Annotated in this window: 55 protein-coding genes and 1 tRNA gene (1 of these 56 running past the window's edge); 39 read left to right on the top strand and 17 right to left on the bottom strand. The window is 66.9% G+C overall.

Going from position 1 to position 55,001, the window contains the following annotated elements:
• Together dapA and ACX9OT_RS19855 are read left to right on the top strand one after the other, a co-directional pair.
• On the top strand, positions 1–488 hold the 3' portion of the coding sequence (gene dapA / locus ACX9OT_RS19860) for a 4-hydroxy-tetrahydrodipicolinate synthase (RefSeq protein WP_049463695.1). Its footprint begins 406 nt before the window's first position; the window shows 488 of its 894 coding nt (coding positions 407–894); its start codon lies beyond the left edge, outside the window; it ends in the stop codon at positions 486–488.
• Between the two features lie 32 nt (positions 489–520).
• A complete protein-coding gene (locus tag ACX9OT_RS19855) occupies positions 521–1,036 on the top strand; it encodes a hypothetical protein (protein WP_006432432.1) in 516 nt (171 codons plus the stop codon).
• Positions 1,037–1,256: 220 nt separating this feature from the next.
• Here ACX9OT_RS19855 and fdxA read toward each other — a convergent pair whose 3' ends face one another.
• Positions 1,257–1,580, bottom strand: coding sequence for a ferredoxin FdxA (fdxA, locus tag ACX9OT_RS19850; protein ID WP_005409054.1), 324 nt, complete (start codon positions 1,578–1,580; stop codon positions 1,257–1,259).
• Between the two features lie 192 nt (positions 1,581–1,772).
• Between fdxA and ACX9OT_RS19845 the strand changes: the two genes are divergently transcribed.
• Positions 1,773–3,197 carry a sugar porter family MFS transporter gene (locus ACX9OT_RS19845; protein WP_071229267.1) on the top strand — a complete coding sequence of 475 codons (1,425 nt, stop codon included), beginning with the start codon at positions 1,773–1,775 and terminating at the stop codon, positions 3,195–3,197.
• A gap of 457 nt (positions 3,198–3,654) precedes the next feature.
• Here ACX9OT_RS19845 and ACX9OT_RS19840 read toward each other — a convergent pair.
• Positions 3,655–3,729, bottom strand: a tRNA-Glu gene (locus tag ACX9OT_RS19840).
• A gap of 52 nt (positions 3,730–3,781) precedes the next feature.
• On the opposite strand from ACX9OT_RS19840, the gene pcnB reads away from it, so the two are divergent.
• From pcnB to ACX9OT_RS19795, 9 genes are all read left to right on the top strand, one after another.
• Positions 3,782–5,161 carry a polynucleotide adenylyltransferase PcnB gene (gene pcnB / locus ACX9OT_RS19835; RefSeq protein ID WP_459003338.1) on the top strand — a complete coding sequence of 460 codons (1,380 nt, stop codon included), beginning with the start codon at positions 3,782–3,784 and terminating at the stop codon, positions 5,159–5,161.
• 3 nt (positions 5,162–5,164) lie between these two features.
• Positions 5,165–5,650: a 2-amino-4-hydroxy-6-hydroxymethyldihydropteridine diphosphokinase gene (folK, locus tag ACX9OT_RS19830; protein WP_459003336.1), complete on the top strand. Its 486-nt coding sequence runs from the start codon at positions 5,165–5,167 to the stop codon at positions 5,648–5,650.
• A 34-nt stretch (positions 5,651–5,684) separates the two neighbouring features.
• Positions 5,685–6,500, top strand: a complete 816-nt coding sequence (gene panB / locus ACX9OT_RS19825) for a 3-methyl-2-oxobutanoate hydroxymethyltransferase (RefSeq protein WP_005416119.1) — start codon at positions 5,685–5,687, stop codon at positions 6,498–6,500.
• Entirely contained in the window at positions 6,497–7,336 is an 840-nt protein-coding gene (panC, locus tag ACX9OT_RS19820; RefSeq protein ID WP_180844903.1) for a pantoate--beta-alanine ligase, read from the top strand. Before panB ends, panC begins: the two co-directional genes overlap by 4 nt.
• A gap of 66 nt (positions 7,337–7,402) precedes the next feature.
• On the top strand, positions 7,403–7,900 hold the full coding sequence (locus ACX9OT_RS19815) for a hypothetical protein (RefSeq protein ID WP_149909427.1): 498 nt from the start codon (positions 7,403–7,405) through the stop codon (positions 7,898–7,900).
• A gap of 87 nt (positions 7,901–7,987) precedes the next feature.
• Positions 7,988–8,368 (top strand): aspartate 1-decarboxylase, encoded by a 381-nt coding sequence (gene panD / locus ACX9OT_RS19810; protein WP_032128853.1) that lies wholly within the window; start codon positions 7,988–7,990, stop codon positions 8,366–8,368.
• Positions 8,365–9,879 carry a glucose-6-phosphate isomerase gene (gene pgi, locus ACX9OT_RS19805; protein WP_459003333.1) on the top strand — a complete coding sequence of 505 codons (1,515 nt, stop codon included), beginning with the start codon at positions 8,365–8,367 and terminating at the stop codon, positions 9,877–9,879. Before panD ends, pgi begins: the two co-directional genes overlap by 4 nt.
• A 316-nt stretch (positions 9,880–10,195) precedes the next feature.
• Positions 10,196–10,402 carry a DUF6229 family protein gene (locus ACX9OT_RS19800; protein ID WP_010484314.1) on the top strand — a complete coding sequence of 69 codons (207 nt, stop codon included), beginning with the start codon at positions 10,196–10,198 and terminating at the stop codon, positions 10,400–10,402.
• Between the two features lie 81 nt (positions 10,403–10,483).
• The gene (locus ACX9OT_RS19795) at positions 10,484–13,381 is read left to right on the top strand and encodes a type 2 lanthipeptide synthetase LanM family protein (RefSeq protein WP_459003330.1); all 2,898 of its coding nucleotides are present in this window, start codon (positions 10,484–10,486) and stop codon (positions 13,379–13,381) included.
• An 18-nt stretch (positions 13,382–13,399) separates the two neighbouring features.
• Here ACX9OT_RS19795 and ACX9OT_RS19790 read toward each other — a convergent pair whose 3' ends face one another.
• Together ACX9OT_RS19790 and ACX9OT_RS19785 are read right to left on the bottom strand one after the other, a co-directional pair.
• A complete protein-coding gene (locus tag ACX9OT_RS19790) occupies positions 13,400–13,969 on the bottom strand; it encodes a response regulator transcription factor (RefSeq protein WP_012510702.1) in 570 nt (189 codons plus the stop codon).
• A complete protein-coding gene (locus ACX9OT_RS19785; protein ID WP_032128856.1) occupies positions 13,966–15,192 on the bottom strand; it encodes an ATP-binding protein in 1,227 nt (408 codons plus the stop codon). Before ACX9OT_RS19785 ends, ACX9OT_RS19790 begins: the two co-directional genes overlap by 4 nt.
• Positions 15,193–15,306: 114 nt before the next feature.
• Here ACX9OT_RS19785 and ispG point away from each other — a divergent pair, with 114 nt between their 5' ends.
• The 3 genes from ispG to ACX9OT_RS19770 all read left to right on the top strand — a co-directional run bounded on the left by ispG (position 15,307) and on the right by ACX9OT_RS19770 (position 18,151).
• A complete protein-coding gene (ispG, locus tag ACX9OT_RS19780) occupies positions 15,307–16,572 on the top strand; it encodes a flavodoxin-dependent (E)-4-hydroxy-3-methylbut-2-enyl-diphosphate synthase (protein ID WP_049423521.1) in 1,266 nt (421 codons plus the stop codon).
• Positions 16,553–17,302 carry a phosphatase PAP2 family protein gene (locus ACX9OT_RS19775; RefSeq protein ID WP_032128858.1) on the top strand — a complete coding sequence of 250 codons (750 nt, stop codon included), beginning with the start codon at positions 16,553–16,555 and terminating at the stop codon, positions 17,300–17,302. Before ispG ends, ACX9OT_RS19775 begins: the two co-directional genes overlap by 20 nt.
• 201 nt (positions 17,303–17,503) lie before the next feature.
• Positions 17,504–18,151 (top strand): response regulator, encoded by a 648-nt coding sequence (locus tag ACX9OT_RS19770; RefSeq protein ID WP_004153112.1) that lies wholly within the window; start codon positions 17,504–17,506, stop codon positions 18,149–18,151.
• Positions 18,152–18,481: 330 nt separating this feature from the next.
• Here ACX9OT_RS19770 and eda read toward each other — a convergent pair whose 3' ends face one another.
• From eda to zwf, 5 genes are all read right to left on the bottom strand, one after another.
• Positions 18,482–19,141, bottom strand: a complete 660-nt coding sequence (gene eda / locus ACX9OT_RS19765; protein ID WP_049423523.1) for a bifunctional 4-hydroxy-2-oxoglutarate aldolase/2-dehydro-3-deoxy-phosphogluconate aldolase — start codon at positions 19,139–19,141, stop codon at positions 18,482–18,484.
• 205 nt (positions 19,142–19,346) lie between these two features.
• Positions 19,347–21,263, bottom strand: coding sequence for a phosphogluconate dehydratase (edd, locus tag ACX9OT_RS19760; RefSeq protein ID WP_459003327.1), 1,917 nt, complete (start codon positions 21,261–21,263; stop codon positions 19,347–19,349).
• Positions 21,264–21,321: 58 nt separating this feature from the next.
• Positions 21,322–22,047 (bottom strand): 6-phosphogluconolactonase, encoded by a 726-nt coding sequence (gene pgl / locus ACX9OT_RS19755; protein ID WP_197616909.1) that lies wholly within the window; start codon positions 22,045–22,047, stop codon positions 21,322–21,324.
• A complete protein-coding gene (glk, locus tag ACX9OT_RS19750; RefSeq protein ID WP_049400948.1) occupies positions 22,044–23,051 on the bottom strand; it encodes a glucokinase in 1,008 nt (335 codons plus the stop codon). The genes pgl and glk overlap by 4 nt, the downstream gene beginning before the upstream one ends.
• A complete protein-coding gene (gene zwf, locus ACX9OT_RS19745) occupies positions 23,048–24,484 on the bottom strand; it encodes a glucose-6-phosphate dehydrogenase (RefSeq protein WP_132809814.1) in 1,437 nt (478 codons plus the stop codon). Before zwf ends, glk begins: the two co-directional genes overlap by 4 nt.
• 352 nt (positions 24,485–24,836) lie before the next feature.
• Between zwf and ACX9OT_RS19740 the strand changes: the two genes are divergently transcribed.
• On the top strand, positions 24,837–25,919 hold the full coding sequence (locus ACX9OT_RS19740; RefSeq protein WP_149909423.1) for an ABC transporter ATP-binding protein: 1,083 nt from the start codon (positions 24,837–24,839) through the stop codon (positions 25,917–25,919).
• A gap of 88 nt (positions 25,920–26,007) precedes the next feature.
• Here ACX9OT_RS19740 and ygfZ read toward each other — a convergent pair whose 3' ends face one another.
• Positions 26,008–26,883: a CAF17-like 4Fe-4S cluster assembly/insertion protein YgfZ gene (gene ygfZ, locus ACX9OT_RS19735; protein ID WP_459003324.1), complete on the bottom strand. Its 876-nt coding sequence runs from the start codon at positions 26,881–26,883 to the stop codon at positions 26,008–26,010.
• Between the two features lie 39 nt (positions 26,884–26,922).
• On the opposite strand from ygfZ, the gene ACX9OT_RS19730 reads away from it, so the two are divergent.
• The 10 genes from ACX9OT_RS19730 to ACX9OT_RS19685 all read left to right on the top strand — a co-directional run bounded on the left by ACX9OT_RS19730 (position 26,923) and on the right by ACX9OT_RS19685 (position 33,971).
• A complete protein-coding gene (locus ACX9OT_RS19730) occupies positions 26,923–27,093 on the top strand; it encodes a DUF1674 domain-containing protein (protein ID WP_005409075.1) in 171 nt (56 codons plus the stop codon).
• A gap of 56 nt (positions 27,094–27,149) precedes the next feature.
• The gene (sdhC, locus tag ACX9OT_RS19725; protein ID WP_024958620.1) at positions 27,150–27,542 is read left to right on the top strand and encodes a succinate dehydrogenase, cytochrome b556 subunit; all 393 of its coding nucleotides are present in this window, start codon (positions 27,150–27,152) and stop codon (positions 27,540–27,542) included.
• Positions 27,539–27,925 (top strand): succinate dehydrogenase, hydrophobic membrane anchor protein, encoded by a 387-nt coding sequence (gene sdhD, locus ACX9OT_RS19720; protein ID WP_005409077.1) that lies wholly within the window; start codon positions 27,539–27,541, stop codon positions 27,923–27,925. Before sdhC ends, sdhD begins: the two co-directional genes overlap by 4 nt.
• Before the next feature lie 31 nt (positions 27,926–27,956).
• Positions 27,957–29,747 (top strand): succinate dehydrogenase flavoprotein subunit, encoded by a 1,791-nt coding sequence (gene sdhA / locus ACX9OT_RS19715; protein WP_132809817.1) that lies wholly within the window; start codon positions 27,957–27,959, stop codon positions 29,745–29,747.
• Positions 29,748–29,813: 66 nt separating this feature from the next.
• Positions 29,814–30,599, top strand: coding sequence for a succinate dehydrogenase iron-sulfur subunit (locus ACX9OT_RS19710; RefSeq protein WP_005409079.1), 786 nt, complete (start codon positions 29,814–29,816; stop codon positions 30,597–30,599).
• Between the two features lie 98 nt (positions 30,600–30,697).
• A complete protein-coding gene (locus ACX9OT_RS19705; RefSeq protein ID WP_459003321.1) occupies positions 30,698–30,946 on the top strand; it encodes an FAD assembly factor SdhE in 249 nt (82 codons plus the stop codon).
• Entirely contained in the window at positions 30,897–31,346 is a 450-nt protein-coding gene (locus ACX9OT_RS19700) for a hypothetical protein (protein ID WP_107432900.1), read from the top strand. The genes ACX9OT_RS19705 and ACX9OT_RS19700 overlap by 50 nt, the downstream gene beginning before the upstream one ends.
• A 23-nt stretch (positions 31,347–31,369) precedes the next feature.
• A complete protein-coding gene (locus ACX9OT_RS19695) occupies positions 31,370–32,611 on the top strand; it encodes a lipoprotein-releasing ABC transporter permease subunit (protein WP_032128868.1) in 1,242 nt (413 codons plus the stop codon).
• Complete coding sequence (lolD, locus tag ACX9OT_RS19690; protein WP_005409083.1) at positions 32,604–33,317, top strand: lipoprotein-releasing ABC transporter ATP-binding protein LolD; 714 nt, start codon at positions 32,604–32,606, stop codon at positions 33,315–33,317. The genes ACX9OT_RS19695 and lolD overlap by 8 nt, the downstream gene beginning before the upstream one ends.
• A 204-nt stretch (positions 33,318–33,521) precedes the next feature.
• Positions 33,522–33,971, top strand: coding sequence for a DUF6491 family protein (locus ACX9OT_RS19685; protein ID WP_032128869.1), 450 nt, complete (start codon positions 33,522–33,524; stop codon positions 33,969–33,971).
• A gap of 74 nt (positions 33,972–34,045) precedes the next feature.
• On the opposite strand, the gene ACX9OT_RS19680 is transcribed toward ACX9OT_RS19685, so the two are convergent.
• From ACX9OT_RS19680 to ftsY, 3 genes are all read right to left on the bottom strand, one after another.
• Positions 34,046–34,315 carry an oxidative damage protection protein gene (locus ACX9OT_RS19680; RefSeq protein WP_049400957.1) on the bottom strand — a complete coding sequence of 90 codons (270 nt, stop codon included), beginning with the start codon at positions 34,313–34,315 and terminating at the stop codon, positions 34,046–34,048.
• 5 nt (positions 34,316–34,320) lie between these two features.
• A complete protein-coding gene (mutY, locus tag ACX9OT_RS19675) occupies positions 34,321–35,445 on the bottom strand; it encodes an A/G-specific adenine glycosylase (protein WP_459003317.1) in 1,125 nt (374 codons plus the stop codon).
• Positions 35,446–35,526: 81 nt separating this feature from the next.
• Positions 35,527–36,855: a signal recognition particle-docking protein FtsY gene (gene ftsY, locus ACX9OT_RS19670; RefSeq protein ID WP_459003315.1), complete on the bottom strand. Its 1,329-nt coding sequence runs from the start codon at positions 36,853–36,855 to the stop codon at positions 35,527–35,529.
• 129 nt (positions 36,856–36,984) lie between these two features.
• On the opposite strand from ftsY, the gene ACX9OT_RS19665 reads away from it, so the two are divergent.
• On the top strand, positions 36,985–37,284 hold the full coding sequence (locus tag ACX9OT_RS19665) for a hypothetical protein (protein ID WP_180844912.1): 300 nt from the start codon (positions 36,985–36,987) through the stop codon (positions 37,282–37,284).
• Between the two features lie 286 nt (positions 37,285–37,570).
• On the opposite strand, the gene htpG is transcribed toward ACX9OT_RS19665, so the two are convergent.
• Entirely contained in the window at positions 37,571–39,463 is a 1,893-nt protein-coding gene (gene htpG / locus ACX9OT_RS19660; protein ID WP_459003313.1) for a molecular chaperone HtpG, read from the bottom strand.
• Positions 39,464–40,133: 670 nt separating this feature from the next.
• Between htpG and rsmD the strand changes: the two genes are divergently transcribed.
• From rsmD to ACX9OT_RS19630, 6 genes are all read left to right on the top strand, one after another.
• Positions 40,134–40,712 (top strand): 16S rRNA (guanine(966)-N(2))-methyltransferase RsmD, encoded by a 579-nt coding sequence (gene rsmD, locus ACX9OT_RS19655; RefSeq protein ID WP_107432891.1) that lies wholly within the window; start codon positions 40,134–40,136, stop codon positions 40,710–40,712.
• A 26-nt stretch (positions 40,713–40,738) separates the two neighbouring features.
• Positions 40,739–41,248 carry a pantetheine-phosphate adenylyltransferase gene (coaD, locus tag ACX9OT_RS19650; protein ID WP_032130277.1) on the top strand — a complete coding sequence of 170 codons (510 nt, stop codon included), beginning with the start codon at positions 40,739–40,741 and terminating at the stop codon, positions 41,246–41,248.
• 60 nt (positions 41,249–41,308) lie between these two features.
• Positions 41,309–41,800 carry a hypothetical protein gene (locus ACX9OT_RS19645; RefSeq protein WP_004153167.1) on the top strand — a complete coding sequence of 164 codons (492 nt, stop codon included), beginning with the start codon at positions 41,309–41,311 and terminating at the stop codon, positions 41,798–41,800.
• 132 nt (positions 41,801–41,932) lie between these two features.
• Positions 41,933–42,214 (top strand): YfhL family 4Fe-4S dicluster ferredoxin, encoded by a 282-nt coding sequence (locus ACX9OT_RS19640; protein ID WP_004153175.1) that lies wholly within the window; start codon positions 41,933–41,935, stop codon positions 42,212–42,214.
• On the top strand, positions 42,211–43,941 hold the full coding sequence (ggt, locus tag ACX9OT_RS19635; protein WP_459003310.1) for a gamma-glutamyltransferase: 1,731 nt from the start codon (positions 42,211–42,213) through the stop codon (positions 43,939–43,941). Before ACX9OT_RS19640 ends, ggt begins: the two co-directional genes overlap by 4 nt.
• A 120-nt stretch (positions 43,942–44,061) precedes the next feature.
• Complete coding sequence (locus ACX9OT_RS19630; protein ID WP_049400411.1) at positions 44,062–44,949, top strand: MBL fold metallo-hydrolase; 888 nt, start codon at positions 44,062–44,064, stop codon at positions 44,947–44,949.
• Between the two features lie 85 nt (positions 44,950–45,034).
• Here the strand turns inward: ACX9OT_RS19630 and ACX9OT_RS19625 are convergent, their stop codons facing one another.
• Positions 45,035–45,328: a PsiF family protein gene (locus tag ACX9OT_RS19625; RefSeq protein WP_032130275.1), complete on the bottom strand. Its 294-nt coding sequence runs from the start codon at positions 45,326–45,328 to the stop codon at positions 45,035–45,037.
• 146 nt (positions 45,329–45,474) lie between these two features.
• On the bottom strand, positions 45,475–46,107 hold the full coding sequence (gene upp, locus ACX9OT_RS19620) for a uracil phosphoribosyltransferase (protein ID WP_005409099.1): 633 nt from the start codon (positions 46,105–46,107) through the stop codon (positions 45,475–45,477).
• A gap of 214 nt (positions 46,108–46,321) precedes the next feature.
• On the opposite strand from upp, the gene ACX9OT_RS19615 reads away from it, so the two are divergent.
• Genes ACX9OT_RS19615 through ACX9OT_RS19600 form a run of 4 tightly spaced genes read left to right on the top strand, consistent with a single transcriptional unit; the run spans position 46,322 to position 51,939 of the window.
• Positions 46,322–48,835, top strand: a complete 2,514-nt coding sequence (locus ACX9OT_RS19615) for a TonB-dependent receptor (protein ID WP_459003349.1) — start codon at positions 46,322–46,324, stop codon at positions 48,833–48,835.
• Positions 48,835–49,950 carry a phytase gene (locus ACX9OT_RS19610; protein ID WP_459003307.1) on the top strand — a complete coding sequence of 372 codons (1,116 nt, stop codon included), beginning with the start codon at positions 48,835–48,837 and terminating at the stop codon, positions 49,948–49,950. The genes ACX9OT_RS19615 and ACX9OT_RS19610 overlap by 1 nt, the downstream gene beginning before the upstream one ends.
• A gap of 14 nt (positions 49,951–49,964) precedes the next feature.
• Positions 49,965–51,314 (top strand): purple acid phosphatase family protein, encoded by a 1,350-nt coding sequence (locus tag ACX9OT_RS19605; protein ID WP_459003347.1) that lies wholly within the window; start codon positions 49,965–49,967, stop codon positions 51,312–51,314.
• A gap of 10 nt (positions 51,315–51,324) precedes the next feature.
• A complete protein-coding gene (locus tag ACX9OT_RS19600) occupies positions 51,325–51,939 on the top strand; it encodes an inorganic diphosphatase (RefSeq protein ID WP_107432879.1) in 615 nt (204 codons plus the stop codon).
• Between the two features lie 19 nt (positions 51,940–51,958).
• Here the strand turns inward: ACX9OT_RS19600 and ACX9OT_RS19595 are convergent, their stop codons facing one another.
• Positions 51,959–52,543, bottom strand: a complete 585-nt coding sequence (locus ACX9OT_RS19595; RefSeq protein WP_107432877.1) for an SMI1/KNR4 family protein — start codon at positions 52,541–52,543, stop codon at positions 51,959–51,961.
• A gap of 109 nt (positions 52,544–52,652) precedes the next feature.
• On the opposite strand from ACX9OT_RS19595, the gene ACX9OT_RS19590 reads away from it, so the two are divergent.
• Both ACX9OT_RS19590 and ACX9OT_RS19585 read left to right on the top strand, forming a co-directional pair.
• Positions 52,653–54,068 (top strand): cryptochrome/photolyase family protein, encoded by a 1,416-nt coding sequence (locus ACX9OT_RS19590; protein ID WP_459003345.1) that lies wholly within the window; start codon positions 52,653–52,655, stop codon positions 54,066–54,068.
• 139 nt (positions 54,069–54,207) lie between these two features.
• On the top strand, positions 54,208–54,903 hold the full coding sequence (locus tag ACX9OT_RS19585; protein WP_010484399.1) for a YiaD family glycine zipper/OmpA-like lipoprotein: 696 nt from the start codon (positions 54,208–54,210) through the stop codon (positions 54,901–54,903).
• The last annotated feature ends 98 nt before the right edge of the window (positions 54,904–55,001 follow it).

Genomic DNA, 55,001 nt, shown 5'->3' with positions numbered 1-55,001 from the left:
TGCCCGGCCGTACCGGGTGCGACATGCAGCCGGAGACCGTGGCCGAACTGGCCAGCCATCCCAACATCGTCGGCATCAAGGAGGCGGTGGGTGACACCGGCCGGGTGCAGGCGCTGCTCGCCCTGCGCAGCCCGCAGTTTGCCGTGCTCAGTGGCGACGACGGTACGGCGGCGCGCTCGATCCAGGCCGGTATCGATGGCCTGATCTCGGTCGGCTCCAACGTGCTGCCCGGCGCCTACCGCCGGATGTGCGAGCTGGCTGCCGCCCACGACCACGAAGCCACCGGGTCCTGGGATGCGCGCCTGCAGCCGTTCCATGATTTCTGCGGCGTTGAGCCGAACCCGATTCCGGTCAAGGCGCTGCTGCGCCGTATCGGCATCGGTCACGACCTGCGCCTGCCGCTGCTGCCGCTGTCGGCGGCGCACCATCCGGCGGCCGATCATCTTGCCGGCGACATCGCCGCCCTCGAAGCCCTTTCCAGCCACTGACCTTCCGTCTTGGTCTGACCCAGGAGATTCACATGCGTCAATCCGTATCCACCGTCCGCGTGCTGTCCTACGCCCTGCTTGCGGTGGCCGTTGCCGCCGGCACCACCGGCTGCTTCAAGCGTGGCGTCAAGGGCGACTACGCCCTGGCCCCGGAAATGCGTCCGCTGGAAGTGCCGCCGGACCTGAACCTGCCCAACGCCACCAGTGACAACAAGGTGCCGACCCTTGCCTCGGCGACCAAGCCAGCGGCCCCGGTGGCTGCGGCCCCGGCCGTGGGCAACACCGGCTTCACCATTGCCGGCGGCAAGGACGAGGCTTTCGCCAAGGTCGGCACGGCGCTGGAAGGCGTGGAAGGCGTGACCATCGCCAGCCGCGCGCAGCTGCTGGGCTCGTATGACGTGGCCTACGAAGGCAGCAACTTCCTGGTCCGCGTGGTCGCCGTCGATGCCGGCGCTTACATCTCCGCGGTCGACCCGCGTGGCCTGCCGGCCACTGCAGAAGCGCCGGTGAAGCTGATCGCCGCGCTCAAGGCAAAGCTGGCCCAGTAAGGGCCGGTCGGGTGGGTGCGGGCCCAGGTCCGCACGTGCCCGGGTAGAGGCCGACCTTGGTCGGCGCTTCTGTGCCAACCAAGGTTGGCACCTACCGGATCCTGCTGTTGGCAGCTACCGGATCCTGCGGTTGGCACCTATCGGATCGCGCGGATGCTATCTGCCGAGCAACGAAAAAGGGCGCCATGGGCGCCCTTTTCGTTGCCGCAAGAGGCGCTTCTCAGCGCTCCAGCAGCTTCAGCTTGTCCGGCTTGCCGTCCCATTCGCCGGCGTCGGCGGGCGGATCCTTGCGCACGGTCAGTACCGGCCATTCTTTGGCCAGTTCGGCATTGAGGGCGACGAAGCCTTCCTGGCCGGCGGGGACATCATCCTCCGGGAAGATCGCATTGACCGGGCACTCCGGTTCGCAGAGGGTGCAGTCGATGCACTCATCCGGGTCGATCACCAGGAAGTTCGGGCCTTCGTGGAAGCAATCCACGGGGCATACTTCCACGCAATCGGTGTGTTTGCACTTGATGCAGTTTTCGGTGACGACAAAGGGCATGGGCTGGGGGTGGATCGATTCCTGAACCCGCCAATTCTAGAACAGGTTGGCCCCCGGTGTCGGCGCGGGGCGGAAATCGGGCGTCTGGCAGGCGCGGCCGTGGTGGTCGTTGGCGGCAGGGTGAGGCCTGTGCGACGCTGCGGGTCAGCCGGCTGCGTTGGATGGCCGGCCCCCTTTCCAGCAGGATCGTTCATGTCCCCAGCCCAGCCCAACATCGCCTCCCATGGTGGTGAGAACACTGCATTCATCGTCCTGATCAGCTGCGTGGCCACGCTGGGTGGATTCCTGTTCGGCTTCGACAGTGGTGTCATCAATGGTACGGTCGACGGCCTGCGCCAGGCCTTCAACTCCAGCGAGGCGGCGCTCGGTTTCGAAGTGGCCTCGATGCTGCTGGGCTGCGCGATCGGTGCCTTCCTGGCCGGCTGGCTGGGGGATCGCCTGGGCCGCCGTGGCGTGCTGATCGCCTCGGCACTGATGTTCCTGGTCTCGGCGCTGGGCGCCGGTGCCGCACACGCTTCCTGGCTGTTCATCGCCGCACGGGTGCTCGGCGGCTTCGCGGTGGGCGCGGCCAGCGTGATGTCGCCGGCCTACATTGCCGAGGTGGCCTCGGCGCGCTATCGCGGGCGTTTGGCCACGGTGCAGCAGATGGCGATCATCTGCGGCCTGTTCGCCGCCTTCCTCAGCAATTACCTGCTGGCCCGAGCTGCTGGGGCGTCAACCGAGCCGCTATGGCTGGGCCATGAGGCCTGGCGCTGGATGTTCTGGATGCAGGCGCTGCCGTCCGGGCTGTTCCTGCTGTTGTTGCTGGTGATTCCGGAAAGCCCGCGCTTCCTGGTCCTGAAGGGGCGTCAGCAGCAGGCGAGGGCGGTACTGTCGCGACTGTACGGCGAGGCGGCAGCGGCGACCAAGCAGGCCGAGATCGAAGCCAGCCTGGCCCAGGATCAGCACAAGCCGCGCTTCAGCGACCTGCGCGACACGGTCACCGGCAAGCTGCGCCCGATCCTCTGGGTGGGCATTGGCCTGGCCATGTTCCAGCAGCTGGTCGGCATCAACGTGGTGTTCTATTACGGCGCGGTGCTGTGGCAGGCGGTGGGCTTCTCGGAAAGCGACGCGCTGCTGATCAACGTGCTGTCCGGAGCGCTGAGCATCGGCGCCTGCCTGCTGACGGTGCTGTTGATCGACCGCATCGGGCGCAAGCCGCTGCTGTGGATCGGCTCGGTTGGCATGTCGGTGGCGCTGGTGCTGATGGTGGTGGCGTTTGCCAGCGGCAGCCTGGCCGATGGTCGCCTGCAGCTGTCCGATGGCATGGGCCGGCTGGCGCTGGTTGCGGCCAACGTCTATGTGGTGTTCTTCAACATGTCCTGGGGCCCGGTGATGTGGGTGATGCTGGGCGAAATGTTCCCGAACCAGATCCGCGGCCCGGCACTGGCGGTGGCCGGCGCGGCGCAGTGGACCTCGAACTTCGCGATCACCGTGACCTTCCCGATGCTGCTGGCCGGCATCGGTCTGGCCGGGGCCTACGGCATCTACGCTGTCGTTGCGATCCTCTCGATCTTCTTCGTGGTCCGTTACGTGCGCGAGACCAAGGGCAAGGAGCTGGAGCAGATGGAAGGCTGACGGCCGGCCTGTGTTTCAGCGCCTCCTTTCTCCCTGGGGAGGCTACAGGCCAGCCGATCCAGGACACGCCGTAAACCCATCCATGGGGGCTCGATGGCGCCTTGCTCGCGTGCGCTGTCCTGCGCACTCGGCAAGACCAGGGTTGGGCTCCTTGCCCAACCCGTCGGGCGCATGCGCCCAACCCATGGCGCCAACGGTCCTGGATCGGCTGGCCTGCAGCCTCTCGACACATTGCGGGTGGCGGACGCAGGCCTGCGCGTCGGGATTGAATTGGCTGCGGAGGAGCGAGGCTGTTCGTGCCGCCGTCGCGGGAAATCGTCTGGAGGGGGTGGCCCGCCCCCTCCCGCGCAGGAACAGGGAGGCGCTACTGCGACCAGGCCGACCGATGCCAATGCAATCCCCGGAAAACAGAAAAGCCCGCACAAAGGCGGGCTTTTTCGGTTCCTACTGCGGCGACTGGCGCTCCCTAGGGGACTCGAACCCCTGTTTTAGCCTTGAGAGGGCCACGTCCTAACCACTAGACGAAGGGAGCGTAACTGTGTCGCTGCCGAGGCAGGAGCGCTAGTATATGCACCTCGATGCCATTGGGCAATCCCGAAACTTCAACCGGAAGCGCCAACATCATTTCCTCTGCTACATCACCGTTCAGCCTGCGCGTCATCCCGCGCGACCAGCACACGATCTCCCGCAAGGACATCAGCCCGAACGCCCTGCGCGTGCTTTATCGCCTGCGCGATGCCGGCTTCGGCGCCTACCTTGTCGGCGGCGCGGTGCGCGACCTGCTGGTCAATGGCCAACCCAAGGATTTCGACGTGGCCACCGACGCCACGCCCGAACAGGTCAAGCAGCTGTTCCGCAACTGCCGCCTGATCGGCCGCCGTTTCCGCCTCGCCCACGTTGTGTTCGGCCGCGAGATCATCGAAGTCGCCACCTTCCGCGCCAACAGCGATGACGGCAGTGGCGACCGCGAGATGGAAAACGGCATGCTTGTGCGCGACAACGTGTACGGCACCATCGAAGACGACGCCGTCCGCCGCGACTTCACCTGCAACGCCCTGTACTACGCCATCGAGGACTTCTCGGTGCGTGACTACACCGGTGGCTTCGAAGACGTGCAGGCGCGCCTGATGAAGCTCATCGGCGACCCGGTACAGCGCTACCAGGAAGACCCGGTGCGCATGCTGCGCGCCGTGCGCCTGGCGGCCAAGCTCGGCTTCCAGATCGAAGAGGGCACCGCCGCGCCGATCCCGCACCTGGCGGGCCTGCTCAACGAAGCCGCACCGGCGCGCCTGTTCGAAGAAGTGCTCAAGCTGTTCCTGTCCGGGCACGGCGTGGCCAGCTTCGAAGGCCTCGAACGTTACGGCCTGCTGGACGTGCTGTTCCCGGAGAGCGCCAAGGCGCTGAAGTCCAACCGCACCGGCGCGCTGCGCCGCATGCTGGTCGAGGGCCTGGCCAATACCGATGCCCGCGTGGCCAACGACGAGCCGGTCTCGCCGGCGTTCCTGTTCGCGCTGTTGCTGTGGCCGGCGTTCTGCCGCGCCCAGGCGACCCTGCTCAAGCAGGGCGTGGCGCCGGAAGAGGCGCAGCGTCGTGCCGCCGACCGCGTCACCGTGCAGCAGCTGAGCACCATCGCGCTGCCGCGCCGCTTCTCGCTGCCGATGCAGGAAATCTGGCTGCTGCAGTCGCGTTTCAGCTCGCGCCAGCGCAAGCGCGTGTTCCGTACCCTGACCCATCCGCGCTTCCGCGCTGCGTTCGACTTCCTCAGCCTGCGCCAGGTGGCCTCGGCCGAGCACGCCGCCGATGTCGAGTTCTGGCGTGAGGCGCAGGCGCAGTCCGGTCGCGAGCTGGAATCGTCGCTGGACGTGATGCACAGCGAAGACGGGGATGACGAGAGCGGGGCACCGCGCAAGCGCCGTCGTCGCCGCCGTCGTCCGGGTGCCCCGGCCGGTGCGGCTGGCGAGTAAACGATGACCCTCGCCTGGATCGGCCTCGGCGCCAACCTCGGCGATGCGGCCACGACTGTCGGCGCGGCGATCACTGCGCTGGACGGCCTGCCCGGGACCCGCGTGCTGCAGGCCTCGCGCCTGTACGCCACGCCGGCCTGGGGCAATGAAGACCAGCCGCCGTTCGTCAACGCGGTGGCTGCGGTCGAGACCACGCTGCCCGCCGATACGCTGCTGCAGGCGATGCTGGCGCTGGAGCAGCGTTTTGGTCGCGTACGCGATCCGGCGGTGCACTGGGGCCCGCGCGCGCTGGACCTGGACCTGCTGCTGTATGGCGCGCAGGTGCTCGACCAGCCTGGTCTGCAGGTGCCGCATCCTTACCTGCACGAGCGTGCCTTCGTGTTGGTGCCGCTGGCCGAAATCGCGCCGGATCTGGCCATTCCCGGCCATGGCCGCGTGCGGGATGCAGTGATGCGGGTGGATGCCTGCGGGATTGCGCCGATAGGGTGATAATGCCCGGGTTATCTCCCCCGGTTATCAGCACATGAGCACCCACGCAGACAGCAAGCCCTGGACCGTTCCCGCCCTGGCCGAGGCCAAGCGCAATGGCCAGAAGCTGGTCATGTTGACCGCCTACGACGCCGGCTTCGCCCGCACTTTCGATGCCAACGGCGTCGACCTGATCCTGATCGGCGATTCGCTGGGCATGGTCGTGCAGGGCCATGATTCGACCTTGCCGGTGACCGTGGCCGACATGGTCTACCACACCCGCGCCGTGGCCCGCGTGCTGCAGCGTGCGTTGCTGGTGGCCGACCTGCCGTTCGGCGCCGATGCCACCCCGGAGCGCGCGCTGGATGCCTCGTTGCAGCTGCTGCAGGCCGGCGCCGAGATGGTCAAGATCGAAGGTGCCGGCTTCAAGGTCGACATCATCCGCTACCTGGTGGAGCGCGAGATTCCGGTCTGCGCGCATCTGGGCCTGACCCCGCAGTCGGTGCTGCGACTGGGCGGCTTCAAGATCCAGGGTCGTGGCGATGCCGCGCGCCAGCTGGTGGAAGATGCCAAGGCTGTGGCCGCTGCCGGTGCCAGCATCATGGTGCTCGAATGCGTGCCGACTCCGGTCGCCGCCGAAGTGACCGCTGCGGTGGATGTGCCGACCATCGGCATTGGCGCAGGCCCGCAGTGCGATGGCCAGGTGCTGGTGCTGCATGATTTCCTCGGCCTGGACAGTGGTCATCGCCGTCCCAAGTTCGTCAAGGATTTCCTTGCCGAAGGCGGTTCGGTGGCCGGTGCCACCCGCGCCTATGCCGACGCGGTGCGCGACGGCAGCTTCCCCGACGAACAGCACGCCTACGCCCAATGATCCAGACCTTCAACGAGCTCGGCGCACTGCGCGGGCAGATCGCCCAATGGAAGCGCGAGGGCCTGCGCGTGGCGCTGGTGCCGACCATGGGCAACCTGCATGGGGGCCACCATTCGCTGGTGACCCTGGCCCGCCAGTACGCCGACAAGGTGGTGGCGAGCATCTTCGTCAACCCGACCCAGTTCGGGCCGAACGAGGATTTCAGCCGCTACCCGCGCACGCCCGAGGCCGACGTGGCCGGGCTGGAGCAGGCCGGCTGCGATGCGGTGTGGCTGCCCAGCGTCGAGGTGATGTACCCGCTGGGGGTGGACAAGACCACGCGCATGCACGCGCCGGGCGTGAGTGAAGTGCTGGAAGGCGCCAGCCGTCCGGGGCACTTCGATGGCGTGTGCACGGTGGTGGCGCGCCTGTTCCTGCAGGTGCAGCCGGATGTGGCCGTGTTTGGCCGCAAGGACTACCAGCAGCTGGCCGTCATCAAGCAGATGGTGGCCGAACTGTCGTTCCCGATCCAGATCGTCGGCGCGGACATCGTGCGTGACGACGATGGCCTGGCCAAGAGCTCGCGCAACCAGTACCTGAGCGCCGAACAGCGCCCGGTCGCGACCAGCATCCACCGCACCCTGCTGGGCATGCGCGAGGGTTACGTGGCTGGCCAGTCGCGCGCGCAGATCGAGGCCGACGCAACGGCCGCGCTGCAGGCGGATGGTTTCCAGGTCGACTACGCCGTGTTGCGCACGCCGGAACTGGCCGAGCCGACCTTCGACGGCGGTGGCCGCGTGGCGCTGATCGCCGCACGCCTGGGCAGCACGCGCCTGATCGACAACCTGGAGTTCTGAGCCGCATGCGGCTCCGGGGCGCCCGCAACGGGCGCCTCTCGACTTCCCACGGACGGGAGACCGGAAATGAAGACCCCCAGCACCGATACCGGCCGTCTTGCCCAGGCCTCGATCCTGGCGGTGCTGGCCGCCGGCATGCTGCCGGCCCAGTTGTTTGGCGGCCTGTTGTTCGCGCTTGAATTCCGGCGCACGCCGATGCCTGCGCTCACCGGCGGTGGGCTGATGTTCGTGTTGGCCGTGTGCAATGCGATCGCGGTGTTGCTGCCGATGGCGCTGATCCTGCAGTCTCAACAGCGGCTGCGCCGGACTGGATTCGTGCTGGTCGGCTTCGGGTTGGGCGCGCTGGCCATGGCCACCTGCACCTGGCCGGGCGCGGACAATGGTCCGCTGCTGCAGCGCCTGCGCTATGTCGACACCTTCGACGTGATCAGCTATGCCTTGCAGGTGCTGGCCGCAGGTGGCTTCGGCCTGGTCGCCGGGCTGGCCTTCCATACGGTGTTCCGGCTGTCTCTGGAGGGCAGTTCCGGGCATGCCGCGCCGCCGCCGCCGGGGGAGGGGGCCTGAACAGCCTTCAGCGTCCTGCTGCGGCCCCCTGACGATGGCCAAGCGGGTGCTAGAATCCGCTCTTTCCTTTGCCGTTGCAGCGCCCCCATGCACCTGTCCCTGCTCAAGACCAAGATCCACCGCGCCACCGTCACCCATTCCGAGCTGAACTACGAAGGCTCGATCGCCATCGATGACAACCTGCTGGCTGCCACCGGCATCCGCGAGTTCGAGCAGGTGCACATCTGGGACGTGACCAACGGTGCGCGCTTCTCGACCTACGCCATCCGCGCCGAAGCCGGCAGCGGCGTTGTCTCGCTCAACGGTGGTGCTGCGCGCCACGTGCAGGTCGGTGACATCATCATCATCGCCGCGTTCGCCAGCATGACCGAGCAGGAAGCTGACAGCTTCAAGCCGAAGCTGGTGTACGTTGATGGCAAGAACCAGATCTCCCACACCAACGACACGATCCCGACCCAGGCCGCATGACAACGAACAACGGATTCGACTCGCTGCATTCCCACGCCCAGCGCCTGAAGGGCGCAAGCATTCCCAGCCTGCTCGCCGCCGAACCCGGCCGCGTGCAGGACTTGGCGCTGCGGGTCGGTCCGTTGTATGTCAATTTCGCGCGGCAGAAATACGATGCCGCGGCGTTGCAGGCCCTGCTCACGTTGGCCGCCGACCGTGATGTCGGTGGTGCCATCACCCGCTTGTTCCGTGGCGAGCAGGTCAACCTGACCGAAGGTCGCGCCGCGCTGCATACCGCGCTGCGCGGCGACGTGGTCGATGCGCCGGTGGCGGCCGAGGCCTATGCCACCGCGCGCGACATCCGCCAGCGCATGGGCGTGCTGGTGCGTGCGCTGGAAGACAGCGGCGTCACTGACGTGGTCAGCGTCGGCATCGGTGGTTCCGATCTCGGTCCGCGCCTGGTCGCCGATGCGTTGCGCCCGGTCACCGGCGCGCGCCTGCGCGTGCATTTCGTATCGAACGTGGACGGCGCCGCCATGCAGCGCACGCTGGCCACGCTGGATCCGGCGAAGACCGCCGGCATCCTCATCTCCAAGACCTTCGGTACGCAGGAAACCCTGCTCAACGGCCAGATCCTGCACGACTGGCTGGGTGGCAGCGAGCGCCTGTACGCGGTCAGTGCCAATCCGGAACGTGCCGCCAAGGCCTTCGCGATCGCTGCCGATCGCGTACTGCCGATGTGGGACTGGGTCGGTGGCCGTTATTCGCTGTGGTCGGCCGTTGGTTTCCCGATCGCGCTTGCGATCGGCTTCGAGCGCTTCGAGCAGCTGCTGGACGGCGCCGCGCAGATGGATGCGCACGCGCAGGATGCACCGCTGGAGCGCAACCTGCCGGTGCTGCACGGCCTGACCGACATCTGGAACCGCAACCTGCTGGGCCATGCCACGCACGCGGTGATGACTTACGACCAGCGCCTGGCGCTGCTGCCGGCCTACCTGCAGCAGCTGGTGATGGAAAGCCTGGGCAAGCGCGTGCAGCGTGACGGCCAGCCGGTCACCACCGACACCGTGCCGGTGTGGTGGGGCGGCGCGGGCACCGATGTGCAGCACAGCTTCTTCCAGGCACTGCATCAGGGCACCAGCATCGTTCCGGCAGATTTCATCGGCTGCGTGCACAACGATGATCCCTACACGATCAATCATCAGGCCCTGCTGGCCAATCTGCTGGCGCAGACCGAAGCACTGGCCAATGGCCAGAGCAGCGACGACCCGCACCGTGATTACCCGGGCGGCCGCCCGAGCACGCTGATCCTGCTCGACGCGCTGACCCCGCAGGCGCTGGGTGCGCTGATCGCCATGTACGAACACGCCGTGTACGTGCAGTCGGTGATCTGGAACATCAATGCCTTCGACCAGTTCGGTGTCGAGCTTGGCAAGCAGTTGGCCAGTGGCCTGTTGCCGGCGCTGCAGGGTGAGGATGTGGCGATTGCCGATCCGATGACCCGCGAGATCCTGGCGCAGCTGAAGGGCTGACCCGGGCTGCGGATGTGCCGGCGCCCGCCGGCCATCCGATGCCTCTGCGGTTGCCTTCGATCCGGTCGCGCAGGAATGGCGGTGCGGCCACTCATTCCACGTCACTTCCGTACCGCACGTGCAGCGTATTCGTGCGCCCTGCCGCAGCGCAGCTTGACGCACTTCACACGCGGATGCAGTGTGCACGGGCGGCTGTACCTGTCATCCAGTATCGCTCGCAGCATGATGTTGATGCCAGGGACTGGCCGTATCCGAAGGGACGTGGAATCGATCCATGTCCTCAACGCCTCATGTTGTGAATGACAGGAGATTGCGAATGGATCTGAACGACGATGTTGTGTCCGGCTGGCTCAATGGCTCGGACGATGTGGATGGGTGTGCCAACCCTGCGGGTTCGCTGTTCATCTACGGTGCGGCAGCCACCGAAGCGGCCCTCACCGGAGCTTCGGACACCATGATCACCGGGGGCACCAACGAGTGCACCACCACGGTATCGGTGATCAACCACTGCCTGTGTTGCTGATGTAACCCGAGCCGGCACGCAGAGGCATGCAGCTGCGTGCCGGCGACTGGAACAGACTCTCGATATCTCGCAGGGGGCGTAATGACCGCTTCTCCGGCTGCGGCCGCGTTTGCGTGCATCACCGAACATTTCCTTGCCCAGGCGCGCGCTGCGCTGGTTGCCGGCCTGCATGATCCCGCCATTGCTCTGCAGCCTGGCGAGCGCGATCTGCTGCATGCACGGGGCGATGCGGCACTGCGTGAGCATGCCCAGCTCAAGCTCAACCGCGTGCTGCTGCTGGAACTGCACGCCGCTGCGCGCAGCGGTGACATCGGCCCGCTTGACAGCGCTGGGGTGCTGGACGAATTCGTTGCCCTGGCCACCAGCGAGGGCTTCCGCACGCATCTGCAGCGACGCTATCCGGTGCTGCTGCCGCGCCTGACGCGCATGCTCGAAGGACAATGTGCGGCTGTGGTGGAGCTCGCTGTTCGCATCGGCAGCGATCGTGCGGCGCTGGCAGAGTTGCTGGGTGCGCCGGCGGGCACGCTGCATGCCGTTGCATTGGGACGCGGTGACCTGCATGGTGGCGGCCGGACTGTGGCACGGCTGCAGTTCGATGGCGGCACGGTGATGTACAAGCCACGCTCATTGCGCATCGATGCGACGCTTGATGGCCTGTTGTCCACGGTCTTCGGTGACGGCCCTGACCGCGTATGCGTGCCGAAGGTGATTGATCGTGGCAGCCACGGCTGGGCCGCCTTCGCCGCGCACCGCTACTGTGCCGATGACCTTGAACTGCGTGCCTACTACCGCGGTCTTGGCCATTGGTTGGCAATCCTGCGCCTGGTCGGTGGCACCGACATCCATCTGGAGAATCTGATCGCGGTCGGGCCGGTGCCTGTCGTGGTCGACGCCGAAAGCGTGTTCTCCCGGGTAATCGACATCGAGCCATCAGGGCTTGGCGATGCGTACGACACCGCCGTCAAGCTGATGCGTAATTCAGTGCTGCGTACCGGAATCGTGCCGTTCCGTACTGCCGGCCTGGGCATGGAAGGCGTGGATCTGTCCGCAGCCGGCGCACTGCCGGGCGAGCAGCCGCGGGTACAGGTGCCGGTGATTGTCGAGGATGGGACGGAACCGGCCCGCTTGGGCATGGTTGAGGCCGAGGTCTCCGTTGCGCAGAATCATCCCAGCGCGCAGCCCGATGTGTCGTTGTACTGGGATCACATCAGCGAGGGCTTCATCGACGCCAGTGGGCGCCTGCGCGCGCTCGATGCGAAGGGTGAACTGATGCCGCTCCTGGCGGCTTTCGAGGGCTGCCAGGTGCGCGATGTGCGGCGGCCGACCATGGCGTACGCCGAGCTCGGGCGGATGCTCTGGCATCCGGCATCGCTGCACAAGGAAGCCCAGGCGGTTGAACGCGCGATCGATCTGCTGGTGCGCAATGCAGCGGTGTCACCGGCTGCGCCATCGGACCTGGAAACCGTACGTGGAGAAGTGGACGACCTGCGCCACGGTGACATTCCGATCTTCGCATCGCAGCTGGACGCGGCCCGCATCCGCTCCATCACCGACAACTGGCGTGCGATGCGCATCGACCTGGAAGACGTGACCATCCGCAGCACGCTGGTAGCCACCGACCTGAATCAGCATGCGCTGGCCCGCGCCGAGGCTAGATCCGGCCACAGCTATGCAGCACAGCATCCGCGTGCGGACGACCTGGATGCACGCCGTCGCACGCTGGCCGCGCGCGCGGTGGAGAGCCTGCTGCGGCTGGCGGTGCACGGTGAAGACGGTTCGATGACCTGGATCACGCCCGAGGTGACCCGCACAGGATGGACCGTCCAGCCGGTGCAGCCCGACCTGTATTTCGGGCTGGGAGGCATTGCGTTCGCGCTGGCGGCCTACCGCCGGGAAGTGGAGCAGGGGCGTGCCGACCCGGTAGTGGGGCTGGCCCCGGCCATCGATGGCGCCCTCGCGGTGTTCCAGACCATGTGTGAGCGGCATCCCGCCGAGATCGATGGTGGATTCGTCGGAACCGGTTCGCAGATCTGGACATTGCTGGCATTGAACGACCTGTTGCAGCGACCAGCGCTGCTGGCGCTGGCGGAGCGCTGCGCAGAAGCCGCAGAGCGTCGCGGATTCCAGGAGGCGACGAAGTTCGAACTGATTGATGGCGTGTCCGGCATGATCCTGCCGTTGCTGTCGCTGGCCGGGGCTACCGGAAACGCGCGCTGGCTGGAGCTGGCGGCCGCAGCGGGACGTCGCCTGCAGGATGCTGCGATCGTCGACACGGACGGTGCGCGCTGGTCAACGCCACAGTTCCGCGAGCCGATTGGTGGCTTCGGCCACGGCGCGATGGGCATGGGCTGGGCGCTGGCACGGCTGGCGCGTTCGGATGCCGGCAGCGTGCCTGAGCGGGCCGCCTGGTGGCAGCTGGCCGAAGGAGCCTTTGCGTTCCAGGCGGCGCTGTTCGAGTCGCATACCGGGCGCTGGCGCGATATCCACCTGGAGGACGGGCAGAAGAATTTCCCGACCTGGTGCCATGGCAGTGTTGGCATCGGTCTGGCGGCGGCGGATCTGTACGCCCGCACCGGCGATCCCGCGCAGTTGCGTGACATGCGGCGGGCTGTGGCCGACGCGCGCGGCAAATGGGGGTTCAGCCACACCCTGTGCCATGGCGATGTGTCCACCCGGGAGTTGCTGGTGCTGGCGGCTGCGCTGGATCCGGAGGGATGTCCCTATACGCAGGACGAGGCCGCCATCGAGATCGTTTCTTCGATCGAGGAGCACCAGGGCATGGTCGGCGGGTTGACCCGCGCGGCCTTTACTCCGGGCCTGATGATCGGTCTGGCAGGGACGATCTATGGCTTCCTGCGCATGCATCCGGCCTGCACGCTGCCGTCGCCGCTGCTGCAGGAGACGGTAGCGGCGCGGGTCGATGCGTCGGCGTCGCGCTCCAGCGCCGCGCAGGACCGAGCGGTGCTGGCCGAGGTCTGAGCCGGACGGGTCCGGCGATCAACGGCTGGGATCGCGCTCCGGGCTTGGCCGCTTGGCCAGCTTGCGCTGCAGCGAACGCCGGTGCATGCCGAGCAGGCGGGCGGCTGCAGACACGTTGCCGCCGGTCTCGTGCATTGCCTGCTGGATGTGTTCCCACTGCAGGCGGCTGATCGGCGTCATCGCATCAGGCACTTCCATTTCACCATCGTCGGCCGGGCCGTCGTCTTCCTCGCCGAGCGCGCGCAGGATCATCGGCACCGTGGCCGGCTTCGGCAGGTAGTCGTCGGCACCAAGCTTGATCGCCTCCACGGCGGTGGCGATGCTCGCGTAGCCGGTCACCAGCAGGATGCGCATGTCCGCGCGCAGGGCACGCAGCGGCTGGATCAGTGCCAGGCCGGAATCGCTGCCCAGCTTCAGGTCGATCAGCGCGAACGCCGGCGGATGCTGGCGGGCCAGCGCCAGCGCACTGGCGGCATCCTGTGCGGTCTGCGTTTCAAGCCCCTTGCGGGCCAGGCTGCGCTGCAGGGTACGCAGGTACAGCTCGTCGTCGTCGACCAGCAGGCCCAGGGTGGAGTGATGAAGGCTCATGGGGTGTCCTCACGTGGGGTCAGCGGCAGGCGGAAGCCGACGCGGCTGCCGGCCCCCTGGGCCGGGCGCATCCACATCTCGCCGTCGAGGCGTTCGATGGTGGCATGGGACAGGGCCAGGCCGACGCCCATGCCCTCGCTTTTGCTGCTGCCGAACAGCTTGCCCGGCAGCACCGCGGCACGGGCGTCGAAGCCGTGGCCGTAGTCGCGGACTTCGCCGATCAGGTCGTCGCCTTCGATGCGCAGGTCCAGGTCCACGCGCGGCCGGCCGGCCTGCTCGCCGGCATCGGCGGCATTGTTGAGCAGGACCATCAGCAGATGGCCCACGCCCGGGTCGAGTGGCAGCCGCAGCGGCGCATCGTCATTGCGATGCAGGTCGATGGTCGGCCGCACCAGGCGCCACTGTTCCAGTACCTGCTGGGCGCTGGAGTGGCTGCGACCCGGTGCATCGGCCGAGGCCGGTGCGGCCAGCGCCAGCACGCGCTCGCGGCACTGCACCAGCAGCTCGCGCAGGGTTTCCATGTCTTCGCGTACTTCGGGCTCTTCGCTGCGCTCGGCGACGTCATCGGCGAGCAGGGTCATGGTCGCCAGCGGCGTGTTCAGCTCATGCGCCACCGAGGCGGCATGGGTGGCCAGGGCGACGATGCCCTCGTTGCGGGCGAAGCGTTCGCGCAGGGCCGACAGTTCCAGTTCGCGCTGGCGCAGCGCCAGTGCCAGGCGGGTGGAGAAGGTCAGCACGACCGCTGCGGAAATCAGGAAATTGGCGACCACGCCCCAGCGGTTGAGGTCCTGGGCGCGGAAATAGCCATCCGGCAGTGACTGGCCGAAGATGCCGCTGGCGGCGTAGCCGAGCAGGCAGGCCAGCGCCACCGCCAGTGCCCAGCGCAGGGGCAGGGCGAACGCGGCGAGCGCGATCAGGATCAGGAACAGCGAACTGAACGGGTTGGCCATGCCGCCACTCCAGCCCACCATCCAGGTCAGGATGATCACGTCCACCAGAATGTGGCCGAACGCGGTCAGTGGCGCGGTGTCGGCTGCCTCCGGGCGCAGCTGGGTGTAGATGTTGAACAGGGTCAGCACGGCCACGCCCGCCCACAATGGCAGTTGCGGCAACGGCAGGCCCAGCACCCAGGTGGCAACCAGGATGGTGGCGGCCTGGCCACCTACGGCAAGCCAGCGCAGGCTGCACAGGGTTCGGAGAAACGGGGCGTCGGGACCGGTCATTCACGCTCATCGTATGCGTTCACGCGTGACCGTGCCTGCGACAATCGGCCGCAGCCGTGCCGCCGGCTGAATGCGAGTCACCCGGAATGCGGAGGCGGGCGGTAGAATGCGCCCATGCACGACGCCGTTACCCGCCCGACGCCCCCTTCCGATGCCACTGCCTGGCCCCGCCGCCAGACCCATGCCGTCCAGATCGGCGGGGTCACCGTAGGCGGAGGCAAGCCGGTCGTGGTGCAGTCGATGACCAACACCGATACCTCCGACGTGGCCTCCAGCGTGAAGCAGGTGGCCGAGTTGTGGCGTGCGGGTTCGGAAATGGTGCGGCTGACCGTCAACACCGTGGAAGCGGCTGCGGCGATCCCGCGCATCGTCGACAAGCTGGCGATGATGGGCATCGACGTGCCGCTGATCGGTGACTTCCATTACAACGGCCACCAGTTGCTGACCGCCGAACCGGCCTGTGCCGAAGCGCTGGCCAAGTACCGCATCAACCCGGGCAACGTCGGCTTCGGCAAGAAGAAGGACCTGCAGTTCGCCCAGCTGATCGAGTTCGCGATCCGCTACAACAAGCCGGTGCGCATCGGTGCCAACTGGGGCTCGCTGGACCAGGCCCTGGCGGCAAGGCTGATGGACGAGAACAACCTGCGTGAGCAGCCCTGGGACGCCGGCCGCGTGCTGCGCGAGGCGCTGATCCGCTCGGCGCTGGATTCGGCAGAGCAGGCGGTGGAGCTCGGCCTGCCGCGCGACCGCATCGTGCTGTCGGCCAAGGTCAGTGGCGTGCAGGAGCTGATCGCGGTGTACCGCGACCTGGCCCAGCGCTCGGATTTCGCCCTGCACCTGGGCCTGACCGAGGCCGGAATTGGCAGCAAGGGCATCGTCGCCTCGTCCGCGGCGCTGAGCGTGCTGCTGCAGGAGGGCATCGGTGACACCATCCGCATCTCGCTGACCCCGGAACCGGGCCAGTCGCGTACGCAGGAAGTGATCGTCGCCCAGGAGCTGCTGCAGACCACCGGCCAGCGCGCCTTCACGCCGCTGGTCACGGCCTGCCCGGGCTGCGGCCGCACCACCTCCGAGTTCTTCCAGGAGCTGGCCAAGGTGGTACAGAACCACGTGCGCGAGAAGATGCCGCTGTGGAAGATCCACCACCCGGGTGCGGAGAACATGACCCTGGCGGTGATGGGCTGCATCGTCAACGGACCGGGTGAGTCGCGCCATGCCAATATCGGCATCTCGCTGCCCGGCACGGGTGAAACGCCTGCAGCGCCGGTGTTCGTCGATGGCGAAAAGAAGGTGACCCTGCGTGGCGACAACATCGCCCAGGAATTCGTCGCCCTGATCGACGATTACGTCGAACACAAGTATGTCCGAAGCGCCGGATAAGCCTGCGATCCTCGCTGCACCGGAGTCCGCCTCCGGCTTCCGCCACTGGATGGCGCGCAATGCCTGGCGCCTGGTCCTGCTGTTCGGTGGCGTGCTGCTGCCGCTGGCCGGCTTCGTCGCCCTGGCTGACGAGGTGCACGAGTTTGAATCGTTCCATTTCGATGCGCCGCTGCTGTGGCAGATGCATGGCCTGCATTCGCCGCTGCTGGACCGCTTCTTCGTGCTCATTTCCAGACTGGGCTACGAATGGTTCCTGATCCCGGCCGACGTGCTGATCATCGGCGTGCTGCTGGGCTACCGGCGTTGGCGCGAGGCGACCTTCGTGGCGGTCAGCTTCGTCGGCTCGGCGCTGCTGAACATGGGCAGCAAGCACTTCTTCCAGCGCCAGCGCCCCAGCCTGTGGGAATCGATCGCGCCGGAATCGACGTTCAGCTTCCCCAGCGGCCATGCGATGGGCTCGATGACCCTGGCAGTGACCCTGGTGCTGCTGGCCTGGAACACCCGCTGGCGCTGGCCGGTGCTGCTGCTGGCACCGGCATTCAGCCTGCTGGTCAGCGTGTCCCGGGTCTACCTGGGGGTGCATTACCCCTCCGATATCCTGGCCGGATGGTGTGCCGCGCTGGTTTGGGTGGTAGGGTGCTATCTGGTCATGTTCAGTCGCCGGCACCCATGGCGACGTCACGGCTCGCCGCCAGCGAAGGCCAGCGAAGCATCATCACAGGGGGATTGACGTGGATGGCCCTTGAGGGACGTCTACGTGATAGATCAGTTGTTTCGTTGCAGCAGGTTCTGCAAGACAGGGGGCAAGCACAACGCGCGGTAGTGTGATGCGCAAGGCGGATTGCCGGGGTCGCATTCCGAACGCGCTTGCAGGGGTATCGGCACCCTGCCTAGCTTGACCTGCAATGGCCGCATTCGAAGAGGTACGTGAATGACGATTCGAGTCTACCTGGTGGATGACCACGCGCTGGTCCGCACCGGGATGAAGATGATTCTGTCGGGGGAAACCGACATCGAGGTGGTGGGCGAAGCCGAGACCGGCGAAGACGCGCTGCGTGAAGTCCGCCAGCTGCTGCCCGATGTGGTGCTGTGTGACCTGCACCTGCCGGGTGTGAGCGGCATGGAAGTGACCGAGCGCATCGTGCGCAGCCACCGCAATACCCGCGTGGTGATCGTGTCGGTGCTGGAAGATGGCCCGCTGCCGAAGCGGCTGCTCGAGGCTGGCGCCGCCGGTTACATCGGCAAGGGCTGCGATGCGCAGGAGCTGTTGCGCGCGGTGCGTGACGTGGCCGGCGGCCGTCGCTACCTGGGCACCAGCATCGCGCAGAACCTGGCGCTGTCGACGGTGGAAGGCAACGGTTCGCCGTTCGACAGCCTGTCCCCGCGCGAGCTGGAGGTGGCGTTGCTGCTGACCCAGGGCCTGCGCCAGGAAGACATCGCGCGGCGGCTGAGCCTGAGTGCGAAGACGGTGAACACGCACAAGGCGCGGTTGTTCGAGAAGATGGGGATCCACGACAACATCGCGTTGGCGCGGATGGCCAGCCAGTACGGGCTGGTGGATCCGGCACGGCCGCTGTAAGGGTTTCGGCCAACGGCTGAGCCCCTCGCGGTGTGCGGCAGGATTCGTGGGGTTGGCCCTGCGGAGGGATTGCGCAGGGGACGCCGTGAATCCATCCCTGGAGGCTCGGGCGCGCCATCCATGGCGCTTACGCCCCTGCGCAATCCCTCCGCAGGGCCACGGACAGGTTCCGTGCGCGTCCACCGCGGAATGAAGAAGGAAGAGCAGGAGCGGGTCGCGCGCTGTGCGCGCTCGTCGCCCGGGGTCGGATCCCTTTCCCGGTGGGAAAGGGCTCTGACCCTTGATGATGCCGGAGCCGAGCGTGGGCGCGGCTCTACCCCTTTGTCGGGCTCAGTGGCCGCGCACGCGCTGGATGATCTTGGCGGCGTCGGTGGCACTGGCGCGCACCTTGTCCCATTCGCCGTTGGCGATCCAGTTGCCCGGCACCATCCACGAACCACCGATGCAGACCACGTTCTTCTGCTCGAGGTACTCGGCGGCGGTGTTTTCGGTGATGCCGCCGGTCGGGCACAGCTTGAGGTCGGCAACCGGGCCGGCCAGGCCCTTGATCATCGCCAGCCCGCCCACGGCCGTGGCCGGGAACAGCTTGCACACGCGGAAGCCGCGCGCATACAGCGACAGCAGCTCGGTCGGCGTGGCCGCACCCGGCACCACCGGCAGCGGCGCAGCGGCCAGTGCATCAGCCAGCGCCGGCGGCGTACCCGGGGTCACCAGGAAGTCCGCGCCCGCATCGATCGACTGCTGCATCTGCTCCACGGTCAGCACCGTGCCCGCACCCACCACCACGTCCGGCAGCTCACGCTTGAGCATCGCCAGCGCTTCCATCGCCACCGGCGTACGCAGGGTCAGCTCGATGGCCGGCAAGCCACCTTCCAGCAGCGCCGCGCTGACCGCACGCGCCTGGTCCAGCGTATGAATCGTCACCACCGGCAGGATGCCCGCCGCACGCAACAGCTCCGCCGCCTTCACCTGATGTTGTTCGATACCCATGCTTTTGCCCTTGCCTTTGCTCTTCTTGATTCAGTGGCCGCAGCGCAAATGACGCGCCGGGAATTGTCCAAGGGCAGTAGAGCGCCCTGGCCGGGACCGTGAGCGGCATGGATGCCGCGATCGAGCCCCCATGGATGGGTTTACGGCGTGTCCCGGCCAGGGCGCTCTACTGCCCAAGCCGGGAAGCCTGCCGCGGCTTTTCGCTTCAGGCGTCTTTCGCCTCATGCGGCGCCGCCGCCGCCGCGGCATCGTGCCCCAACTCATACTCCGCGTCGTACTCCCACGGCCCACCATCAGCCGCCGCCGGCCCGCACGAAATCGAAATCGCACCCTGGTCGGCAGGACCCACCACGCGACGGTTGATCGCGAACAGGTTGCGACCCAGATCATGCGCGGCAGGCGCGGTGTTCGGCGCCAGCGGACGTGCGGCCCATTCGGCTGCGTCCACCAGCACTTCCAGCGTGCCGGCCTCGCCATCGAGGCGGATCATGTCGCCCTCGCGAACCTTGGCCAGTGGACCGCCGCGCGCCGCTTCCGGCGTCACATGGATCGCCGCAGGAATCTTGCCCGAGGCGCCGGACAGGCGGCCGTCGGTGACCAGCGCCACGCGCCGGCCCTGGTTCTGCAGCAGGCCCAGCAGCGGCGCCAGCGAATGCAGTTCCGGCATGCCGTTCGCACGCGGGCCCTGGTAACGCACCACCGCCACGAAATGCTCGGGCAACAGGCCGCCGGCATGCAGCTTGTTCAACACCTGCGGCGCATCGACCACCACCGCCGGTGCTTCGATCGTGCGGTATTGCGGCTTCACCGCCGACAGTTTGATCAGCGACTTGCCGAGGTTGCCGCGCAGCAGGCGCAGGCCACCCTGGTGTTCGAACGGATTGTCGACGCCACGCACCACCTCTTCGTCGGCGCTGCGTTCCAGACCCGGCAGGTAGACCAGCTGGCCGTCGCGCAGCTGCGGCTCGCGCGCATAGTCGGTCATGCCGCCACGCGCCACGCTGACCAGGTCGCCGTGCATCAGGCCGGCCTTGATCAGTTCGCCGAACACGAAGGCCGGGCCGCCTGCTGCGGCGAAGCGGTTTACATCGGCTTCGCCGTTCGGGTAGACGCGGGCCAGCAGCGGAATCAGCTGTGACAGCTCGTCGAAGTCGTCCCAGGTCAGCACGATGCCGGCCGCGCGTGCCACCGCGATCCAGTGGATGGTGTGGTTGGTCGAGCCGCCGGTCGCCATCAGCGCAATGACCGCGTTGATGATCGCGCGCTCGTCGATGATCCGGCCGAGCGGACGGAAATCGTCGCCCAGTGCGGTGATGTCGAGCGCGCGTTCGGTGGCTTCGCGGGTCAGGGCATCGCGCAGCGGCGTGTCCGGGTTGACGAACGAGGCGCCCGGCAGCTGCACGCCCATCGCTTCCAGCAGCACCTGGTTGGAATTGGCGGTGCCGTAGAAGGTACAGGTGCCCGCACCGTGGTAAGAGGCCGATTCCGCTTCCAGCAGTTCCTCGCGGGTGGCCTCGCCGGCGGCGTAGCGCTCGCGCACTTCGGCCTTCTGCTTGTTCGGAATCCCCGGCGTCATCGGGCCGGCCGGCACGAACACCGCCGGCAGGTGGCCGAAGGCCAGCGCACCGATCAGCAGGCCCGGCACGATCTTGTCGCACACACCGAGGTAGACGGTGGTGTCGAACATATCGTGGCTGAGCCCGATCGCGGTGGCCTGCGCGATCACATCGCGCGAGAACAGTGACAGTTCCATGCCGCCGCGGCCCTGGGTGACGCCGTCGCACATCGCCGGCACGCCGCCGGCCACCTGTGCGGTGGCACCCAGCTCACGGGCGATCTCGCGGATCTGCTCGGGATAGGTCTCGAACGGCTGGTGCGCCGACAGCATGTCGTTGTAGGCGGTGATGATGCCGAGGTTCGGCGTCACGCCACCGCGCAGGCGGCTCTTGTCGGTGCCGCCGCAGGCGGCGAACCCGTGGGCGAGGTTGCCGCAGCTCAGGCGGCTGCGGAACGGGCCCTCACGCAGGGAGGCGTCGATCGCGGCCAGGTAGGCGGCACGCGAGGCGGCGCTGCGGCGGATGACACGCTCAGTGATGGCTTGCAGTTGCGGATGGAGGCTCATTGGCTACCGGCGTTCGTGGTGGCGAGAGGCAAGCGGCGGCACGGCGCCGCCGCCAACATCAATCAGCCCAGTGGACGCGCAGGCGCGCGCCTTCCAGGTTGATCGCATTGAGGATGGGGTACTGCTGGGCGTCATTGCTGTCCAGCGCCTGGCGCAGTACCTGCAGCTTCTGCTTGCCGCGCAGCAGCAGCAGGCGCTGGCGGCACTGGCGCAGGCCATGCGGGGTCAGGGTGATGCGCAGCGGCCACTGGTTCGCGCCCGGGCAGCCGGTGGCATCCAGCGCCGCGTAGGGCAGGGTGCTTTCCAGTGCGCGGGCCAGGTCCTTCGAGCCCGGGAACAGCGAGGCGGTGTGGCCGTCGTTGCCCATGCCCAGTGCCACCAGGCTCGGCGGCTGGCTGTGCTGCGCCTGCAGGTTGGCGGTGTACACGCATTCCGGAAGGGGCTTGCCGATGCGCACCAGCGGATCGAAATGCGCACCTTCGGCGCGCTTCAGCAGGTGTTCGCGCACCAGCCAGGCATTGCTGTCGCGATCCTGCGGCGACAGCCAGCGCTCGTCGGCCAGGCTCACTTCCACGCGATCCCAGTGCACGTCCAGTTCGGCCAGCGCCTGGTAGACCGGTGCCGGCGTGGTGCCGCCAGACAACAGGATGCGGGCGCGGCCCACTTCGTTGATGTCGTGGTTGAGGGTCTGCGCCATCTCGGCGGCCACCGCCTCGATCCAGCCATCGGCATCGCCGTGCTGGATGAACTCGATGCGGTCGTCGTGGAAGGTGGTGGGGCTCATGCGGCAACTCCAGGTGCGTCACGTTCGGCGTCGGCGGCATAGGCGGCGGCGCCCAGCAGTCCGGCGTGGGGGTGCATCACGGCCAACGAGGGCACCCGCGCCATGATCGAGGAGAAGCGGCCCTTGTGTTCGAAGCGCTGGCGGAACCCGGAGTGCTGCAGCGAATCGAGCATCTTCGGGGTCAGCCCGCCGGTCAGGAACACGCCGTCCCACGCGCCCTGGGTCAGCACCAGGTCGCCTGCGATGGCGCCGAACACGGCGCAGAACACATCGACGGTGCGCATCGCCTGCGGGTCACCGTGCAGGGCGCGGGCGGTCACGTCCACCGGCTGCAGTTGGCCCGGATCGATGCCGGCCATCTCGCATACGGCGCGATGGATGTTGACCAGGCCAGGGCCGCAGATCAGGCGCTCGTTGGAGACGCGGCCGAACTGTTCGGACAGGATCTCCAGGATGCGGATCTCCTCCGGGGTTCCCGGCGGGAAGCTGACATGGCCGCCTTCGGTTTCCAGCGGGTAGCAGCGGCCGTGGCGCAGGATCAGGCCACCGACACCCAGGCCGGTACCCGGCCCGATCACCGCGTAGTTGCGCGGCTGGCCGGGTTTGCCCGGCACCCAGGCGGCACCGCCGACCTGGACCACGTCATCGGGCTGCAGCAGCGAAATCGCCATCGCCTGTGCGGCGAAGTCGTTGATCAGGTGCAGCTCGTTGAAGCCGAGCATGGCGGCGGTGCGGCTGCGCGAGATCACCCACGGGTGGTTGGTGATGCGCGCTTCGTCACCGTCGACGCGACCGGCCACCGCGAACACGCCGCGGCTGGCCGTGGCGCCGATCTGTTCCAGATGGTGGCGCGCGGCATCACCCAGCGACGGGAACTCCGCCACCGCGTACTCGCGGATGCTGTCCTTCTGCAGCGGTGCGTCCTGCGAGGTGTCGGCCAGGGCGAAGCGGGCGTTGGTACCGCCGATGTCGGCGACCAGCACCGGCTGCGAGCTGGCACTCATGCCGACGCTCCGCTGTCCGGCGCGTCCACGCCCTGCGGCAGGAACTCGCCCGCGTTGGCCGGGCCCCACTGGCCGGCGGGGTAGGGTTCCAGCGGCAGCTTGGCATCCTTCCAGGCGTCGGCGACGCTGTCGATCCACGCCCAGGCGGCGCGCACTTCGTCATCGCGCACGAACAGCGTGTGGTTGCCGTTGAAGGCATCCAGGAACAGGCGTTCGTAGGCGATGCGGCGGTGCAGGCCAGTCGGCACCGACAGTTCCAGTTCCAGCGGATGCAGCTCCAGCGCGCCCCATTCCGGGCCGGCCAGGCTGCTCATCAGGCCCAGTTCGATGTTTTCCTGCGGCTGCAGCTGGAACACCAGGCGGTTCGGTGCGGCCTGCGCGCGCTGCGGGCGCTCGAACAGCCAGTGAGTGACCGGCTTCAGCGTGACCACCACGCGGGTGGTGCGTTCGGGCAGGCGCTTGCCGGTGACCAGGTGGAACGGCACGCCGCTCCAGCGCCAGTTGTCGATATGCGCGGTGACCCCGGCGAAGGTCTCCACGTCGCTGCCTTCCGGCGGCTGGTAGGCCTGGGCCGGCTGGCCGTTGATGGTACCGGCGGTGTAGCGGCCACGGATGCTGTCACGCGCGGCGTGCCTGGCATCGAGCGGGCGCAGGGCGCGCAGCACCTTGACCTTCTCGTCGCGGATGCGGTCGGCTTCCAGCGAGGCCGGCGGCTCCATCGCCACCATGCACAGCAGCTGCAGGATGTGGCTCTGCACCATGTCGCGCAGCGCGCCAGAGCGGGCGTAGTAGGCGTCGCGGCCATCCACGCCTTCGCTCTCGGCCACAAGGATGTGCACCGATTCGATGTAGTTGCGGTTCCACACCGCTTCCAGCAGCGTGTTGCCGAAGCGCAGCGCGATCAGGTTCTGCACTGCGGCCTTGCCCAGGTAGTGGTCGAGGCGGAACACGCGGTCCTCGTCGATCCACTGGCCGATGGTGCTGATGATTTCCTCGGCGCTCTCGCTGTCGCTGCCGATCGGCTTCTCCAGCATCAGGCGTGCCGGTGCGGCGAGGGCGCCACCCTTGGCCAGGCCTTCGCAGGTGGAGATGTACAGGCCCGGCGGAATGGCCAGGTAGCTGACGCACTTGCGGTGCACCAGGTCGGAGACCGCGGCGGCAACCGAGTCGACGTCGCGCAGGTCCACCGAACGATAGTCGATGCGGCGCAGCAGGGCGCTGATGTCGTCCTGCGTGGCCATCGGCATGGCCTGCTGCAGGCGCGGGCGCAGGATGTCATGGAAGGCTTCGGTGTCATGCCCGGACAGGGCCAGCGCACGGATGCGGAAGTCCTCCGGCAGCAGGCCGTCGCCAAGCAGGCGAAGCAGCGAAGGGAACAGGTAGCGCTGGGCCAGATCACCTGTGGCACCGAACAGGAAGAGGGTGTCGTGCATCGCTCGAGTTTCAGATCCGGGTGACATCGTTGTCAATCGCTTCATGGCTGGGTTCGGGGGACATCCGCGCAACTGCCTGTCCGAGGTTCGTCAGGTGCGATCTCCGGGGTAGCGGAAGACCGTTCCATTCGAAACCACTGCCTCGGGGGAACCTTCGTTCAACCGCCGGCGCAGATCGGTGCGCACCGATCATCGGATAGTGCCACGTGAAAACGTTTACATGGCAGAATGGGCAACTGTATTCGATTGCAGTGCTCGCCGTCATGCGGCAGGCGCGCAATCATCACTGCCATCGGGAGGGCCGAGGCAGTCCCAAAAGACAGCCCGGCTTCGGGCGGACCGGATAGGTGATATGGCAAAAGTGCAGTTGCAGGGTGTGCGCAAGGTCTATGACAACGGCCAGGTCGCGGTGAAGGACGCCAGCTTCGAGGTCGCCGATGGCGAGCTGATGGTGCTGGTCGGTCCGTCCGGCTGTGGCAAGTCGACCCTGCTGCGGATGGTGGCTGGCCTGGAGGAGATCAGCGGCGGCACGCTGACCATCGGTGATCGCGTGGTCAACGACGTGGCGCCGAAGGACCGCGACATCGCCATGGTGTTCCAGAGCTACGCGCTGTACCCGCACATGACCGTGGCCGAGAACCTGGCCTTCGGCCTGAAGCTGCGCGGGCATGACAAGGCGACCATCGACAAGCGCATCGCCGAAGCAGCGCAGACCCTGGGCCTGACCGAGATGATGGACAAGCTGCCCAAGGCGATGTCCGGTGGCCAGCGCCAGCGTGTTGCGCTGGGCCGTGCACTGGTGCGCGAGCCGGCGGTGTTCCTGCTGGACGAGCCGCTGTCCAACCTCGACGCCAAGCTGCGCCACAGCGTGCGTACCGAAATCGCGCAGCTGCATCGCAAGCTGGGCACCACCATGATCTACGTGACGCACGACCAGGTCGAAGCAATGACCCTGGGCCAGCGCATCGTGGTGCTGAAGGACGGCATCATCCAGCAGATCGATACGCCGATGGCGCTGTACGACCGCCCGGCCAATCTGTTCGTGGCCGGTTTCCTCGGCAGCCCGGCGATGAACGTGCTGCGTGGCACGCTGCAGGGCGATGCCGGTGGCGTGACCGTGGTCGACGGCGAATGGCGGGCACCGCTGGGCCAGGCCACGATCGATCCGGCATGGCTGCAGAAGCCGATCGCGGTGGGTGTGCGCCCGGAACACCTGCAGCCGGCGGCCGCCGATGACGCGCATGCGTTCGTCGCGCGCATCGAAGGCATCGAGCCGGTCGGCAACGAGATCTTCGTGAATCTGAGCAGTGGCCAGCACGCGCTGACCATGCGCGTGGCGCCACAGTCGCTGCCGGCGGTGGGCGAGCAGATCCGTGTGGCGATCCACCCGCAGGGCCTGCACTTCTTCAACCCGGAATCCGGCGAGCGCCTGTAACGGGTAGTGCCGGCCGCTGGCCGGCAACCTCAACCAGGCATGGTTGCCGGCCAGCGGCCGGCACTACCATTCCTTGCATACACCGGGTTCAGCGCGCCAGGCCATCCAGCAACGGCATGCGCTGCGCGATCGCATCACCCACCTGCAGATCAGCGTCGCTGGCTTCCAGCGGCAGCACCGCCAGTGCCAGGTCGCCGGCCACGCAGGCAATCGTGCCCAGCGCTGCGCCATCCTGCTGCACGCCATCGCCGGCCTGCGCCGGTGCCGCGGTATGCAGCAGCTGCACCGCACGCTTGGCCTTGCCGAGGAAGTGGGTGCGGGCGACGATCTCCTGGCCCGGATAGCAGCCCTTCTTCACGCTGTAACCGTTCAGGCGGTCCAACCCCAGCTGCTGCGGGGTCCACACTTCGCGCTGGCTTTCTTGCAGCCGGGGCAGGCCGTAGCGCAGGTCGGCCTGGCGCCAGGCCAGTGCGAAAGCGGCCTCATCGGCTTCACTGCCGGCGGCGAAGGCATCGGCGCTGCCAATGCGCAGGGTCCGCGGCAGGGCGTCGCTGCCCAGGTCCAGTTCCCAGCCGTCACCTGCGGTCTGCGCAATCGCAGCGCCGCTGGCGGCTTCGGGCGCAGTGAACGCACCGGCCACGGCCAGATCGCTGCGCACCTGCACCTTTGCCTTGCGGCGGAACACGAAGCGCTGCAGTTGCGACGCAATCGCATCGGCATCACCGTCGGTCAGCACCAGCATCACGTGGTCGTCCGCCAGTCGAAGCAGCTGGAACACCGCCAGAGTGCGGCCCTTGGCGCTCAACCAGGCGCTCCACTGCCAGTGCAGCAGGGGCAGGGCGGTGACATCGCTGCTGAACTGAGCGTGGGCGAAGACGGCCGCATCCGGGCCCTGCAGGCTCAGCAGCTGGTGGCCGGGCAGGCGCGGATATCCGACGAAAGCAGGGGGCAGGTTGTCAGGCACGTGAACGAGGTCTAAAATTTGTGCGTTGCGAGACCGAACATGATAGGCCAAACAACCCCCACTCCCGACGACGAATCTGAAGCCCCGCTGGTCCCCGCGGCACCCGTGCCCGTGGAACAGGAAAAAGCAGAGGAATTCGGCGGCCGCGGCGGACTCGATCCGGTGCGGTATGGCGATTGGGAGAAAAACGGACGCTGCATCGATTTCTGATCAGCATTGAGCCAACGCGGCCACGTGCCGCCCAGCCGAGACAACGAGCCCAGCGAATGGCGACCAGACAACGCCCACTTTCCCCGCACCTTCAGGTGTATCGCTGGCAGATTCAGATGGCCACCTCGATCCTGCATCGAGCCACTGGCGTCTTTCTGTCTGTTGGTGCCCTCATCATCGCCGCCGGCCTGCTGGCCCTGATGATGGGGCCCGAGTCCTGGAACTGCTTCACCGGCCATGCCGGGGCCTGGTATGGCCGCGTGTTCCTGTTCGCGTGGACATGGTCGTTCGCCTATCACCTGTGCAATGGCATCCGCCACGTGGTGCAGGACTTCGCCATCGGCTTCAGCATCCCCGCCTTCATCCGCAGCAGCTGGCTTTCGGTCATCGGCAGCCTGGTGATCACCCTGCTGGTGTGGGCCTATGTGATGTTCGGAGGTGCCGCGTGAGCAAGTTCCGTACCCCGTTGAAGAACGTGCGCGGCCTCGGTTCGGCCAAGACCGGCACCGAGCACTTCGTGCACCAGCGCCTGACCGCCGCCGCCCTGGTGGTGCTGGGCATCTGGTTCCTGGTCTTCGTGCTGGGCCTGCTGGGCTCGGATTACGCGACTGCCGCCGCTGCCGTGGCCAAGCCGTGGAATGCGGTGCCGCTGATCGGCCTGCTGATCGCCATGTTCTGGCACGCGCAGCTCGGCATGCAGGTCGTGCTGGAAGACTACATCCACGAATCGCTGCTGGCTCTGGTGCTGCAGACCGCGGTGAAGTTCGTCGCCGTGCTCGGCATGATCGTCAGTGTGTTTGCGGTGGGCCGCATCGCCCTCGGCGTTGCCTGAGCCCAGGCACCAACACAGGAATCCAGATTAGATGTCCGCTTACAAGATCACCGAACACAAGTACGACATGGTCGTGGTCGGCGCCGGCGGCGCCGGCCTGCGCGCCACGTTCGGCCTGGCCGCCAAGGGCCTGCAGACCGTGTGCCTGACCAAGGTCTTCCCGACCCGTTCGCACACCGTTGCCGCCCAGGGCGGTATCTCGGCCGCACTCGCCAACATGGGCGAGGACGACTGGCGCTACCACTTCTTCGACACCATCAAGGGTTCGGACTGGCTGGGCGACCAGGACGCCATCGAATACATGTGCCGTGAGGCCATCCCGGCCATCATCGAGCTCGAACACTACGGCGTGCCGTTCTCGCGCACCGCCGAAGGCAAGATCTACCAGCGTCCGTTCGGTGGCATGACCACCAAGTACGGCGAAGGCCCGGCGGCGCAGCGTACCTGCGCGGCGGCCGACCGTACCGGCCACGCGATGCTGCACACCCTGTACCAGCAGTCGCTGAAGCACGATGCGCGCTTCATGATCGAGTACTTCGCGCTCGACCTGATCTTCGACGAGGAAGGCGCCTGCCGCGGCGTGCTGGCCCTGGACATGTCCGACGGCACCCTGCACCTGTTCCGCGCCCAGGGCGTGGTGCTGGCCACCGGCGGTTACGGCCGTGCCTACTTCAGCGCCACCTCGGCGCACACCTGCACCGGCGACGGTGGCGGCCTGGCCATGCGTGCCGGCATCGCCATGCAGGACATGGAGTTCGTGCAGTTCCACCCGACCGGCATCTACGGCGCCGGCTGCCTGATCACCGAGGGTGTCCGCGGTGAAGGCGGCATCCTGCGCAACAGCAGCGGCGAGCGCTTCATGGAGCGCTACGCACCGCACTACAAGGACCTGGCCTCGCGCGACGTGGTCAGCCGTTCGATGACCATCGAGATCCGCGAAGGCCGCGGCGTCGGCGAGCACAAGGACCACATCCTGCTCGACCTGACCCACCTCGGCCCGGGCGTGATCGACGAGAAGCTGCCGGGCATCGCCGAGAGCGCCCGCATCTTCGCCGGCGTCGACGTGCACAAGCAGCCGATCCCGGTCATTCCGACCGTGCACTACAACATGGGTGGCATCCCGACCAATTACCACGGCGAAGTGGTGCGCAAGGATGGCGACAACCCGGATGCCGTGGTGCCGGGCCTGTACGCCATCGGTGAAGCCGCCTGCGTGTCCGTGCACGGCGCCAACCGCCTGGGCTCGAACTCGCTGCTGGACCTGGTGGTGTTCGGTCGTGCAGTGGCCAACCGCTGCGCCGAGACCATCAAGCCGGGCGCGTCGCACAAGCCGCTGCCGGCCGATGCCTGCGACAAGGCGCTGGGCCTGCTGGACAAGCTACGCCACGCCAACGGCGATACCCCGACCTCGGTCATCCGCGATCGCATGCAGCGCACCATGCAGGCCGACGCGGCGGTCTTCCGCACCAGCCAGACGCTGAAGGAAGGCTGCGAGAAGATGGACAAGATCTTCGACTCGTTCCAGGACGTGAAGGTCTCCGACCGTTCGCTGGTCTGGAACTCGGACCTGATCGAGACCTACGAGCTGAACAACCTGCTGCTCAACGCGGTGGCGACGATCAACTCGGCCGAACAGCGCAAGGAAAGCCGCGGCGCGCATGCGCACGAGGACTATCCGGACCGCGACGACGTCAACTGGCAGAAGCACACCCTGGTCAGCGTCGACGAGAAGGGCAAGTGCAGCTTCGACTACCGTCCGGTGCACATGTACACGTTGACCGACGACGTGTCCGTAGTGCCGCCGAAGCCGCGCGTGTACTGATCCGACCCCGCCTACCATGCAATCCGCGCCCACGGGCGCGGGCCGCCTGAGCCAACGAGAGCAGCCATGGCCGAGTTTTCACTCCCCAAGAATTCCAAGATCACGAAGGGCAAGCACTTCCCCGTCAAGAACGGCGGCAAGAACGTGCGCACCTTCAAGATCTACCGCTGGAGTCCGGACGACGACAGCAACCCGCGCACCGATACCTATGAAGTCGATCTGGACGCCTGTGGCCCGATGGTCCTGGACGCCCTGATCAAGATCAAGAACGAGATCGACCCGACCCTGACCTTCCGCCGCTCCTGCCGCGAAGGTATCTGTGGTTCGTGCGCGATGAACATCGACGGCACCAACACCCTGGCCTGCACTCGAGCCATCTCGGACTGCGGCAAGAAGGAAGTGCCGATCTACCCGCTGCCGCACATGAACGTGGTCAAGGATCTGGTTCCGGACCTGACCCACTTCTACGCGCAGTACGCCTCGATCAAGCCGTGGATCCGCACCCAGACCCCGGCACCGCCGGACCGTGAGCGCCTGCAGTCGCCGGAAGACCGCAAGAAGCTGGACGGCCTGTACGAGTGCATCCTGTGCGCCTGCTGCTCGACCAGCTGCCCGAGCTACTGGTGGAACGGCGAGCGTTACCTGGGCCCGGCGATCCTGCTGCAGGCCTACCGCTGGATCATCGACTCGCGCGATGAGGACACCGGTGCGCGCCTGGACGATCTGGAAGATCCGTTCAAGCTGTACCGCTGCCACACCATCATGAACTGCGCCCGGACCTGCCCGAAGGGCCTGAACCCGGCGCTGGCGATCGCCGAGATCAAGAAGCTGATGATGGAACGCCGCGCCTGATCAGGCCTGGCTGTACCCGGTAGAGCCACGCCACGCGTGGCTGTGCCACCCCAGTAGAGCCACGCCATGCGTGGCTTTGCTGTATCTGGAGAAACATGATGGAAGAAGATGTTCTGCTGAAGAAGCTGCGCTGGCGCTGCCGCCGCGGCATGCGTGAGCTGGACCAGCTGTTCGGCCGTTACCTGGACCACGAGTGGAGCACTGCGCCGACCGAAGATCGCGAGGTTTTCCTGTTCCTGCTCGACTGCGAGGACGATAAGTTGTGGCGCTGGTTCATGGGCTACGAGGCCTGCCCGCATGCGCACGCGATCCCCTTCATGCAGAAGATCCTCGCCCTCAAGCCTTGAGTGGCGCCCCTCACGGCTGCAGGCCGCCGCCCAGTTGGCGGTGCTGCTGGCTGCGCCCTGGCTGCTGCGCGCATCGGATCTGCCTTCACGGTTGCTGATGCCCGCGGTGGTGCTGGCCTGGTTCATCGGGTTGGCCGAACTGGCCTGGCGCCAGCGCAGGCCACGCGTGCAGGTGCTTCTGCCGGCACCGCCCGAGCCGCTGCAGGTGGCCGGGCAGGACGCCGATGCACCCCAGCTGGTCGTGCGTGGTCCATGGCTGTTGTTGCTCTGGCGTGAGGATCGGCGCCGCCGGCGCCTGCTGTTCTGGCCGGATGTGCTCGATTCCGGGCAGCGACGTGAACTGCGACTGGCCGTGGCCGCACGTGGCGTTTCCCGTAGGCCCCGGTCGATGGCACCATAAGCTGAATTGACCGGCGTGCCTGCATGTTCAAACCCATTCCCGTGGCCATTGGCCTGCGCTACCTGCGCGCCAAGCGCCGCAACGGCTTCATCTCCTTCATCTCGATGGCATCGATCCTGGGCATCGCGCTCGGCGTCACGGTGCTGATCACCACCTTGGCGGTGATGAGCGGTTTCCAGAAGGAAATCCGCAGCCGCCTGCTGCAGATGACCGCGCACACCACCATCAGCCGCGACGGCGAGCCGATGCCGGACTGGATGCGCGTAGTCGACGTGGCCCGCAAGGACCCGCGCGTGGCCGGTGCTGCGCCGTACATCGAGATCCAGTCGATGATCAGCGGCCCGCGCGTGCAGGGCGCGATCATCCAGGGCATCGATCCGGCGCTGGAGCCGAAGGTATCGGTGATCGACAAGAAGGTCACCAAGGGCAGCTATGACAGCCTCACGCCGGGCAGCTTCAACCTGCTGCTGGGCAAGGAGCTGGCGATCTGGCTGGGCGTGGACGTTGGCGATCAGGTGCTGGTGACGTTCGCCGAAGTGCAGGGCACGCCTGCCGGTGCGGTGCCACGGATGAAACGCTTTACCGTGAGCGGCATCTTCGAGGCCGGCTACAACGAGGTCGACCGCGGCGTCGGCTTCGCCAACATGAAGGACCTGGAGCGCGTGCTGCGTTCCGATGGCGCCACCGGCGTGCGGCTGAAGCTGCACGACATGGACCGCTCGCTGGAAGTGGGCGTGGACCTCGCGCAGAACCTCGGTGGTGCGTACCGGGTGAGTGACTGGACCCAGCAGAACGCCAACCTCTACCACTCGCTGCGCATGGAGAAGGTGGTGATGGGCATCCTGCTGTCGCTGATCATCGCCATGGGCGCCTTCAACCTGGTGTCCTCGCAGGTGATGCTGGTCACTGACAAGCAGGCCGACATCGCCATCCTGCGCACGCTCGGCCTGACGCCGGGCGGGGTGATGCAGGTGTTCATGGTGCAGGGTTCGCTGATCGGCATCTTCGGCACGCTGGCCGGCCTGATCGGTGGCATCACCCTCACACTCAACCTGGAGCGCATCCTCGGTGCCATCGAGAGCGTGTTCAACGTCAAGCTGATGCCGGAGGATGTGTACTACATCACCGGCCTGCCGACCGACATGCAGACCGGCGACGTGGTGGCGATCACCGTGGTCGCGCTGCTGATGAGCTTCCTGGCCACCCTGTATCCCGCCTGGCGGGCAGCACGCACCCAGCCGGCGGAGGCCCTGCGTTATGAATAAGGTCTTCAACCGCGGCGATGAAGTGATCCGCGCCGAAGCACTGGGCAAGACCTACGCCGAAGGACGCATGCAGACCCCGGTGTTCGATGGCCTGGACCTGACCGTGACCGCCGGCGAAACGGTGGCGATCATCGGTGCTTCCGGTGCCGGCAAGAGTACGCTGCTGCACCTGCTGGGTGGCCTGGACATTCCGACCGCCGGCGAGGTCTATGTGACCGGCCAGCGCATGTCAGCGCTGTCCGATACCGCGCGCGGCCTGCTGCGCAACCAGGCGCTGGGCTTCGTCTATCAGTTCCACCACCTGCTGCCTGAGTTCACCGCGCTGGAAAACGTGATGATGCCGGTGCTGCTGGCCGGTACTGCAGTGGCCGAGGCGAGCAGCCGGGCCACCACGCTGCTGGAAGCGGTCGGCCTTGGCCATCGCCTGGACCACAAGCCCGGCGAACTGTCCGGTGGCGAACGCCAGCGTGCCGCAGTGGCGCGTGCGCTGGTCAATCATCCGGCCTGCGTGCTCGGGGACGAGCCGACCGGCAACCTCGATGACCGCACCGCGGCGACGGTGTTCGAGCTGATGCTGGAACTGAATCGTGCGCGGCATACCAGCCTGGTGCTGGTGACCCACGACCGCAGCCTGGCACGGCGCCTGGACCGGGTGCTGGAGCTGCGCGAGGGGCGCCTGCACGCGCTGGCCCACGCCGACGTCTGAGGCGCCGGGCCCGCTTTGGTGGAAGCCGACCTTGGTCGGCTGCTCTTGCAGGGCAAGCGCCAACCAAGGTTGGCGACTACCGGAATCCGGAGCCTTGGGCCTGCTTGGGGCGACCGCCGACCGGCTGCTGAATGGGGTACTGGCTTTCGCGCCGGCGTTGTCTGCGCAGGCGCATGATGGCGACAGTTCCCCGAGGAGATCGCCATGAAGACCCCGATCCTGATGGCCGGACTCTGCCTGGCGCTGGCCGCCTGCGCGACCACCGGCCGGCTCAGCTCTGCCGAGAAACTTGACCTGTACCGTGCCCATGCCGGCGCGCCGCAGAACGACATGCAGTTCTTCGGCAGCCTCAATGGCTGGACCGAGCTGGGCGACAGCGCGCTGGCGGTGTGGACCCGTCCCAGCGAAGCCTACCTGCTGGAATTGAGAGGTCCCTGCCAGGACCTGCCGTATGCCACCGCCATCGGCCTGACCAGCCAGATGAACCGTGTTTCGGCGCGTTTCGACAAAGTGCTGGTGCGCGACCCGACCGGCGGGCCGCGCATGCCGTGCTTCATCGACAGCATCCGCAAACTGGACGTGAAGGCGCTGCGTGCCTCCGAACAGGAGCTGCGCCAGGCGCAGGTGCAGGAGCGCGAGGAAAGCACGAAATAGCGTGGTAGTGCCGGCCGCTGGCCGGCATCGCGCAGATGCCAGGTTGCCGGCCAGCGGCCGGCACTACCTGTGTGTCAGGCTTCCGGGGTGAAGCCGGCCGGCTTTTCCGCGTCCTTCTCGAACAGGAACTTGACCAGTTCGCCTTCAAGGAACGCGCGATGCTCCGGCGTGCGCGGCGACAGGCGGTTCTCGTTGATCAGCATGGTCTGGTGCGCCAGCCACGCAGCCCAGGCCTGCTTGCCGATGCTGTTGAAGATGCGCTGACCCAGTTCGCCGGGGTAGGGCACGAAGTCCAGGCCCTCGGCATCGCGTTGTTCGTACTGGCAGAAGACGGTTCGGGACATGGCATTCACTCGTGGTTGCGGGGTTTCTTGGAATTTCGTTTCGGCGTCCTGATTGTTGCGCCGTCGAGCAGTTTGCGGATCGGTGCCGGCAGGCCCAGCGCGTGCAGTTCGTCGCTGGCGACCCAGCGCAGCGTGGGTTCTTCCACGCGCAGGCCGTGTACCTGCCGCGACAATACCTGCAGATGCAGCTTGTAGTGGCTGAAGGTGTGCTGCAGCACTGGCAGCTCTTCGGCCTCTTCCAGCGAGCCGTCGACGTGCACGTCGAACCAGTCCTGCAGCACGCTGCCGGCATCGGCCTGCGGCAGCGTCCACAGCTGCGCCCAGATGCCGGTGTCCGGCCGCTTCTGCAGCAGCACACGCTGCTGGGCGTCGCGCAGCAGCAGCGCAACGGCCTCGCGCTCGGGCAGGGTCTTGCTGGGCTTGGGCGTGGGTAGTTCAGCGGTGCGGCCTTCGCGCCGTGCCACGCAGTCATCCTGCAACGGGCAGATCACGCAGGCCGGTTTGGCGCGGCTGCACACCGTCGCGCCCAGATCCATCTGCGCCTGCGTGTAGTCGGCCATGCGCCCGGCCGGCACCTGCGCCACGTGCGCCTCGGCGATCGCCCACAGCTGCTTCTCGATGGCCGGCAGCCCGGGGAAACCATCGATGCCGTGGTAACGGCTGAGCACGCGCTTGACGTTGCCATCGAGGATCGCGAACGGGTCGTTCCAAGCCTGGCTGAGGATCGCACCGGCGGTGCTGCGGCCGATGCCGGGCAGGGCATGCAATGCATCGAAATCACGCGGCAGGTCGCCGTCGTGCAGTTCCACGCAGCGCTTCGCAGCGGCATGCAGGTTGCGTGCGCGGGCGTAGTAGCCGAGCCCGGCCCACTGCGCCATCACCGCGTCGTTGCTGGCGGCGGCAAGGTCGGGCAGGGTCGGGAAGTGCTGCAGGAACCGCTGGAAATACGGGATGACCGTACTCACCTGGGTCTGCTGCAGCATGATTTCCGACAGCCAGACCCGGTAGGGACTGCGTGGGTGCTGCCAGGGCAGGTCGTGGCGGCCGTGGTCGTCGAACCAATGCAGCAGGTGGGCGACGAAGTCGTCAGTCTGCGTGGTTCCGGCGCTGGCGTGCGGCTGGCGGGGCATCGGTGTTCCAGAGAGGAGCCGCCCGTGGGGTGGCTCTACTGGATTGCAGTAGAGCCACGCCATGCGTGGCTGCACGGTGTATCAGACGCCCAGCGCTTCGGGCAGCAGGGCGTCGACGAAGGCTTCCGGGTCGAACACGCGCAGGTCTTCCGGGCGCTCGCCGATGCCAGCGAAACGGATCGGAATGCCGAACTCGCGGGCCAGCGCGAACACCACGCCGCCCTTGGCGGTGCCGTCCAGCTTGGTCACCACCAGGCCGGTCACGTTCACTGCGGCATTGAACTGGCGCAGCTGCGACAGCGCGTTCTGGCCAGTGGTGCCGTCGATCACCATCAGCACTTCGTGCGGGGCGGTGGGGTCGATCTTGCCGAGCACGCGGCGGATCTTGCCCAGTTCGTTCATCAGGCCGGACTGGGTATGCAGGCGGCCGGCGGTGTCGGCGATCAGCACCGAGGTGCCACGGGCCTTGCCGGCCTGGAGCGCGTCGAATGCCACCGAAGCGGCATCGGCGTTCTGCCCCTGCGCGACCACGGCCACGCCGTTGCGCTCGCCCCAGGCCTGCAGCTGTGCCACGGCGGCGGCGCGGAAGGTGTCACCGGCGGCCAGCATCAGGCTGTGGCCATCGTCCTTGAAGCGCTTGGCCAGCTTGCCGATGGTGGTGGTCTTGCCAACGCCGTTGACGCCGACGGTGAGCACCACGAAGGGCTTGGCGTTGCGGTCGATCACCAGCGGCTTGGCCACCGGCTGCAGGATCGCGATCAGCTCCGCGCGCAGCGCGGCCAGCAGCGCATTGGCGTCGGCGAACTCGCGCGACTTCATGCGCTTGCGCAGGCCCTCGACCAGGTCGGTGGTGGCACCGACACCGACGTCGGCGGTGATCAGTGCGGTTTCCAGCTCGTCCAGCAGGTCGTCGTCAAGCTTGGGGTTGCGCGAGAACAGGCCACCAAAGCTGCGCGCGATGACGCTGTTGCGCAGGCGCTCGCGCCAGCCGGGCTTGCCAGCCGGCGCCGGAACGGCGTCGATCGAGGCGGCCGCAGGCAGGTCGTCGGTGACCGGTGCCGGTGCCGGTGCCGGGGTGGGCTCAGGCAGCGGTGCGGGGGCCGGTTCGATGGCCGGGGTCGCGATAGGGGCGACGTCGATCTGAGCCGTCGGCGCAGGAGCTGCCGGAACCGGTGCGGCTGGGGCCGGAATAACCGGGGTGGGCTCGACAGCGACCGGAACGGCGGTTGCTGGGGGCGGCTCGACCGGTACAGGCTCGGCCGGTACTGCTACCGGCGCCGGCTCCTTGTCCTCGACCGGCGCGGCCGACGGGAATGCCGCCGCCAGCTCTTCAGCCGAGTAGTGCTGGGTCTTGGGTGCCTCCGCTGCGGGGGCATCCTGGGGCTTCTTGCGGCGGAAAAAACTGAGCATTGGCAAAAGGCGCTGAAATCAGGGGGATATGCTACCACTCGGGCCTGTCGGGCCGATGTGGACTCAACATCGCGGCCTGCCGGCCGTTAACCGGTCCGGAGGGCTGCGCACGGCGGCCCGGAGACCGCCATGAACAACGTGATGGGAATTGCTCTCAGTGGGATGCAGGCGGCCCAGCAGGGCGTCCAGGTGGCCGCGCACAACGTGGTCAACCTGGCGACCCCGGATGCCCAGCACCTGCAGTTGCAGCGCATTACCACCGAGCAGGGTGGGGTGCAGGCTTCGGTGGCGTCCATCGGCGCCGATGCCGGCGCGCCGCTGGGTGATCTGCTGGCCGCGAAAGCCGAGGTCGTGGCCTTTGCCGCCAATGCCACGGTGATCCGTCGCCAGGACCAGATGCTGGGCTCACTGCTGGATCGGGACGCCTGAGCAACACCGTTTTGGCAGGTGCCAACCGCCGCCCCTGGTGGGTGCCAACCTTGGTCGGCACGCTTCGACCCAGCCTGGTAGGTGCCAACCTTGGTCGGCACGCTCGACCCGCCCTGGTAGGTGCCAACCTTGGTTGGCACGCTTTTGGGGCGCCAACCAAGGTTGGCCTCTACCAGGGCAGCAGTGCCAACCAAGGTTGGCACCTACCAAAGCAGGAATGCCAACCAAGGTTGGCATCCACCAGCACCCGGTAGCGCCGGGCCATGCCCGGCGACCACCGCCTCGATCAGACCGACAGTTCCAGCAGCAGCTTGTTCAGGCGCGCCACGTAGGCACCCGGATCCTTCAGGCTGTCACCTGCGGCCAGTGCGGCCTGGTCGAACAGCACCCGGCCGAGGTCGTCGAAGCGCGCGCCATCGGCTTCGGCATCCAGCTTGGCGATCAGCGGGTGGCCCGGGTTGATCTCCAGGACCGGCTTGCTCTCCGGCACCTTCTGCCCGCTGGCTTCCAGGATCTGGCGCATCTGCAGACCCAGGTCCTGTTCGCCGATGGCCAGCACCGCCGGCGAATCGGTCAGGCGGTGCGAGACGCGCACTTCGGCCACGTCATCGCCCAGCACTGTCTTCAGGCGCTCGACCAGGCCCTGCTTGTCCTTCGCTGCTGCTTCCTGTTCCTGCTTGTCCGCTTCGGTTTCCAGCGCGCCCAGGTCGAGGTCACCACGGGCGATGTCGACGAAGCCCTTGCCGTCGAAATCGGTCAGGTAGCCCATCAGCCACTCGTCGATGCGGTCGGTCAGCAGCAGCACTTCCACGCCCTTCTTGCGGAACACTTCCAGGTGCGGGCTGTTGCGCACCTGGCTGTAGCTCTCGCCGGTCAGGTAATAGATCTTGTCCTGGCCTTCGGTCATGCGGCCGAGGTAGTCGGCCAGCGAGACGCTCTGCGCATCGCCGTCGCCACGGGTGGAAGCGAAGCGTAGCAGGCCGGCCACCTTCTCGCGGTTGTTGTAGTCCTCGGCCGGGCCTTCCTTCAGCACCTGGCCGAATTCCTTCCAGAACGTGGCGTACTGCTCCGGCTTGTCGGCGGCCAGCTTTTCCAGCATGTCCAGCGAGCGCTTGGTCAGCGCCGCCTTCATCGAATCGATGACCGGACCGGACTGCAGGATCTCGCGCGAGACGTTCAGCGACAGGTCGTTGGAATCGACCACGCCCTTGATGAAGCGCAGGTACAGCGGCAGGAACTGCTCGGCCTGGTCCATCACGAACACGCGCTGCACGTACAGCTTCAGGCCCTTGGGCGCATCGCGGTGGTACAGGTCGAACGGCGCGCGGCCCGGCACGTACAGCAGCGAGGTGTACTCCAGCTTGCCTTCGACCTTGTTGTGGCTCCACGCCAGCGGGTCGCTGTGATCGTGCGCGACGTGCTTGTAGAACTCGGTGTACTCGGCATCGCTGATTTCGGTGCGCGTACGGGTCCACAGTGCGCTGGCGCGGTTGACGGTTTCCCACTCGACCGCTGCGCCTTCTTCACCGCCCTCCTTGGGCATCTGGATCGGCAGGCCGATGTGGTCCGAGTACTTCTTGAGGATGCTGCGCAGGCGCCAGCCATCGGCGAAATCGTGTTCGCCATCCTTCAGGTGCAGCACGATGCGGGTGCCGCGCTCGGCCTTGTCGATGGTGGCGACGTCGAAATCGCCTTCGCCGCGCGAGGTCCAGCGCACGCCTTCGCCTGCAGCCAGGCCGGCGCGGCGCGAGGTCACTTCCACTTCGTCGGCGACGATGAAGGCGCTGTAGAAGCCGACGCCGAACTGGCCGATCAGCTGCGAATCCTTCTTCTGGTCGCCGGACAGTTGGCGCAGGAAATCGCCGGTGCCGGACTTTGCGATCGTGCCGAGGTGGGCGATGGCTTCGGCGCGGCTCATGCCGATACCGTTGTCTTCGATGGTGATGGTGTGGGCGGTGGGGTCGAAGCTGACGCGCACGCGCAGTTCGCTGTCGCCTTCCAGCAGGGCCGGCTGGGTCAGGGCCTCGAACCGCAGCTTGTCGGCGGCGTCGGCGGCGTTGGAGACCAGCTCGCGGAGGAAGATCTCCTTGTTGGAGTACAGCGAGTGGATCATCAGTTGCAGCAGCTGCTTGACTTCGGTCTGGAAGCCAAGGGTTTCGGTCTGGGTGGTCTCGGTCATCGATAAGGCTCCGTGTGCAATGCCGCGCCAGCGCGTGCGGCCTCGCCAAGGGGTATGGCTGATTGTCCCGAAATCAAGGGGTTGGTCGGGCAGGGTTGCACCCTGCACCCGCCGAGGCCGAAGCAACAGCAACAGCAACAGCAACAGCAACAGCAACAGCAACAGCGGGCATTCCGTGGGATGGCGGGGCGGTGTGGGTGGGCAGGACACGCCGTAAACCCGTCCCTGGGGGCTCGATGGCGCCATCCATGGCGCCAACGGTCCTGCCGACCCACACCGCCCCACCTCTGACAGGTTCACTCGGCTGTTGGTAGGTGTCGACCTTGGTCGACACATCTGTCAGATATCGATACATCAAATGGGGTCAGATCCGTTTTCCGCAGGAAAACGGATCTGACCCCAAGAGACGTTCCGACAGATCGCAGGAGACTGTCGAAGGCGGGGTGGGTCCGGTTGAGGGGGCGTGAGCCGCATGGATGCGGCGACCGAGCTTACATGGACGTACTTGCAGCGTCCCCCTCGACCGGACCCACCCCGCCGGCCCACGGATAGCCGGCTTTTGCCGTTGCTCCGGCCGTTGCCGTGGCTTCGACGGGTGCCGGGCAAAGCCCGGCCGAACTACAATCCCGCTCATGCTGAAATTCTCGAATACCTCCCGCCGGGGGCGCCGATGAGCGGCCGTGGCGGCAATGAAGGCCAGGTCCGCATCATCGGCGGGCGCTGGCGCAATACCCGCCTGCCGGTGCCGACCCTGCCGGGGCTGCGGCCCAGCAGCGACCGCGTGCGCGAAACCCTGTTCAACTGGCTGATGCCCAGGCTCGGTGGGGCCCGCGTGCTGGACCTGTTCGCCGGCAGTGGCGCACTGGGCCTGGAGGCGGTCTCGCGCGGTGCCGCCCACGCCACCCTGGTCGAACGCGACGCGCAGCTGGGACGCAATCTGACCGCTGCCGTGACCAAGCTGCAGGCCAGCGACCAGATCAGCGTCGTGCAGGCCGATGCCCTGCGCTGGCTGCAGGGCGCGCCGGCGCAGCAGGCCGATCTGGTCTTCATCGACCCGCCGTTCGCCGACGGCCTGTGGCAGGACGTGCTGGCCCAGCTGCCGCGGCACTTGGCCGCCGATGCCTGGCTGTACCTGGAATCGCCGGCCGGCCACGTGCCGGTGCTGCCACCGGACTGGCTGCTGCACCGCGAGGGTGGCACCCGCGAGGTGCGCTTTGCCCTGTACCGCCGCGCCACTGCTACACTTTGACCTCATCTGAACATCTGCAACCGCCCATGACCGTGGCCAATCGCCGCATCGCCGTTTACCCCGGCACGTTCGACCCCATCACCAACGGTCATATCGACCTGGTGAGCCGGGCCGCGCCGCTGTTCGAAAAGGTCGTGGTCGGCGTGGCGCAGAGCCCGTCCAAGGGCCCGGCGCTGCCGCTGGAGCAGCGCGTGCAGCTGGCGCGTGGCGCGCTGGCCCACCACAGCAACGTCGAGGTCATCGGCTTCGATACCCTGCTGGCGCATTTCGTACGTTCGGTCCAGGGCGGGGTGCTGCTGCGCGGCCTGCGCGCGGTGTCCGACTTCGAGTACGAGTTCCAGATGGCCAGCATGAACCGGCACCTGATCCCCGAGGTCGAGACCCTGTTCCTGACCCCGGCCGAGCAGCACAGCTTCATTTCGTCCTCGCTGGTCCGCGAGATCGCGCGCCTGGGTGGCGACGTGTCCGGCTTCGTGCCGGCCGCGGTGCTCGAAGCCCTGCGCAAGGTCCGCGAAGCGAAGTCGGCACAGTCGTAAGCCCCGCTGTACCCGCACCCCATTACGTACAACACCACGCACCATTCCGGGAGGAAACCCATGAACACCACCATGCGCGCGATGCTGATCGCTTCGTTGGCCCTGGCCTTCACCGCCTGCAAGAAGGAAGAGGCCGCTCCGGTCGACGAGGCCAAGCAGGCCCTGGTCGCTCCGTCCAAGGACGACGATGCAGGCTGGAAGAAGTACCTGCAGGAAGTGGCGATCCAGAACATGGGCAACATCACCAACAGCCCGTTCCTGTACTACCTCTCGCCGGAATCGGACCCGGACTTCCAGGCCAAGTACGAGCGCCAGACCGAGAGCGCGACCCAGGCCGTGGCCCGTGGCGTGCAGCCGGGCAACATGCTGGCCTTCGGTTCGTCGGCCTCGGGCAAGATGGCTGACATGATCCAGGCCGTGTTCAAGGACGTGTCGCCGGATTCGATGAAGGGCGTGCGCGTCGTCTTCATCGGCCAGTCGGCCGACAACGCCCGCGTACAGGCTGCGATCCAGCCGACCGGTGCCGAGTACATTTTCGTCGAAGCCAAGTAAGACCGAGCCATGGCGGCCATGCTCCGGCATGGCCCGGGCGGCGTCCTGCAAGGGCGCCGCTGATGACCTGACCGGCCCGCGCGCCCGCGCTGGCCGGTCCTTTGTCCCAGGGCGCGGGCGAGGAGTATCGCCGTGTCGCTGAAAATCAACGAGCTCTGCGTCAACTGCGACGTATGCGAGCCGGCCTGCCCGAACCAGGCCATTGCGATGGGTGAAACCATCTACGTGATCGACCCTGCGCGCTGCACCGAATGCGTGGGTCATTTCGACGAGCCACAGTGCGTGGTCGTCTGCCCGGTCGAGTGCATAGACCCGGACCCGGAGATCGTGGAAACGGAAGACCAGCTGCTGGCCAAGCTGCGCCAGCTGCAGCACGATCACCCCGAACTCTACGCGGAGCCCCCATCCGAATGAAGACGCTGATCGTCCGCCCCCTGTTGCTGCTCGGCCTGCTGCTGAGCCCGATTGCCTGGGCCGACAGCCCGGCCCGTGCCGAGCGCCCCGATGGCGCGGCCATTGCCAGCGGCCATGCGCTGGCCACCCAGGCGGGCATCGACATCCTGGCGCAGGGCGGCAACGCCTTCGATGCCGCGGTGGCGGTATCGTCCACGCTGGCGGTGGTCGAGCCGATCAGTTCCGGCCTGGGCGGTGGTGGCTTCTTCCTGCTGCACGATGCGGCCACCGGCAAGGATGTGATGCTGGATGCGCGCGAGACCGCGCCGGCCGCGGCAACGCCGCAGGCCTTCCTCGACAAGCAGGGCAACCTCGACCGTGATCGTTCGGTCAACGGTGCCTGGTCGGCCGGTATTCCTGGTCTGCCCGCAGCGCTGGTCGAGCTGTCGGCCAAGCACGGCAAGCTGCCATTGGCGACCTCGCTGCAGCCGGCCATTCGCATCGCGCGCGAAGGCTTCCCGGTGTACGACCGCATGGCCAAGGGCTATGCCTCGCGCCGTGAAGTGATGGAGCGCTATCCCGGAACGCGCGAGGTCTACCTGCGCAACGGCAAGCCGATCGCCAGCGGTGACCTGTTCAAGCAGCCGGAGCTGGCACAGACGCTGGAGCGCCTGGCCGCAGGTGGCTTCGATGGCTTCTACAAGGGCCAGACCGGAACGCAGTTGCTGGCCGGCGTGAAGCAGGCCGGCGGCAAGTGGACCGCTGAAGAGCTGGCCGGTTACCGCGTGAAGCAGCGCGAGCCGATCGTGTTCAACTACAACGGCTGGAAGATCACCACCGCGCCGCCGCCGTCGTCCGGTGGCATCGCGCTGGCCAGCATGCTGCAGATCCTGGAAGGCTGGGATATCAAGAAGATGGACCCGGCGCACCGCACCCACCTGGTGGTGGAGTCGATGCGTCGCGCCTACCGCGACCGCACCTTCTTCCTCGGCGATCCGGACTTCGTGCAGATCCCGCAGAAGGTGCTGACCAGCAAGGACTACGCACAGGGCCTGCGGGCGACCATCCATCCGGAGAAGGCCACGCCCAGTGACCTGCTGTCGGGCAACCCGACGCCGCTGGAAGACGACGAGACCACGCACTTCTCGATCATCGACCGCGACGGCAATCGCGTCGGCGCCACCCAGACCGTCAACCTGCTGTACGGCTCGGGGTTGATTCCCAAGGGCACCGGCGTGCTGCTGAACAACGAGATGGACGACTTCGCGCTGAAGCCGGGCACGCCCAATGCGTTCGGCGTGATGGGCTACGAGGCCAATGCGCCGAAGGCGGGCAAGCGCATGCTCAGCTCGATGACCCCGACCTTCATGGAGAACGCCGACAAGGTGGTGGTGCTGGGCACCCCGGGTGGCAGCCGCATCATCACCATGGTGCTGCTGGGCATCCTCGGCTACGACGCCGGCCTGGACGCGCAGCAGGTTGCCGCGCTGCCGCGCTACCACCACCAGTGGCTGCCGGACCTGATCGAAGCAGAGGACGATGCATTCGACGCGGCCACGGTGAAGCAGCTGCAGGCGATGGGTCACAAGATCGACCTGCCGGGCAATGTGGCCGCCGGGGGCCGCGGGTCCAGCCACGTGTGGGGCAACCTGCAGACCGTGGAATGGGACCGCAGGGCCAACAAGCTGTTCGGCGGCAGCGACCCGCGCAACCCGGTGGGCAGTGCCCAGGTGGTGCCGGCACGCTGATCCGGTGGTGCCGGCTGCTGGCCGGCAATCCGGCTGATTATCGAAACCCCGCCTTTGCCGGCGGGGTTTTCTGTTTCCCTTCTAGCGATTATTTAACGAGCCGGCGCCGATAATCGACACATGAAACTCTGGTCTATTCGTGGAAACTCGCAGCGCCTTGATGGCGGCGCGATGTTCGGCAACGCGCCGCGCGCGTTGTGGGAAAAATGGGCGGCACCGGACGAGCTCAATCGCATCGAGCTGGCCTGCCGTGCGCTGCTTGCCAGCCCGCTGGAAGGTAAGACGGTGCTGTTTGAAACCGGTATCGGGGCGTTCTTCGATCCGCGCATGCGCGAACGCTACGGTGTGCAGGAAAGCCAGCACGTGCTGATCGATTCGCTGCGCGAAGCCGGCTTCGAGCACGAGGATATCGACGTGGTGGTGCTCAGCCACCTGCATTTCGATCATGCCGGTGGCCTGCTGGCGGCATGGAGCGAAGGACGCGAGCCCGAGCTGCTGTTCCCCAACGCAACCTATGTGGTCGGTGCGCAGCATTGGCAGCGCGCCGTGCAGCCACACCCGCGCGATCGCGCCAGCTTCATTCCGGAACTGCCGGGCCTGCTGCAGGCCAGTGGCCGGCTGGAAGTGGTGGACGGGGAGTACTCGAAGGCGCTCGGCCGCAGCGTGCGCTTCAGTTACAGCGACGGGCATACACCGGGGCTGATGCTGGCCGAGATCGTCGGTCACGCGCATCCAGGCGAAAGTGCGCATGGTGGCGTGGTGTTCTGTGCCGACCTGATCCCGGGCCGCTCATGGGTACACGTGCCGATCACCATGGGCTACGACCGCAATGCCGAGCTGCTGATCGACGAGAAGCGGCAGTTCCTGGAAGACAAGCTGGCGCGCAACGTGCGGCTGTTCTTCACCCACGATCCGCAGGTGGCATTGGCGCAGCTTGGCAGGGATGACAAGGGGCGTTTCGTGACCCTGCACGAGCAGGGTGAGCTGAAGGCACGCGCCCTGGGGTAATGACATGGCCGGGCAATGCCCGGCCTTTTACTGATGTCCGTGGATCCACGCCATGCGTGGATGGCGTTTTATCCGGATGCGACCATTACGACGCCTTCAGGCAGCTGCTCATGAAGGTCTTGCGCGCATCACCGGCCAGCTTTTTGGCGCCCGCGTCAGCGTTGCACTTGCGCATGCGTTCCTGCTGCGTATTGACCGGCTTGGCGTCGGCGGCGTGGCCGCTGAGGCAGGAGCTCTGTGCAGTCTTGTAGGCATCGCCCTTCAGCCCCTTGTTCTTGGCCGAACATTCGGCCATGCGCTGCTGCTGCGGAGTGGTGGCATTGGCAGCCAGGGGCAGGCCGACCAGCAGGACGGCGGCCAGCAGGAAAGAGGCTTTCATCGGGAGCTCCAAGGGTGGCGGGTGCGCGGAGCATTCGCTTCCCGGCGCCAAGAGCACGTGAAGAATCGCAACGCGGCCGCGATGGCCTGCGCTGTTGGGGTCAGCCCCCTTTCGCGGCGAAAGGACTCTGACCCCGGTTCGTCGGATCAGCCGACGCGGGTACCGAAGATGCGGTCACCGGCATCGCCCAGGCCCGGCAGGATGTAGCCCTTGTCGTTGAGCTGGGCATCAATGGCCGCGGTGTAGATCTCCACGTCCGGGTGCACGGCCTTGACCGCCTCGATGCCTTCCGGCGCGGCCACCAGGAAGATGCCCTTGATGCGGCGGGCACCGGCCCGCTTGAGCATGTCGATGGTGGCGATCAGGGTGCCGCCGGTGGCCAGCATCGGGTCCAGGATCAGCGCGTCGCGCTCTTCCAGGCGCCCGGTCAGGCGCTCGAAGTAGGGCACCGGCTGCAGGGTTTCCTCATCGCGCTGCAGCCCGACCACGCTGACACGGGCCGCCGGGATCAGCGACAGCACGCCGCTGAGCATGCCCAGGCCGGCGCGCAGGATCGGCACCACGGTGATCTTGGCGCCCGCAATGCGCTGCACGGTGACCGGGCCGGCCCAGCCGGGCAGGGTGTGCGGCTCGGTGTCCAGGTCGGCGGTGGCCTCGTAGGCCAGCAGCGTACCCAGCTCGTTGGCCAGTTCGCGGAAATCCTTGGTGCTGAGCGCAGCGTTGCGCATCAGGCCGATCTTGTGCTGCACCAGCGGGTGGCGCACTTCGACGATCTTCATGGTCGGGAAGGGGAAAAGGAGAGAGGGCGCCATTTTGCCGGATCGGCGGGCCGAACCCAAACCGGGCCGTGGCCCTGGTACGCGAAATGTGCAGATGCATGTCATTGCCATGCAACCTTGCGGACATACCGTGCAGACCCATTCTTAACAGGAATGGGGATTCCCAGTGCATATCAAGACTCCGTTGGCCGTTGCCATCACCCTGACCCTGGCGATGGGGGCCGCAGCCCCGCTGCAGGCCGCCGGGCAGCAGGCGGTAGCCGCCACCGGCGCCGTGGCGTCCGACGCGGTCGACCTGGACCGCATCGAAGTGCGCGCCCAGCTCGAATCACAGATCCGCGCGGTTGACCTCAAGCGCAGCAGTGATGCGATCGAAGACGCCGTGTCCTCCGATGCACTGGGCCAGTACCCGGACAAGAACGTGGCCGAGTCGCTGCAGCGCCTGCCGGGCATCAGCGTGACCCGCGACCAGGGCGAGGGGCGCTTCGTGGTCATCCGCGGTCTGGACGCCAACCTCAACAGCGTCAGCGTGGATGGCATCGCCATCGGTACGCCGGAGGATTCCAGCCGCGCCGCACCGCTGGACGTGATCCCGTCCGACTCCACCGAGCGCCTGCGCGTGGTCAAGTCGCCGACCCCGGACATGCCCGGTGATGCCATCGGCGGCGCCGTGTTGGTGGAATCGGCCTCGGCCTTCGACCGCGACGGTCGCAGCCTGCGTGGCAAGATCGAAGGCAGCCACCAGCAGTTGTCCGGTGAGACCAGCCCCAAGGCTGCCTTCAACTACAGCGAAGTGTTCAACGACACCTTCGGTGTGGCGCTGGGCGTGAACTACCAGAAGCGCAAGTTCGAGTCGGACAACACCGAAGTGGAGTATGACGGCGAGGACGATGCCGTCCCCGGCGATGTCACCGCGATCAACCTGCAGCACCGCAAGTACGAGATCGAGCGCAAGCGCATCGGTGCCAACCTCAACCTTGACTGGCGCCCGAATGAAGACAGCAAATACTACCTGCGCACGCTGTACAGCCAGTTCGACGATGCGGAGACCCGCCAGCGCGTGATCTTCAACTTCGACGACGCGAAGATGGTCAAGACCGGCACCGACCAGTATCGGCTGGATGGCATGCCGAAGGATTCCATCGACAAGCGCATGCGCTACCGCACCAAGAAGGAAAACACCTTCGCGGCAAGTCTCGGTGGCGAGAACAAGCTGACCAACGCCGTGGTCGATTACCGGATCGGCTACACCCGCACCGAAGAGCGGGTGAACGACGAGATGGAGGCTCGTTTCAAGCTTGATGGCAAGGCCTTCAATGGCACCCTCGACCAGCGCAGCCGCCTGCCCAGCTACAGCTTCGACAACCCGCAGTGGCTGGACAACGGCAACTACGCGTTCGACCGCTTCGTGCTCTCGCCCAAGCAGGTCAACGACAAGGAACACAGCGCGCAGGTCAACGTACGCTTCGACGGCGACAGCAGCAGCATCAAATTCGGCCTGCTGGGCCGCTGGCGCGACCGCGACGTGAACGTCGACGAACGCGAACTGCGTGTCGGCCCGAAGGTGGCGCTGTCGAGCTGGACAACCTCCTCGCCGGAACACCGCCACGGCAACCTGGGTGACGGCATGGATTCGGCCGCGATGCGTGCCTTCTGGGCGGCCAATGGCGGCCAGTACAGCGCCCGTCCCCAGGATGCCGGTGGCAACGCGATGACATCGCTGGAAGAGGACTACGTGGCCAGCGAAGACATCTTCGCCAGCTATGCGATGGGCACCTGGGACGTGGGCGCGCTGCGCATCATCGGCGGTGTGCGCGTGGAAAACACCCAGTTCAAGGCGGTCGGCAATCAGGTGGACGTGGCCTCCAACGGGCGCAGCTTCACCGTCACCCCGAGGGTGGCCAACAGCAGCTACACGAACGTGCTGCCGGGCCTGCACCTGCGCTACGACGCGGCCGATGACTGGGTGCTGCGCGCCTCGGCCAACAAGACCGTATCGCGCCCGTCCTTCGGTGACATCTCGCCGCGCGTGGGCTACAGCCGCGGCGACGAGGAAGTGCGCCTGGGTAATCCGGAACTGGATCCGTACGAGTCGAAGAACATCGACCTGTCGGTGGAGAAGTACATCGGCAGCACCGGTATCGTTTCACTTGGCCTGTTCCACAAGTCGATCGATGGCTACATCGTGCAAACGGTGCGGACCAATGATCCCGCTTATGGCGGCTTTGACGTGACCCAGCCGATCAATGGCCGCAAGGCCACCGTGCGTGGCGCGGAATTCAACTGGCAGCAGCAGCTGGCCTTCCTGCCGGACGGCCTGGATGGCCTGCTGGTCGGTGCCAGTGGCACCTGGCTGGATACCAAGTTCGATGCCGGCATCAAGGACCGTGCAGGCGAGGACTTCACACTGCCGCGCGCCTCCAAGCATGTCTACAGCGCACACATCGGCTATGAAAAGTACGGTGTGAGTACACGCCTGGCGGCGGTATACCGCAGCGAGTACCTGGACAGCATCGGCAAGGGCCGGGCGTTCGACATCTACGTTGCACCGAACACCCAGCTCGATTTCTCGCTGGACTACAAGTTCACCCCGCGGGTGAGCATGTATTTCGAAGCACAGAACCTGCTGGACAAGCCGCTTGAGCTGTACCAGGGCACGCGCTCGCGCACCCTGCAGATGGAAGAATACGGTCGCACCTACGCGCTCGGCCTGAAGGTGGCACTGTGATGGGGCGTGGCATCACCGTCCTGGCGGTCGCGCTCGCGGCGACCCTGGCCGCCGGCTGCACGCCGGCGACCGGCAACGATCCGGCTGCGGCCCCTACGGCAGCGAAAGCCGGGGGCGCGCGCACGGTGACCACCATCGCCGAAGCCTTTCTGTCACCGATGACCCCGGCCGACAACATCGACTCGCCAGCGGCCTGGCGCGCGCCGGACGGCGCGCTGTGGCTGATCGCCACCGCCAAGGCCACCGACAAGCTGGTGGTCTACGACGGCAGCACCGGCCAGCACCTGCGTGACGTCGGCAGCAGCGGCTCCGCACCGGGGCAGTTCGACCGCCCAAACGGCATCGCGGTAATCGACGACCTGCTGTGGATCGTGGAGCGCGACAATCACCGCGTGCAGGTGCTGAGCCTGCCGGACTTCGCGCCGCTGGCGACGTTCGCTGCGGACGACCTGCGCAAGCCGTATGGGCTGTGGGTCGACCGCCGTGCCGATGGCTACAGCGTCTACGTCACCGACTCTTGGGACAACGGCGAGGATGCGCAGGGGCGTGACATCCTGCCGCCGCTGGCCGAGCTGGACAAGCGCGTGCGCCAGTACCACGTGACCCGCGACGGTGCGAAGGTCGAGGCGAAGCTGATGGCCAGCATCGGTGACACCAGCGAAGCCGGTGCGCTGCGCGTGGTCGAGTCGATCTGGGGCGACCCGGAGAATGATCGCCTGCTGATCGCCGAAGAGGATGAAAGCTACGCCAGCGAGTTCAAGGTCTACACCCTTGCCGGACGCTTCACCGGCACCACGTTCGGTCGCGACGTGTTCAAGGCGCAGGCCGAAGGTGTGACCCTGCGTACCTGCGGCAAGGACGGCTGGTGGATCACCACGGAACAGGGCAAGCAGCGCAGCGTGTTCCATCTGTTCGACCGGCACACGCTGAAGCCGGTGGGCGCGTTCCAGGGGAATACCGTGGCCAACACCGACGGCATCTGGATGATGCAGCAACCCAGTGCGCGCTTCCCGCACGGCGCACTGTATGCAGTGCATGACGACCAGGGCGTGGTGGCGTTCGACTGGGAGAGCATCGCCAAGCAGTTGGCATTGCCGCTGGAGTGTGGCGCATGAGCCGGCAGTGCGTGATGCGCACGCTGGCGTTGGGCCTGCTGCTGGCACTGCCGTCGCTGTCGTTCGCAGCGGCCGAACCCAACACCCAGGTGCCAGCGGGCAGCCGCCACTACGCAGCGACGCCGGTGCCGGATCGCATCGTCGCCTCGCCGGCGGTGGATCCCAGCCACGGTTTCGCCGTGGCCTGGCGTACTGACGGCAGCGTGCAAGCACCGCTGCTCGAGATTGCCCTCGCCGGGGATTCGCCGGCGATCGAGGGCATCCGCCAGGTGCGCGCAACGACCCGCGCGCTGCAGACCGAGAACGGGCTGTCGCATCATCATCGCGCGGACATCAGCGGCCTGCAGCCGGATACCCAGTACGTCTACCGCGTGCAGGGCAACGGCAGTTGGAGCGCCTGGAACCAGTTGCGCACGCTGGCCGCGGCCGATCAGCCGCTGACCCTGCTGTACTTCGGTGATACCCAGAACAAGAACGTCAGCCATGTCAGCCGTGTAGTGCGCGCCGCGCAGAAGGCCGCGCCGCAGGCACGCATGAGCCTGTTCGCCGGTGACCTGGTCAGCGGCGGCGACAACATGGATGACAGCGAATGGGGCGAGTGGTTTGCTGCCACCGGCTGGCTGGCGCAGGAAACGCTGGTGGCGCCGGCGATCGGCAACCACGAGTATTTCGAGGAATTCGAGGACACCCCGCAGGAGCGGCGCGTGCTGGGCAAGCATTGGCCAGTCACCTTCGCGCTGCCGGGCAACGGCGCCACCGCCGCGCAGCAGACCAGCTACTGGTTCGATGCGCAGGGTGTACGCGTGGCGGTGGTCGATGGCACCTCGGCACTCGACCTCGGCACCGCCAAGGCACAGGCGCAATGGCTGGACAAGGTGCTGGCCGGCAACCGGCAGCCGTGGACCATTGTGCTGCTGCACCAGCCGTTCTACTCACCCCGCGAAGGCCGCGAGAACGCTGCGCTGCGTGACGTGCTGCTGCCGGTGGTACGCCGCCACAACGTCGACCTGGTGCTGCAGGGCCACGATCACACCTATGGCCGTCGCGGTGAAGGGCAGGCCGCCACGCCGCAGTACGTGGTGACCGTGGCCGGGCCGAAGCAGTACCGCCTTTCCGACGAGGCACGGAAGACGATGGATCCGGTAGCCGAGGACACCCAGCTGTTCCAGGTGCTGAACATCGATCCGCAGCACCTGCGCTACGAAGCGCGCACCGTGACCGGGCGCCTCTACGACGCCTTCGAACTACGCCGCGATGCCAAGGGCGCAAAGCAACGCACGGAGTTGACCGAAGGCCGCATCGCACCGCGCGACTGCCCGCGTGCGCAGACCGCCAAGGGTCGCGCCGACCGCTGCTGGGAATGACGAGATGCCAATGACCACGCTCCGACGCATCCTTCCTCTCGCTGCCATCGGCGCCGCCCTGCTGTTGCTGGCCAGTGCGGTGACGGCCGCCGATACCGTGCTGCATCCGTTCCTGGTCGCCCAGCCGAAGCAGGCCCCACAGGAGGTGAATCTGGCGGTGGAGATTCCGGCCGGCAGCTTCACCAAGTACGAGATCAAGGAAGACGGCCTGGTCCATGTGGACCGCTTCCAGTCGATGCCGGTCGCCTATCCGGCCAACTACGGCTCGATGCCGCGCACTCTGGCCGGCGACAACGATCCGCTGGACGCGCTGGTGCTGACCCGTGAACCGCTGCATCCGGGCGTGATCGTGCGCTTCCGGCCGATCGGTTACCTGAAGATGATCGATGGCGGCGAGCACGACGAGAAGATCATCGGCGTGCCCACCGACAAGGTCGACCCGACCTACGCCAGCATCCGCGACCTGAAGGATCTGCCGGAGGTCGAGCGTCAGCGCATCGAGGCGTTCTTCCGGGTCTACAAGGACCTGCCGGCGGGACGCAACCCGGTGCAGCTCAACGGTTGGGGTAACGCCGCCGAGGCGCGGGTACTGATCAGCGAAGCGATGAAGCGCTTCGAAAAGTAGATCCACGCCATGCGTGGATTCAGTCCAGCAACGTCTCGATGAACGACTCGGCCTGCAGGCGGTCGCCCAGTACCCGGGCCACCGCCTGTACGGCTGCCTCCTGGTGTTCAGGACGGATACCGCCATCGTCATCATCGTTGTAGAGGTCGTCGCCTGCATCGAGGTACACCGTGCCTGCAGCAGCCAGAGCCGCCATCAAGGTCGGCACATCGGTAGTGATCTCGCCGGCATCCAGCAGGCCCGCACCGTGGTGACTGAACAGCACACGGCCGTCATCCAGGTCGAGGATGAACGGATCGGCGCCGCGATCGGCGATCACCAGCCAGTTCGATGGCCAGTTGTCGATCGGCTCGCCGCTGATGCCATGCCAGCGATAACCGGCCTGGTGACTCCACACACGCCGCAGCGGCGGTATCCAGACATCGAGGCCCGGAATGGTGATGCCGGAGTTGCCCACCTTCGCATTGATCTCATGACCCAGCGGTCCCACCTGCGCGTAGAAGCACGCCAGCACCGGCGGTAACGGGAACGGTCCCTGCCAGTCACCTTCGTGCTGGGCCCGCAGCAGCCCGAAGCGGGCGAATGAGGCGTACAGATCATCCATGGCGGGGTCCAACGAGGAGCGGCCCAGCAGCCTAGCAGACGGCGTCTACGTGCAGCGCCTTCACCGCCGCTGGCTATCATGTCCGCCTTCAACAACGAAGGCGGTGTCTGTGTCGGTAGCGTTGGTATGGTTCCGCCGTGATCTGCGGCTGCAGGACAATCCGGCCCTGCAGGCCGCGCTGGATGCCGGTCACGAAGTGGTGCCGGTCTACATCCATGCGCCCCACGAAGAGGGTGAGTGGGTGCCGGGTGCCGCCTCCGATGCGTGGCGCCACCGTTCACTGGCCGCGTTGGACGCCGACCTGCGCGTGCGCGGTTCGTCGCTGGTGCTGCGCAGCGGTGACAGCCTGCCGGCCCTGCAGTTGCTGATCGAGCAGGCCGGCGCCGGGGCGGTGTACTGGAACCGCAAATACGAACCGGCCACCCAGCCACGCGACGCCACCATCAAGCGCACGCTGCGCGAGCAGGGCATCGACGCACAGAGCTGCAATGGCAGCCTGCTGTTCGAGCCGTGGGACATCGCCACCCAGCAGGGCCAGCCCTACAAGGTATTCACGCCATACTGGCGCAATGTACTCAGCCGCTGGCGCCTGCCCGCGCTGCAGGCCGCACCGGAAGCATTGGCTACGCACGCAGTCGACAGCCTGGCATTGGATGATCTCCAGCTGGCACCGACGCTGGACTGGGATACCGGCTTCTGGGAGCACTGGCAGCCGGGTGAAGCCGGTGCGCTGGAAGCGCTGTCCGTGTTCGAGGACGGTGCGCTGCGCGGCTACCGCGAGCAGCGTGACCTGCCAGATCGCGTGGGCACCTCGCGGCTGTCGCCGCACCTGCATTTCGGCGAAATCGCACCCTGGCGGATTGCCCATGCGCTGGAAGGCCTGCGCAGTGCCGGTACCGACGCCGACATCGACGGCTATCTGCGCCAGCTCGGCTGGCGTGACTTCGCCTACCACCTGTTGCATCACTTCCCGAAGACGCCGACCGACAACCTCAACCCGCGCTTTGACCGTTTCCCGTGGGCCACACCGAGTGCCGCGCAGCTGCACGACTGGCAGCGAGGCAACACCGGCGTGCCGATCGTCGATGCAGGCCTGCGCGAGCTGTGGCACACCGGTTACATGCACAACCGGGTGCGGATGATCGTGGCCAGCTATCTGTGCAAGCACCTGCGCGCGCACTGGCTGCATGGCGCGCGCTGGTTCTGGGACACCCTGGTCGATGCCGACCTGGCCAACAACACGATGGGCTGGCAGTGGGTGGCCGGGACCGGTGCCGATGCCGCGCCTTACTTCCGCGTGTTCAACCCGGTCACCCAGGCCGAGAAGTTCGACCCCCAGGCCCGCTACATCAGCCGCTGGGTGCCCGAACTGGCCGCGCTGCCGGTGAAGGCGCGCTTCGCGCCGTGGCAGCATCCGCTGCTGCTGGCCGCGCATGCCCCGGGCTATCCGCGTACGCCGCTGGTGGACCTGGCCGCGGGCCGCGACGCCGCATTGGCGGCTTACCGCCAGTCGGGGGCGGGGTAAAGGGCGACCTGAGCGATCTGGTCAGTTAGCTGAACGCGGCCCTGTCGGTGTGCCCGATCATCATTCCGGCATCGCATCGGGCTGTTTATTCTCTTTGCGCCCGCAGGCCGCCGGCCGACCGGAAACCAAGGAGAACCTCATGATCCGCAACACCACCCGCAACGTCGCACTGGCCCTGATGAGTGCGGCCGTCCTGTCGGCCTGCGCCACCGGCGGCTCCTACGTACAGAGTGACCAGTACGGCAACCCGACCGAGCAGCAGAACCGCACCGGCCGCAACGCGCTGATCGGCACCGCCATCGGCGTAGCCGCCGGCCTGCTGACCGGTGACAGCGCCACGGAGCGCCGCCAGCATGCGCTGATCGGCGCCGGTATCGGCGCGCTCAGCGGCGCCGCGGTAGGCCAGTACCAGGATCGCCAGGAACGCGCACTGCGCGAGCGCACTGCCAACACCGGCATTGATGTGCAGCGCCAGGGCGACAACATCATGCTGAACCTGCCGGACGGCATCACCTTCGACTTCGGCAAGTCGACCCTGAAGCCGCAGTTCTACGGCTCGCTCAATGGCGTGGCAGGCACCCTGCGTGACTACAACCAGACCATGATCGAAGTGGTCGGCCACACCGACAGCATCGGCAGTGACGCGGTCAACAACCGCCTGTCGAAGGAACGTGCCGACTCGGTCGCGCAGTACCTGATCGGGCAGGGCGTGCAGAGCGTGCGCATCGAAACCCTGGGCGCCGGCAAGTCGTACCCGATTGCCGACAACAGCACCGATGCCGGCCGCGCCAAGAACCGCCGCGTCGAAATCCGCGTGATTCCCCTGAAGCAGTAACGCGTAGCGTTACGGTTCCGGCGCAGCCGGAACGAAAATGCCGCCCTTGCAGGCGGCATTTTCTGTAGGTGCCGAGCGTTGCTCGGCACACCGATAGC

Source organism: Stenotrophomonas genospecies 3 (genome assembly GCF_054473855.1).
Note: the sequence above shows the minus strand (reverse complement) of the source record. Positions and strands in the feature narration are given on the sequence as shown.

What these genes read in the sequence shown, in the direction of transcription:
- folK (WP_459003336.1), top strand. Translation starts at nt 5,165, where the DNA reads ATGACCCTCGCCTGGATCGGCCTCGGCGCCAACCTCGGCGATGCGGCC.
- ACX9OT_RS19680 (WP_049400957.1), bottom strand. Translation starts at nt 34,315, where the DNA reads ATGTCCCGAACCGTCTTCTGCCAGTACGAACAACGCGATGCCGAGGGC.
- panB (WP_005416119.1), top strand. Translation starts at nt 5,685, where the DNA reads ATGAGCACCCACGCAGACAGCAAGCCCTGGACCGTTCCCGCCCTGGCC.
- ACX9OT_RS19615 (WP_459003349.1), top strand. Translation starts at nt 46,322, where the DNA reads ATGGGGGCCGCAGCCCCGCTGCAGGCCGCCGGGCAGCAGGCGGTAGCC.
- ftsY (WP_459003315.1), bottom strand. Translation starts at nt 36,855, where the DNA reads ATGCTCAGTTTTTTCCGCCGCAAGAAGCCCCAGGATGCCCCCGCAGCG.
- pgi (WP_459003333.1), top strand. Translation starts at nt 8,365, where the DNA reads ATGACAACGAACAACGGATTCGACTCGCTGCATTCCCACGCCCAGCGC.
- ACX9OT_RS19585 (WP_010484399.1), top strand. Translation starts at nt 54,208, where the DNA reads ATGATCCGCAACACCACCCGCAACGTCGCACTGGCCCTGATGAGTGCG.
- edd (WP_459003327.1), bottom strand. Translation starts at nt 21,263, where the DNA reads ATGAGCCTCCATCCGCAACTGCAAGCCATCACTGAGCGTGTCATCCGC.
- ACX9OT_RS19630 (WP_049400411.1), top strand. Translation starts at nt 44,062, where the DNA reads ATGAAACTCTGGTCTATTCGTGGAAACTCGCAGCGCCTTGATGGCGGC.
- lolD (WP_005409083.1), top strand. Translation starts at nt 32,604, where the DNA reads ATGAATAAGGTCTTCAACCGCGGCGATGAAGTGATCCGCGCCGAAGCA.
- eda (WP_049423523.1), bottom strand. Translation starts at nt 19,141, where the DNA reads ATGGGTATCGAACAACATCAGGTGAAGGCGGCGGAGCTGTTGCGTGCG.
- ACX9OT_RS19700 (WP_107432900.1), top strand. Translation starts at nt 30,897, where the DNA reads ATGCGCACGCGATCCCCTTCATGCAGAAGATCCTCGCCCTCAAGCCTT.
- ACX9OT_RS19595 (WP_107432877.1), bottom strand. Translation starts at nt 52,543, where the DNA reads ATGGATGATCTGTACGCCTCATTCGCCCGCTTCGGGCTGCTGCGGGCC.
- ispG (WP_049423521.1), top strand. Translation starts at nt 15,307, where the DNA reads ATGCACGACGCCGTTACCCGCCCGACGCCCCCTTCCGATGCCACTGCC.
- ACX9OT_RS19740 (WP_149909423.1), top strand. Translation starts at nt 24,837, where the DNA reads ATGGCAAAAGTGCAGTTGCAGGGTGTGCGCAAGGTCTATGACAACGGC.
- upp (WP_005409099.1), bottom strand. Translation starts at nt 46,107, where the DNA reads ATGAAGATCGTCGAAGTGCGCCACCCGCTGGTGCAGCACAAGATCGGC.
- ACX9OT_RS19775 (WP_032128858.1), top strand. Translation starts at nt 16,553, where the DNA reads ATGTCCGAAGCGCCGGATAAGCCTGCGATCCTCGCTGCACCGGAGTCC.
- ACX9OT_RS19855 (WP_006432432.1), top strand. Translation starts at nt 521, where the DNA reads ATGCGTCAATCCGTATCCACCGTCCGCGTGCTGTCCTACGCCCTGCTT.
- panD (WP_032128853.1), top strand. Translation starts at nt 7,988, where the DNA reads ATGCACCTGTCCCTGCTCAAGACCAAGATCCACCGCGCCACCGTCACC.
- ACX9OT_RS19785 (WP_032128856.1), bottom strand. Translation starts at nt 15,192, where the DNA reads ATGACCGGTCCCGACGCCCCGTTTCTCCGAACCCTGTGCAGCCTGCGC.
- mutY (WP_459003317.1), bottom strand. Translation starts at nt 35,445, where the DNA reads ATGCCCCGCCAGCCGCACGCCAGCGCCGGAACCACGCAGACTGACGAC.
- ACX9OT_RS19845 (WP_071229267.1), top strand. Translation starts at nt 1,773, where the DNA reads ATGTCCCCAGCCCAGCCCAACATCGCCTCCCATGGTGGTGAGAACACT.
- ACX9OT_RS19790 (WP_012510702.1), bottom strand. Translation starts at nt 13,969, where the DNA reads ATGAGCCTTCATCACTCCACCCTGGGCCTGCTGGTCGACGACGACGAG.
- ACX9OT_RS19800 (WP_010484314.1), top strand. Translation starts at nt 10,196, where the DNA reads ATGGATCTGAACGACGATGTTGTGTCCGGCTGGCTCAATGGCTCGGAC.
- ACX9OT_RS19795 (WP_459003330.1), top strand. Translation starts at nt 10,484, where the DNA reads ATGACCGCTTCTCCGGCTGCGGCCGCGTTTGCGTGCATCACCGAACAT.
- ACX9OT_RS19710 (WP_005409079.1), top strand. Translation starts at nt 29,814, where the DNA reads ATGGCCGAGTTTTCACTCCCCAAGAATTCCAAGATCACGAAGGGCAAG.
- pgl (WP_197616909.1), bottom strand. Translation starts at nt 22,047, where the DNA reads ATGAGCCCCACCACCTTCCACGACGACCGCATCGAGTTCATCCAGCAC.
- zwf (WP_132809814.1), bottom strand. Translation starts at nt 24,484, where the DNA reads ATGCACGACACCCTCTTCCTGTTCGGTGCCACAGGTGATCTGGCCCAG.
- ACX9OT_RS19600 (WP_107432879.1), top strand. Translation starts at nt 51,325, where the DNA reads ATGACCACGCTCCGACGCATCCTTCCTCTCGCTGCCATCGGCGCCGCC.
- ggt (WP_459003310.1), top strand. Translation starts at nt 42,211, where the DNA reads ATGAAGACGCTGATCGTCCGCCCCCTGTTGCTGCTCGGCCTGCTGCTG.
- ACX9OT_RS19685 (WP_032128869.1), top strand. Translation starts at nt 33,522, where the DNA reads ATGAAGACCCCGATCCTGATGGCCGGACTCTGCCTGGCGCTGGCCGCC.
- ACX9OT_RS19695 (WP_032128868.1), top strand. Translation starts at nt 31,370, where the DNA reads ATGTTCAAACCCATTCCCGTGGCCATTGGCCTGCGCTACCTGCGCGCC.
- ACX9OT_RS19605 (WP_459003347.1), top strand. Translation starts at nt 49,965, where the DNA reads ATGCGCACGCTGGCGTTGGGCCTGCTGCTGGCACTGCCGTCGCTGTCG.
- ACX9OT_RS19770 (WP_004153112.1), top strand. Translation starts at nt 17,504, where the DNA reads ATGACGATTCGAGTCTACCTGGTGGATGACCACGCGCTGGTCCGCACC.
- glk (WP_049400948.1), bottom strand. Translation starts at nt 23,051, where the DNA reads ATGAGTGCCAGCTCGCAGCCGGTGCTGGTCGCCGACATCGGCGGTACC.
- ACX9OT_RS19815 (WP_149909427.1), top strand. Translation starts at nt 7,403, where the DNA reads ATGAAGACCCCCAGCACCGATACCGGCCGTCTTGCCCAGGCCTCGATC.
- ACX9OT_RS19645 (WP_004153167.1), top strand. Translation starts at nt 41,309, where the DNA reads ATGAACACCACCATGCGCGCGATGCTGATCGCTTCGTTGGCCCTGGCC.
- coaD (WP_032130277.1), top strand. Translation starts at nt 40,739, where the DNA reads ATGACCGTGGCCAATCGCCGCATCGCCGTTTACCCCGGCACGTTCGAC.
- sdhA (WP_132809817.1), top strand. Translation starts at nt 27,957, where the DNA reads ATGTCCGCTTACAAGATCACCGAACACAAGTACGACATGGTCGTGGTC.
- fdxA (WP_005409054.1), bottom strand. Translation starts at nt 1,580, where the DNA reads ATGCCCTTTGTCGTCACCGAAAACTGCATCAAGTGCAAACACACCGAT.
- ACX9OT_RS19625 (WP_032130275.1), bottom strand. Translation starts at nt 45,328, where the DNA reads ATGAAAGCCTCTTTCCTGCTGGCCGCCGTCCTGCTGGTCGGCCTGCCC.
- rsmD (WP_107432891.1), top strand. Translation starts at nt 40,134, where the DNA reads ATGAGCGGCCGTGGCGGCAATGAAGGCCAGGTCCGCATCATCGGCGGG.
- ACX9OT_RS19705 (WP_459003321.1), top strand. Translation starts at nt 30,698, where the DNA reads ATGGAAGAAGATGTTCTGCTGAAGAAGCTGCGCTGGCGCTGCCGCCGC.
- ACX9OT_RS19665 (WP_180844912.1), top strand. Translation starts at nt 36,985, where the DNA reads ATGAACAACGTGATGGGAATTGCTCTCAGTGGGATGCAGGCGGCCCAG.
- htpG (WP_459003313.1), bottom strand. Translation starts at nt 39,463, where the DNA reads ATGACCGAGACCACCCAGACCGAAACCCTTGGCTTCCAGACCGAAGTC.
- ACX9OT_RS19730 (WP_005409075.1), top strand. Translation starts at nt 26,923, where the DNA reads ATGATAGGCCAAACAACCCCCACTCCCGACGACGAATCTGAAGCCCCG.
- sdhC (WP_024958620.1), top strand. Translation starts at nt 27,150, where the DNA reads ATGGCGACCAGACAACGCCCACTTTCCCCGCACCTTCAGGTGTATCGC.
- panC (WP_180844903.1), top strand. Translation starts at nt 6,497, where the DNA reads ATGATCCAGACCTTCAACGAGCTCGGCGCACTGCGCGGGCAGATCGCC.
- ACX9OT_RS19610 (WP_459003307.1), top strand. Translation starts at nt 48,835, where the DNA reads ATGGGGCGTGGCATCACCGTCCTGGCGGTCGCGCTCGCGGCGACCCTG.